At 70.6% G+C, this 56,095-nt stretch carries 47 protein-coding genes, 1 tRNA gene and 6 pseudogenes (1 of these 54 running past the window's edge); 24 read left to right on the top strand and 30 right to left on the bottom strand.

Features of this window, described 5'->3' with window-relative positions:
* The 3 genes from NRF20_RS35180 to NRF20_RS35170 form a co-directional block, all read right to left on the bottom strand.
* Window positions 1-705, bottom strand: the 5' portion of a protein-coding gene (locus NRF20_RS35180; protein WP_398629121.1) for a chaplin. Its footprint begins 30 nt before the window's first position; the window shows 705 of its 735 coding nt (coding positions 1-705); it begins with the start codon at window positions 703-705; its stop codon lies off the left edge, out of view.
* A 138-nt stretch (window positions 706-843) separates the two neighbouring features.
* Window positions 844-1,077: a chaplin ChpH gene (chpH, locus tag NRF20_RS35175; protein WP_398629122.1), complete on the bottom strand. Its 234-nt coding sequence runs from the start codon at window positions 1,075-1,077 to the stop codon at window positions 844-846.
* A gap of 164 nt (window positions 1,078-1,241) precedes the next feature.
* The gene (locus tag NRF20_RS35170; RefSeq protein WP_266362808.1) at window positions 1,242-2,567 is read right to left on the bottom strand and encodes a M20/M25/M40 family metallo-hydrolase; all 1,326 of its coding nucleotides are present in this window, start codon (window positions 2,565-2,567) and stop codon (window positions 1,242-1,244) included.
* Window positions 2,568-2,750: 183 nt separating this feature from the next.
* Here NRF20_RS35170 and NRF20_RS35165 point away from each other — a divergent pair.
* From NRF20_RS35165 to NRF20_RS35145, 5 genes are all read left to right on the top strand, one after another.
* Window positions 2,751-2,835, top strand: a tRNA-Leu gene (locus NRF20_RS35165).
* Between the two features lie 155 nt (window positions 2,836-2,990).
* A complete protein-coding gene (locus NRF20_RS35160; protein ID WP_413753907.1) occupies window positions 2,991-5,891 on the top strand; it encodes a glycoside hydrolase family 2 TIM barrel-domain containing protein in 2,901 nt (966 codons plus the stop codon).
* Between the two features lie 127 nt (window positions 5,892-6,018).
* Window positions 6,019-7,086, top strand: a complete 1,068-nt coding sequence (locus NRF20_RS35155; RefSeq protein ID WP_413753906.1) for a hypothetical protein — start codon at window positions 6,019-6,021, stop codon at window positions 7,084-7,086.
* Window positions 7,083-8,336 (top strand): hypothetical protein, encoded by a 1,254-nt coding sequence (locus NRF20_RS35150; protein WP_413753905.1) that lies wholly within the window; start codon window positions 7,083-7,085, stop codon window positions 8,334-8,336. Before NRF20_RS35155 ends, NRF20_RS35150 begins: the two co-directional genes overlap by 4 nt.
* 120 nt (window positions 8,337-8,456) lie before the next feature.
* A complete protein-coding gene (locus tag NRF20_RS35145) occupies window positions 8,457-9,410 on the top strand; it encodes an RluA family pseudouridine synthase (protein WP_398629126.1) in 954 nt (317 codons plus the stop codon).
* Here NRF20_RS35145 and NRF20_RS35140 read toward each other — a convergent pair.
* The 4 genes and pseudogenes from NRF20_RS35140 to NRF20_RS35125 all read right to left on the bottom strand — a co-directional run bounded on the left by NRF20_RS35140 (window position 9,404) and on the right by NRF20_RS35125 (window position 13,243).
* A complete protein-coding gene (locus tag NRF20_RS35140) occupies window positions 9,404-10,033 on the bottom strand; it encodes an MBL fold metallo-hydrolase (RefSeq protein WP_398629127.1) in 630 nt (209 codons plus the stop codon). The two genes, NRF20_RS35145 and NRF20_RS35140, sit on opposite strands and share 7 nt — an antisense overlap.
* On the bottom strand, window positions 10,033-11,118 hold the full coding sequence (locus NRF20_RS35135) for an S-(hydroxymethyl)mycothiol dehydrogenase (RefSeq protein WP_266362795.1): 1,086 nt from the start codon (window positions 11,116-11,118) through the stop codon (window positions 10,033-10,035). Before NRF20_RS35135 ends, NRF20_RS35140 begins: the two co-directional genes overlap by 1 nt.
* A gap of 156 nt (window positions 11,119-11,274) precedes the next feature.
* Window positions 11,275-11,679, bottom strand: a pseudogene (locus tag NRF20_RS35130) (amidohydrolase family protein); the annotation flags it as partial.
* A gap of 61 nt (window positions 11,680-11,740) precedes the next feature.
* Window positions 11,741-13,243 (bottom strand): APC family permease, encoded by a 1,503-nt coding sequence (locus NRF20_RS35125; protein ID WP_413753904.1) that lies wholly within the window; start codon window positions 13,241-13,243, stop codon window positions 11,741-11,743.
* Between the two features lie 99 nt (window positions 13,244-13,342).
* Here NRF20_RS35125 and NRF20_RS35120 point away from each other — a divergent pair, with 99 nt between their 5' ends.
* Window positions 13,343-14,065, top strand: a complete 723-nt coding sequence (locus NRF20_RS35120) for a TetR/AcrR family transcriptional regulator (protein WP_398629129.1) — start codon at window positions 13,343-13,345, stop codon at window positions 14,063-14,065.
* Between the two features lie 53 nt (window positions 14,066-14,118).
* On the opposite strand, the gene NRF20_RS35115 is transcribed toward NRF20_RS35120, so the two are convergent.
* The gene (locus NRF20_RS35115) at window positions 14,119-14,820 is read right to left on the bottom strand and encodes a FadR/GntR family transcriptional regulator (protein WP_093894172.1); all 702 of its coding nucleotides are present in this window, start codon (window positions 14,818-14,820) and stop codon (window positions 14,119-14,121) included.
* Between the two features lie 144 nt (window positions 14,821-14,964).
* On the opposite strand from NRF20_RS35115, the gene NRF20_RS35110 reads away from it, so the two are divergent.
* Both NRF20_RS35110 and NRF20_RS35105 read left to right on the top strand, forming a co-directional pair.
* Window positions 14,965-15,474: a gluconokinase gene (locus NRF20_RS35110; protein WP_398629130.1), complete on the top strand. Its 510-nt coding sequence runs from the start codon at window positions 14,965-14,967 to the stop codon at window positions 15,472-15,474.
* An 11-nt stretch (window positions 15,475-15,485) separates the two neighbouring features.
* Window positions 15,486-16,883, top strand: coding sequence for a GntP family permease (locus NRF20_RS35105; RefSeq protein WP_266362786.1), 1,398 nt, complete (start codon window positions 15,486-15,488; stop codon window positions 16,881-16,883).
* On the opposite strand, the gene NRF20_RS35100 is transcribed toward NRF20_RS35105, so the two are convergent.
* Window positions 16,880-17,554, bottom strand: coding sequence for a cytochrome b/b6 domain-containing protein (locus NRF20_RS35100; protein ID WP_413753903.1), 675 nt, complete (start codon window positions 17,552-17,554; stop codon window positions 16,880-16,882). The two genes, NRF20_RS35105 and NRF20_RS35100, sit on opposite strands and share 4 nt — an antisense overlap.
* The gene (locus tag NRF20_RS35095) at window positions 17,496-18,161 is read right to left on the bottom strand and encodes a molybdopterin-dependent oxidoreductase (RefSeq protein ID WP_413754640.1); all 666 of its coding nucleotides are present in this window, start codon (window positions 18,159-18,161) and stop codon (window positions 17,496-17,498) included. The genes NRF20_RS35100 and NRF20_RS35095 overlap by 59 nt, the downstream gene beginning before the upstream one ends.
* 216 nt (window positions 18,162-18,377) lie before the next feature.
* Here NRF20_RS35095 and NRF20_RS35090 point away from each other — a divergent pair, with 216 nt between their 5' ends.
* Window positions 18,378-18,827 (top strand): ASCH domain-containing protein, encoded by a 450-nt coding sequence (locus NRF20_RS35090; protein WP_398629132.1) that lies wholly within the window; start codon window positions 18,378-18,380, stop codon window positions 18,825-18,827.
* Window positions 18,828-19,102: 275 nt separating this feature from the next.
* On the opposite strand, the gene NRF20_RS35085 is transcribed toward NRF20_RS35090, so the two are convergent.
* Entirely contained in the window at window positions 19,103-20,758 is a 1,656-nt protein-coding gene (locus NRF20_RS35085) for an FAD-binding dehydrogenase (RefSeq protein ID WP_398629133.1), read from the bottom strand.
* Between the two features lie 204 nt (window positions 20,759-20,962).
* Here NRF20_RS35085 and NRF20_RS35080 point away from each other — a divergent pair, with 204 nt between their 5' ends.
* The 6 genes from NRF20_RS35080 (at window position 20,963) to NRF20_RS35055 (ending at window position 24,679) form a co-directional block, all read left to right on the top strand.
* Complete coding sequence (locus tag NRF20_RS35080) at window positions 20,963-21,856, top strand: DMT family transporter (protein WP_266362778.1); 894 nt, start codon at window positions 20,963-20,965, stop codon at window positions 21,854-21,856.
* 70 nt (window positions 21,857-21,926) lie between these two features.
* Window positions 21,927-22,556 carry a TetR/AcrR family transcriptional regulator gene (locus NRF20_RS35075; protein ID WP_398629134.1) on the top strand — a complete coding sequence of 210 codons (630 nt, stop codon included), beginning with the start codon at window positions 21,927-21,929 and terminating at the stop codon, window positions 22,554-22,556.
* 29 nt (window positions 22,557-22,585) lie between these two features.
* Window positions 22,586-23,359, top strand: a complete 774-nt coding sequence (locus NRF20_RS35070) for a glucose 1-dehydrogenase (protein ID WP_398629135.1) — start codon at window positions 22,586-22,588, stop codon at window positions 23,357-23,359.
* Window positions 23,360-23,392: 33 nt separating this feature from the next.
* Complete coding sequence (locus NRF20_RS35065; protein WP_398629136.1) at window positions 23,393-23,914, top strand: NUDIX domain-containing protein; 522 nt, start codon at window positions 23,393-23,395, stop codon at window positions 23,912-23,914.
* A 61-nt stretch (window positions 23,915-23,975) separates the two neighbouring features.
* Complete coding sequence (locus NRF20_RS35060) at window positions 23,976-24,371, top strand: YidH family protein (protein WP_266362770.1); 396 nt, start codon at window positions 23,976-23,978, stop codon at window positions 24,369-24,371.
* A complete protein-coding gene (locus NRF20_RS35055) occupies window positions 24,368-24,679 on the top strand; it encodes a DUF202 domain-containing protein (protein WP_266362768.1) in 312 nt (103 codons plus the stop codon). The genes NRF20_RS35060 and NRF20_RS35055 overlap by 4 nt, the downstream gene beginning before the upstream one ends.
* An 18-nt stretch (window positions 24,680-24,697) precedes the next feature.
* On the opposite strand, the pseudogene NRF20_RS35050 reads toward NRF20_RS35055, so the two are convergent.
* Together NRF20_RS35050 and NRF20_RS35045 are read right to left on the bottom strand one after the other, a co-directional pair.
* A pseudogene (locus NRF20_RS35050) lies at window positions 24,698-25,048 on the bottom strand (zinc-binding dehydrogenase); the annotation flags it as partial.
* A gap of 601 nt (window positions 25,049-25,649) precedes the next feature.
* Window positions 25,650-26,939, bottom strand: coding sequence for a glucarate dehydratase family protein (locus NRF20_RS35045; protein ID WP_398629137.1), 1,290 nt, complete (start codon window positions 26,937-26,939; stop codon window positions 25,650-25,652).
* 152 nt (window positions 26,940-27,091) lie between these two features.
* Between NRF20_RS35045 and NRF20_RS35040 the strand changes: the two genes are divergently transcribed.
* Both NRF20_RS35040 and NRF20_RS35035 read left to right on the top strand, forming a co-directional pair.
* The gene (locus tag NRF20_RS35040) at window positions 27,092-28,114 is read left to right on the top strand and encodes a phosphotransferase family protein (protein ID WP_398629138.1); all 1,023 of its coding nucleotides are present in this window, start codon (window positions 27,092-27,094) and stop codon (window positions 28,112-28,114) included.
* Between the two features lie 8 nt (window positions 28,115-28,122).
* The gene (locus tag NRF20_RS35035) at window positions 28,123-29,349 is read left to right on the top strand and encodes an acyl-CoA dehydrogenase family protein (RefSeq protein WP_398629139.1); all 1,227 of its coding nucleotides are present in this window, start codon (window positions 28,123-28,125) and stop codon (window positions 29,347-29,349) included.
* Window positions 29,350-29,406: 57 nt separating this feature from the next.
* Here the strand turns inward: NRF20_RS35035 and NRF20_RS35030 are convergent, their stop codons facing one another.
* A complete protein-coding gene (locus tag NRF20_RS35030; protein WP_398629140.1) occupies window positions 29,407-34,017 on the bottom strand; it encodes a HEAT repeat domain-containing protein in 4,611 nt (1,536 codons plus the stop codon).
* A 52-nt stretch (window positions 34,018-34,069) separates the two neighbouring features.
* Window positions 34,070-34,234 carry a hypothetical protein gene (locus tag NRF20_RS35025; protein WP_266362756.1) on the bottom strand — a complete coding sequence of 55 codons (165 nt, stop codon included), beginning with the start codon at window positions 34,232-34,234 and terminating at the stop codon, window positions 34,070-34,072.
* A gap of 74 nt (window positions 34,235-34,308) precedes the next feature.
* Here NRF20_RS35025 and NRF20_RS35020 point away from each other — a divergent pair.
* Window positions 34,309-35,250 (top strand): annotated as a pseudogene (locus tag NRF20_RS35020) (LysR family transcriptional regulator).
* On the opposite strand, the gene NRF20_RS35015 reads toward NRF20_RS35020, so the two are convergent.
* The 3 genes and pseudogenes from NRF20_RS35015 to NRF20_RS35005 all read right to left on the bottom strand — a co-directional run bounded on the left by NRF20_RS35015 (window position 35,189) and on the right by NRF20_RS35005 (window position 36,837).
* Window positions 35,189-35,782 (bottom strand): TetR/AcrR family transcriptional regulator, encoded by a 594-nt coding sequence (locus NRF20_RS35015; protein WP_266362754.1) that lies wholly within the window; start codon window positions 35,780-35,782, stop codon window positions 35,189-35,191. The pseudogene NRF20_RS35020 and the gene NRF20_RS35015 sit on opposite strands and share 62 nt — an antisense overlap.
* Window positions 35,783-35,836: 54 nt before the next feature.
* A pseudogene (locus tag NRF20_RS35010) lies at window positions 35,837-35,962 on the bottom strand (AMP-binding enzyme); the annotation flags it as partial.
* 110 nt (window positions 35,963-36,072) lie between these two features.
* Window positions 36,073-36,837 carry an SDR family oxidoreductase gene (locus tag NRF20_RS35005; protein WP_398629141.1) on the bottom strand — a complete coding sequence of 255 codons (765 nt, stop codon included), beginning with the start codon at window positions 36,835-36,837 and terminating at the stop codon, window positions 36,073-36,075.
* 175 nt (window positions 36,838-37,012) lie between these two features.
* Here NRF20_RS35005 and NRF20_RS35000 point away from each other — a divergent pair, with 175 nt between their 5' ends.
* Window positions 37,013-38,278 carry an exo-beta-N-acetylmuramidase NamZ domain-containing protein gene (locus NRF20_RS35000; protein WP_398629142.1) on the top strand — a complete coding sequence of 422 codons (1,266 nt, stop codon included), beginning with the start codon at window positions 37,013-37,015 and terminating at the stop codon, window positions 38,276-38,278.
* Window positions 38,279-38,359: 81 nt separating this feature from the next.
* Here the strand turns inward: NRF20_RS35000 and NRF20_RS34995 are convergent, their stop codons facing one another.
* On the bottom strand, window positions 38,360-38,827 hold the full coding sequence (locus tag NRF20_RS34995; protein WP_413753902.1) for a penicillin acylase family protein: 468 nt from the start codon (window positions 38,825-38,827) through the stop codon (window positions 38,360-38,362).
* A gap of 41 nt (window positions 38,828-38,868) precedes the next feature.
* A pseudogene (locus NRF20_RS34990) lies at window positions 38,869-39,528 on the bottom strand (penicillin acylase family protein); the annotation flags it as partial.
* A 227-nt stretch (window positions 39,529-39,755) separates the two neighbouring features.
* On the opposite strand from NRF20_RS34990, the gene NRF20_RS34985 reads away from it, so the two are divergent.
* The gene (locus NRF20_RS34985; RefSeq protein ID WP_398629143.1) at window positions 39,756-40,367 is read left to right on the top strand and encodes a hypothetical protein; all 612 of its coding nucleotides are present in this window, start codon (window positions 39,756-39,758) and stop codon (window positions 40,365-40,367) included.
* A 58-nt stretch (window positions 40,368-40,425) separates the two neighbouring features.
* Here the strand turns inward: NRF20_RS34985 and soxR are convergent, their stop codons facing one another.
* Window positions 40,426-40,899 carry a redox-sensitive transcriptional activator SoxR gene (gene soxR / locus NRF20_RS34980; protein WP_413753901.1) on the bottom strand — a complete coding sequence of 158 codons (474 nt, stop codon included), beginning with the start codon at window positions 40,897-40,899 and terminating at the stop codon, window positions 40,426-40,428.
* Between the two features lie 134 nt (window positions 40,900-41,033).
* On the opposite strand from soxR, the gene NRF20_RS34975 reads away from it, so the two are divergent.
* A complete protein-coding gene (locus NRF20_RS34975) occupies window positions 41,034-41,495 on the top strand; it encodes a MaoC family dehydratase (protein WP_266362744.1) in 462 nt (153 codons plus the stop codon).
* Between the two features lie 18 nt (window positions 41,496-41,513).
* Here the strand turns inward: NRF20_RS34975 and NRF20_RS34970 are convergent, their stop codons facing one another.
* From NRF20_RS34970 to NRF20_RS34960, 3 genes are all read right to left on the bottom strand, one after another.
* A complete protein-coding gene (locus tag NRF20_RS34970; protein ID WP_266362742.1) occupies window positions 41,514-42,137 on the bottom strand; it encodes a TetR/AcrR family transcriptional regulator in 624 nt (207 codons plus the stop codon).
* An 82-nt stretch (window positions 42,138-42,219) separates the two neighbouring features.
* Window positions 42,220-42,510 carry a YiaA/YiaB family inner membrane protein gene (locus NRF20_RS34965; RefSeq protein ID WP_266362740.1) on the bottom strand — a complete coding sequence of 97 codons (291 nt, stop codon included), beginning with the start codon at window positions 42,508-42,510 and terminating at the stop codon, window positions 42,220-42,222.
* A 90-nt stretch (window positions 42,511-42,600) separates the two neighbouring features.
* Entirely contained in the window at window positions 42,601-43,752 is a 1,152-nt protein-coding gene (locus tag NRF20_RS34960) for an acyl-CoA dehydrogenase family protein (RefSeq protein WP_413753900.1), read from the bottom strand.
* A gap of 65 nt (window positions 43,753-43,817) precedes the next feature.
* Here NRF20_RS34960 and NRF20_RS34955 point away from each other — a divergent pair, with 65 nt between their 5' ends.
* Genes NRF20_RS34955 through NRF20_RS34945 form a run of 3 tightly spaced genes read left to right on the top strand, consistent with a single transcriptional unit; the run spans window position 43,818 to window position 46,246 of the window.
* Entirely contained in the window at window positions 43,818-44,492 is a 675-nt protein-coding gene (locus NRF20_RS34955; RefSeq protein WP_398629148.1) for a TetR/AcrR family transcriptional regulator, read from the top strand.
* Between the two features lie 15 nt (window positions 44,493-44,507).
* Window positions 44,508-45,230: an ArsR/SmtB family transcription factor gene (locus NRF20_RS34950; RefSeq protein WP_398629149.1), complete on the top strand. Its 723-nt coding sequence runs from the start codon at window positions 44,508-44,510 to the stop codon at window positions 45,228-45,230.
* A gap of 32 nt (window positions 45,231-45,262) precedes the next feature.
* Complete coding sequence (locus NRF20_RS34945; protein ID WP_398629150.1) at window positions 45,263-46,246, top strand: DMT family transporter; 984 nt, start codon at window positions 45,263-45,265, stop codon at window positions 46,244-46,246.
* Between the two features lie 142 nt (window positions 46,247-46,388).
* On the opposite strand, the gene NRF20_RS34940 is transcribed toward NRF20_RS34945, so the two are convergent.
* The 6 genes and pseudogenes from NRF20_RS34940 to NRF20_RS34915 form a co-directional block, all read right to left on the bottom strand.
* Window positions 46,389-47,468 carry a Zn-dependent alcohol dehydrogenase gene (locus NRF20_RS34940; RefSeq protein WP_398629151.1) on the bottom strand — a complete coding sequence of 360 codons (1,080 nt, stop codon included), beginning with the start codon at window positions 47,466-47,468 and terminating at the stop codon, window positions 46,389-46,391.
* A 51-nt stretch (window positions 47,469-47,519) separates the two neighbouring features.
* On the bottom strand, window positions 47,520-48,908 hold the full coding sequence (locus tag NRF20_RS34935; RefSeq protein ID WP_398629152.1) for an aldehyde dehydrogenase family protein: 1,389 nt from the start codon (window positions 48,906-48,908) through the stop codon (window positions 47,520-47,522).
* A gap of 576 nt (window positions 48,909-49,484) precedes the next feature.
* Entirely contained in the window at window positions 49,485-51,371 is a 1,887-nt protein-coding gene (locus tag NRF20_RS34930; RefSeq protein ID WP_266362728.1) for an ABC transporter ATP-binding protein, read from the bottom strand.
* A gap of 376 nt (window positions 51,372-51,747) precedes the next feature.
* Window positions 51,748-52,076: pseudogene (locus NRF20_RS34925) on the bottom strand (hypothetical protein); the annotation flags it as partial.
* Window positions 52,077-52,078: 2 nt separating this feature from the next.
* Window positions 52,079-53,512 (bottom strand): CitMHS family transporter, encoded by a 1,434-nt coding sequence (locus tag NRF20_RS34920; RefSeq protein ID WP_398629153.1) that lies wholly within the window; start codon window positions 53,510-53,512, stop codon window positions 52,079-52,081.
* Window positions 53,513-53,645: 133 nt separating this feature from the next.
* A complete protein-coding gene (locus tag NRF20_RS34915; RefSeq protein ID WP_398629154.1) occupies window positions 53,646-55,943 on the bottom strand; it encodes a molybdopterin oxidoreductase family protein in 2,298 nt (765 codons plus the stop codon).
* Between the last annotated feature and the right edge of the window lie 152 nt (window positions 55,944-56,095).

Raw genomic sequence — 56,095 nt, 5'->3', positions numbered from 1 at the left:
CACTGTGCCCGCACCCGCCAGCAGCAGGCCCACGCTCGCCGGGACCAGCAGGTCGAGCCCGCCCGCTCCGGTGTGTGCGAGCTGCGCGACGTTCTGTGTCCCGTGCGCGTTCGACACGTTTCGCGGTCCGGGTGCCGGGGGCTGGTTCTCAGTGACCGGAGTGACCGGAGTGACCGGAGTGCCGACCGGCGGCGTGACGACGTCCGGAACATTTCCGCAGTCGTTGCCGGAGGCGGGATTGAGCAGTCCGCCGATGGTGACACTGTTCCCGCAGGCGTTCACGGGGATGTCGATGGGCACCGCGATGTTGTTGCCCGAAAGGACACCGGGCGAGCCGCTCGTAACCCCCTCGGCCGTTGCCCCGCTGCCGGTGCCGCTCGTGACGGCCCGGTGCCTGCCGGTCCCCGCCCGGTGCGCCTGGGTCCGGTCGTCGGACTCCTGACTGCCCGAGGCAGCGCTCTGCGAACCGTTTCCGCAGGTGTTTCCTGCGGCCGGGTTGAGCAGTCCCACGACGCTCACGGAGTTGCCGCATACGTTGACCGGTACGTCGACCGGGATCTGGACCGAATTCCCTGAAAGCACCCCCGGGGAATTCGATGCGCCGCCGGCCGCTCCCGCGTCGGCGTGCGCATAACCGCCACTCAGCGCGAGCACGCCGCCCGCAGCCGCCATGGTGATCAGGCCTTTACGCGTGACCTGTCGCATAGATTGTTTCCCGCCTTCTACCTTCCGGAATACCCCCGGACTTGACCGTGCGGGGGCCGATTACCCAGCGGCCCCGGAGTGCATGGCGTGCACTCCGGGGCCGACCGGATTCAAACCCTTACGGGTTGACGCACAACGTCAGGCATTGGCACAGGTGTTGCCGAAAGTGGGGTTCAGCAGCCCGACCACGGAGATCGTGTTGCCACACACGTTCACCGGCACGTGCACGGGCGCCTGGATGACGTTGCCCGAGAGCACACCGGGGCTGCCGACAGTGGCGCCCTGGGCACCGGAGTCCGCGACGGCCATGCCCGCACCCGCGAGCACCAGACCACCGGTGACAGCCGCAGCAGCGACGACCTTCTTGATCATTATTCCTCCTAGTTGGCAATGCGGTCCCAGCCGCGGACCGCATCACTTGTAACGAGGAAGAGGTAATTGGGCTACGAGCGTATGGTTCCTTTCACTCGTTCCGGTCAAATACGCACACGCTGGCGATTGTTGACGCCGAGAATCAGCGGAAAAGCGGCAGAGACTCAGCAGTTGTCGATGAAACGGTCGAGCACCCGCACACCGAACTGCAGACCGTCCACGGGTACACGCTCGTCCACGCCGTGGAACATGCCTGCGAAGTCCAGCTCCGGCGGCAGCTTCAGCGGTGCGAACCCGAAGCAGCGGATACCGAGGTCGTCGAAGGACTTGGCGTCGGTACCGCCGGAAAGCATGTAAGGGACGGCACGCGCGATCGGGTCCTCCGCCTTCAGGGCGATCTGCATCGCGTCCACGAGCGAACCGTCGAAACTGGTCTCCAGCGCCTTGTCGCCGTGCACGTCCTCGCGCTTCACCCGCGGGCCGAGGATCCGGTCCAGGTCGGCCAGGAACTCGTCCTCGAAACCGGGCAGGAACCGGCCGTCGACATGGGCGGTGGCCTGGCCGGGAATCACGTTCACCTTGTAGCCGGCGCCGAGCATGGTGGGAGCGGCGGAGTTACGGAGCGTGGCGCCGATCATCTTGGCGATGCCGCCCAGCTTGGCCAGCGTGGCCTCCATGTCCTCCGGGTCGAGCGGCGTGCCGAGCGCATCGGACAGTTCGTCGAGGAAGGACCGTACGGTCTTGGTCACCCGGACCGGCCACTTGTGCCGCCCCAGCCGTCCGACCGCCTCGCAGAGCTCGGTGATCGCGTTGTCGTTGTTGGTCATCGAGCCGTGACCGGCGGTGCCGTCCACGGTGAGCCGCATCCAGTGCATGCCCTTCTCGGCCGTCTCGACGAGGTAGAGCCGCAGCTTCTCGTTCACCGTGAACGAGAAGCCGCCGACCTCGCCGATCGCCTCGGTGACACCCTCGAAGAGGCCGGGGTGCTTGTCCACGAGATACCGCGCGCCGTACGTACCGCCCGCCTCCTCGTCCGCGAGGAAGGCCAGCACGATGTCGCGCGGGGGCTTGCGGCCGCTGCGCATCCGGTCGCGGACGACCGCGAGGGTCATCGCGTCCATGTCCTTCATGTCGACCGCGCCGCGGCCCCACACGCAGCCGTCCGCGACCTCGCCCGAGAACGGGTGGTGCGTCCAGTCGTGAGCATTGGCCGGAACCACATCGGTGTGCCCGTGGATCAGCAGCGCGGGCTTGGACGGGTCCTCGCCCTCGATCCGCGCCACGGTCGAGGCCCGGCCCTTGTGGGACTCGAAGATCTGCGGCTCCAGCCCGACCTCGGCGAGCTTCTCCGCGACGTACTCGGCGGCGACCCGCTCCCCCGGACCCGAGTGGTCCCCGTAGTTACTGGTGTCGATCCGGATCAGCTCACGACAGAGGTCCACGACCTCGTCCTCGCCCGAGACGGTCCGGGCCGTGTTGGTCTCGCTCACACTGCTTCCTTCCACTGTCGCCGTGGTGCTCCCCCTCATCCTCCCGCGCACGGCCCGCACACCCAAGGCCCCCCACCCCCCGTCATGCGCCCTTCACACTCCCCCTGGCGTGATCGAGCACCCCCGAATGTTTGCTATTGTTTTCCACGTCGGAACGGGCCGGGCCCGCGAGACAGACACCTTGTCCGGGTGGCGGAATGGCAGACGCGCTAGCTTGAGGTGCTAGTGCCCTTTATCGGGCGTGGGGGTTCAAGTCCCCCCTCGGACACAGAGAGAATGCCGATCAGGAGCGATCCTGGTCGGCATTCTGCGTTGCGCCCGCACGGTCACATAGGGGCCGGAGAAGGATACAACCCTTGTTGAAACGGTTCATTCCTCGCTAACGTCCAGCAGCACGGAGGCCATCGCAGAGCGAGGAGTCCCATGAACCGCACGCACACGCCCGCCCTGCCCTGGTACGAGGACATGGGTCCCGGATCGGGCGGGCTGGAGCCGCGAGCCTGGTACGCGGGGTCGGATTCCGGGCGGATGTCGCTGAACGGGGAGTGGCGCTTCCGGCTCTCGCCGGGCGCCGCCGCGCATGACGAGTCGTTCGTGCGGCCCGGTTTCGATGCTTCGGGGTGGAAAAAGCTCGCGGTTCCCGGGCATTGGGTGCTGCAAGGGGCCGGTGGGGCTCCTGCGTATACGAATGTGGTGTACCCCTTCCCTGTCGATCCGCCGCGGGTGCCTGCCGAGAATCCCACTGGGGATCATGTGCGGACCTTCGATCTGCCCGGCAGGTGGCCCGGGGACGGCGAGGTGGTGCTCCGTTTCGACGGGGTGGAGTCCTGCGCCCGGGTCTGGCTCAACGGACAGGAGCTCGGACACTTCAAGGGGTCGCGGCTGCCGCACGAGTTCGCGGTCGGCGGGCTGTTGCGGGCCGAGGGCAATGTGCTGGCCGTACGGGTGCACCAGTGGTCGTCGGGGAGTTATCTGGAGGACCAGGACCAGTGGTGGCTGCCCGGGATCTTCCGGGACGTGACGCTGCTGGAGCGGCCGCAGGGTGCGCCCCGGGACTTCTTCGTGCATGCCGGGTACGACCATCGCGACGGGTCCGGGACCTTGCGGGTGGAGTGCGACGGGGCCGAGGGGCGGATCGTCCTGCCCGAGCTGGGCGTCGATGTCGCAACGGGCGAGGCGGTCACCGTGGCGGTCGAGCCGTGGACGGCCGAGACACCCCGGCTGTACGACGGGGAGCTGGTGACGGCCGGCGAACGGATTCCGCTGCGGGTGGGGTTCCGTACCGTCGTCGTGAAGGACGGTGTCATCAGGGTCAACGGGCGGCGGGTGCTCTTCCGCGGTGTGAACCGGCACGAGTTCCATCCGGAGACCGGGCGGACCGTGGACGCGGCGACCATGCGGCGCGATCTGGCGCTGATGAAACAGCACAACATCAACGCCGTGCGGACCAGCCACTATCCGCCGCATCCCGCCTTTCTCGATCTCTGCGACGAGCTGGGACTCTGGGTGATCGACGAGTGCGATCTGGAGACTCATGGCTTTGCCGGCCTGGAGTGGCGCAACAACCCGGTGGACGACGAGCGTTGGACGCCGGCACTGCTCGACCGGGCCGCACGGATGGTGGAGCGCGACAAGAACCATGCGTCGGTGATCATCTGGTCGCTCGGCAACGAGTGCGGATCGGGGCGCGGGCTGACCGCGATGGCGAAGTGGATCCGGGGACGGGATCCGGAGCGGCTGGTGCACTACGAGGGCGATCTGTCCTGCCGGGACGTCGACCTGTACTCGCGGATGTACCCGGCCCACGCCGAGGTCGAGTTGATCGGCAAGCGGGCGGAGGAGCCCTGGGGCGACGAGGAGTTGGACGCGCGGCGGCGGGCGATGCCGTTCATCATGTGCGAGTACGGGCACGCGATGGGGAACGGTCCAGGCGGACTCGGTGAGTACCAGCGGCTGTTCGAACGGTACGAGCGCTGTCAGGGCGGCTTCGTCTGGGAGTGGATCGATCACGGCATCGCCCACCCCGGGCACGGCTTCGCCTACGGCGGGGACTTCGGCGAGGAGCTGCACGACTCCAACTTCGTCTGCGACGGACTGCTCTTCCCCGACCGCACCCCCTCCCCCGGACTGATCGAGTACAAGAAGGTCGTCGAACCCGTACGGATCGAGCCCGTGGCCGGGGCGGGTGCGTGCGCGGTCAGAATCTCCAACGGGTACGACTTCGCGGGGCTGGAGCACCTGGACTTCGTGTGGTCGTACGAGGTGGACGGCGCACTCGTCGAGTCGGGCGCGCTCGATGTGCCGGACCTGGCGCCCGGCGCATCGGCCGAGGTGGGGCTGCCGATGGAGGGTGACGGGGTATGGACCGTACGGGCGGTGCTTGCCCGGGACACCGCCTGGGGTGAGCGCGGACATGTGGTGGCGTGGGGACAGGTGGAGGCCGGGGCGGCCGGGGCGGCCGGCGCTCCCGCAGCTGCGGTGGGTGAGCGGCCGGAGCGCAGTGAGGGGGTGATCACCCTCGGGGCCGGGGTCTTCGACGCGGCGACCGGGGCGCTGGTACGGCTGGGAGCGGTACCGGTGGAGGGGCTGCGGCTGGATGTGTGGCGGGCGCCCACCGACAACGACAACGGCGCGGCGTGGCAGCCCGACGAGCGATACGGGCTGCGCTGGCGGGAGTTGGGGCTGCACCGGATGCGGCACCGGACCGATGCGGTCGAGGTCGGCGAGGACGCGTTGGTCGTACGGACCCGGGTGGCGCCGGCGGGGGTCGGCCAGGGCCTGCGTACCGCGTACCGGTGGACGGCCGACGGGGAGCGGCTGGGGCTGACCGTGTCCGTGGTGCCGGAGGGCGAGTGGCGGGTGCCGCTGCCCCGGCTGGGGATCCGGTTCGGGCTGCCTGCCGCGTACGGTGGGGCGCGTTGGTTCGGCGGCGGGCCCGGTGAGGCGTACCCGGACACTCGGTCCGCCTCGGTGCTCGGGCGGTGGCAGATGTCCGTGGATGCGATGCAGACCCCGTACGTCCGGCCCCAGGAGAACGGCGCACGGGCCGATGTCCGGTGGGCGGAGCTGACGGACGGCAGCGGGGCGGGGGTACGGGCCGAGGGCGGTGCACCGTTCTGGTTCACCGCGCGGCGGTGGACGAGCGAGCAGCTGGATGCGGCGGAACACGTGACGGAGTTGCGGGCCGGCGAGACCGTCTGGGTCAATCTGGACCATGCGGTGCAGGGGATCGGTTCGCAGTCGTGCGGGCCGGGGGTGCTGCCGGAGTACCGGCTCGATGCGGAGGCTGCGGAGTTCTCGTTCGTGTTCTCGGCGACCGGCTGATCTGCGGCGACAGGCGGGGAGGGGCTTCCTCAGGGTGTGGTGCGGTACGGCGCGTCGCACGCCTGCCCCGGGCGACGACGTAGCATCGAGGCTTTGCGCGATCTTCGTACTTCGCAGGGGGAATGTGATGGACAGCAGACGCAGGCGACGGGGCGCACTCCTCGCCGGAACGGTCGCCGGGGCCGTGCTCGTCTCCGCCATCGGGCTGTGGGCGACGGACAGTTGGCCGTTCCGGGACAGCTACTGCTGGGGGGCGTGGGAGCAGAACAGCGGTGCGGCCTTCCTCGGTGACGACGGGCTCGACAAGTCCGGCTCCGAACGGCGCGCCACCGAGTCCGCGCCGCCCTCGTCCGTCCGTCACCACGCCAGTTGCACGGTCGCGGTGACCTCGACGGTTCCGGACGAAGACTCGGACGAGCCGCTCACGTTCAAGGAGCAGGTCACCGTCGAGTACGGTCCGGTTCCCACCGGGGTCGAGGAACACCGTGCCTGGATAGCCCGGTACTTCGACGGGTCGGCCTCCCAACTGCCCGACGGGCTCGACGGGCTGGTCGCCGGTGACCGGGCGATGCTGGTCCTGCCCGACACCTGTGATGTGGACGGCAGGCCGTCCGCGGTGACGATCCGGAGCGAGAGCACCGGCGACGGACATCTGGGCAAGGTGGCCATGCCGTTCACGATCGGCAGCCGGTCCGACGTCACCCGGCTGCTGCTGGATGCCGCCAACACCGGTATGCGGAAGGCCGGCTGCGCACCGGACGAGCCCCTGCGCATGACGTCGCCCATCGTGACGATCGCCGAGGACGACGAGACCGCCCGGAGCCCGCTGTGCCGGATACCCGGTGTGACGCTCGAACTCGGCCGGAGCTCCCAGTACCAGGAACAGGTGGGGGTGGTAGGCGAGCGGCTCCAGACCTGTTCGGTGGTGTGGCGCGCACCGCGGATGCCCGACGAGCCGGCGGCGCAGTACGTGATGGCGGGTGAGCCACGCCTGGTCGCGCTGTTCAAGGGGCTTCCCGAGGGTGTCGGCAACGGGCTCGTGCGCACCGAGTGCGACGGGCGGCAGACGGTGTTCTACGGAAACGTCCAGTCCGGTCTGGAGGGTGCGGGCCGGCCGGACGACCGGCAGGTGTTCACGAACTTCACCAAGTCCGTGAGCAAGCGCATCGGGTGCGGGGCCGGTGGGGTCGCGTGAACGGCGAGGAGACCGAGGAGAGCAGGGCAGCGGCAGTGGACGGCGAGAAGACCACAGTTCCTCAGGAGCAGGAGCAGGAGCAGGAACGGGAACAGGAGCAGGAGCAGGAGCACGAGCCACAGCCGGGCCCGTCCCCGGACCAGGAGCCCGCCCCCGCGCACACCCCCGTTCTGCGCCGCCTGTTCCGCAGCCGTACCGCTCGCGCCGTCACTGCCGCCGGGCTGGTCGGTGCTCTCCTCGGCGCCGGTGCGGTGGCCTGGCGGACGGACACGCTTGCGCTGCTCGGTCCCGCCCCTTGCTGGGACTCTCTCGGCGACTCGACCGTGTCGGACCTCTTCGGTGACCGCAGGACCGAGGTCGAGGAGCAGTCCCTGCAGGCCAATCCGCGCGATCGTGAACCGTCGTACGGACAGTGCCGCATCACCAGCTACAAGGACGAAAATGCCCGCCGCCAAGTGACCCTGCGGGTGCACCAGCTGGACGGTCTCCGGGGCACCGACGCGCACGAGTGGCCGCAGGAGTTCCTCGCGGCCGGCATGGTGTCGCTCGGCGACGGGCTGCCCGGGATGACCTCGTCGTCGCGCGCCTGGCTGGCGCTGCCGCAGAGCTGCACGGGTCGGGACGAGTTCACCGGTCCCACCGTGGTGGACATCGGCATGGGACAGGCCGGACTCGACACCGGGTCGGAGTACGACCGGGAGGACCGTGCCGCCCTGACCCGCGCGGTGGTGGAGGCGACCAATGGGGTCATCCGCGAATTCGGCTGCTCCGGCACCTACCGGATTCCTCGCACCCTGCCCGCCCTCGTGGACCGGCAGGACACGAAAACCAATGCCTTCTGCGGCGTCAAGGGCCTCACCGTCCCTGCGGCGTACCGCAAGGCTCTGAAGCAGACTCGCGTCGGCGACGACGGCGGGCCGGCCCGGGTCTGCGAGTCCGGTGACAGCTACTCCCCCGTCGTGCGGATGACCACGGTGACGGACCCGGCGCTGACCGAGATCTTCTCCAGGGACACGCACAAGGCCGGTCTGCCTCTCAAGGGCTCCAAGGGGTTCGGTCGGCTCGACGGATCGCGGGGCGTCTACCGGGCGAGCTGTCAGACCGGGCCCGTCATCTTCATGGTGGAGCAGTTGGATCAGCCGACGGACGAGGGCGTCGACCTCACGCGTGAGCTGCTGCCCGGCTATGTCGCCGCCGAGGCCGAGCGCATCGGGTGCGGCCCGGAGAGGGTGACGCTGCCGAACGCCTGAGTGCGGGGGGGGTGCAGGGCCCCGGTGGGCGGGCGGAACGGGCGATACTGTTCGGACACCCCAGCAGGAGATACGAGGAGCCCGCACCATGCTCACCGCTGTACCGGTCGGCGCACCCCGATGAGGGGGCGTGCGAAGCCCCCGTCGGCGCCGTTGCCGCAGCGGGACGGGATCGATCCGGTCCGGCTGCGGCTCCCCGAGGATCCGGACGGCCGGTGGGCGACGGTACGCGATCATCTGCTGGCGCGGTTCGCGGGTGCGATCGGGGAGGCGCGGGTGGACGCCATGCTCACCGAGGGCCGGTTCGTCTCCGTACAGGGCCCGGTGTCCGCCGACGAGCCGTACACCGCCGGCCGGTACATCTGGTTCCACCGGGATTTCGCGCCGGAGGAGCCGGTGCCGTTCCCTGTCGGTGTCGTCCACCGCGACGAGCACATCGTGATCGCCGACAAGCCGCACTTCCTGGCGACGACACCGCGCGGCCGGCACATCACCGAGACCGCGGTGGCCCGGCTGCGCCGCGAGCTGGACCTGCCCGAGCTGCAGCCCGCGCACCGGCTGGACCGGCTGACCGCGGGCCTCGTCCTCTTCGTCGTGCGGCCCGAGGAGCGGGGCGCGTACCAGACGATGTTCCGGGACCGCTCGGTGTTCAAGGAGTACGAGGCGGTGGCACCGTACGACCCCGAACTGGCCTTCCCACGGACCGTACGCAGCCGCATCGTCAAGGAGCGCGGGGTCATCGCCGCCCGCGAGGAGCCGGGCGAGCCGAACAGCGAGAGCCGGATCGAGTTGCTGGAACACCGGGAGGGTCTCGGCCGGTACCGGCTGCTGCCCGCGACCGGACGCACCCATCAGCTGCGAGTCCATATGAACAGCCTGGGGCTGCCGCTCGTCCATGACCCGGTCTACCCGGTGGTCCGGCCGGAGGGTGCGACCGACGACTGGTCGCACCCGCTCCAACTCCTGGCCCGGGTGCTGGAGTTCACCGATCCGGTCACGGGCGGGCCGCGCCGCTTCGAGAGCGGGCTGCGGCTCTGCGCATGGCCCGGACCGGTGAGCCGCGGTTCTCAGTGACCGCGGGCGATCCACTCGTCCAGATGCGGGGCCTCCGCGCCGATGGTCGTGGAATCGCCGTGTCCGGTGCGGACGGTGGTCTCCGGCGGCAGGACGAGCAGCCGGTCCCTGATCGACGCGACGATCGTCGGGAAGTGGGAGAAGGACCGCCCGGTGGCGCCGGGGCCGCCCTGGAAGAGCGTGTCACCCGTGAAGACGGTGGAAAGCTCGGGGGCGTACAGACAGACGGCGCCCGGGGCATGACCGGGGGTGTGCAGAACCTGGAGCGTCGTTCCGGCGATCTCCAGCTCCTGGCCGTCGGCCAGTTCGCCGTCCGGGGCGCGGTCCGGGTGGGTCTGCCTCCACAGCGGCAGGTCCTCGGGGTGCAGCAGTACCGGTGCACCGGTGGCGTCGGCGAGGGCCGGGGCCGCGTCGATGTGGTCGTTGTGCGCGTGCGTGCAGACGATGGCGCGCAGCGTACGGCCGTTCAGCGCGGCCTCGATGGCGGCGGCGTCATGGGCGGCATCGATGACGATCGCCTCGGTGTCGTCGCCGACGATCCAGACGTTGTTGTCGACGTCCCACTCCCCGCCGTCGAGGGCGAAGGTGCCGGAGGTGACGAGGTGGTCGATGCGGGCGGTCATCAGAAGACCACCACCGAGCGCAGCACGTCGCCTTCGTGCATCCGGGTGAAGGCCTGCTCGATGTCGCCGAGTCCGATGGTCTCGGTGACGAACGCGCCGAGGTCGATCCGGCCCTGCTGGTGCAGGTCGATGAGCATCGGGAAGTCGCGCGAGGGCAGGCAGTCGCCGTACCAGGAGGACTTGAGCGAGCCGCCGCGGCCGAAGACGTCGATGAGCGGCAGTTCCAGCTGCATCTGTGGGGTCGGGACGCCGACCAGGACGACGGTGCCTGCGAGGTCGCGGGCGTAGAAGGCCTGCTTGTACGTCTCCGGGCGGCCCACCGCCTCGATGACGACGTCCGCGCCGTTGCCGTCGGTCAGGGAGCGGATCGCCTCGACCGGGTCGGTGGAGCGGGAGTTGACGGTGTGCGTGGCGCCCATCGTCTTCGCCGTCTCCAGCTTGCGGTCGTCGATGTCCACGGCGATGATCTTCGCCGCGCCGGCCAGCCGCGCGCCCGCGATCGCCGCGTCGCCGACACCGCCGCAGCCGATCACGGCGACCGAGTCGCCGCGGCCGACCTGCCCGGTGTTGATGGCGGCGCCGATGCCCGCCATCACGCCACAGCCGAGCAGTCCGGCGACGGCCGGGGAGGCCTCCGGGTCGACCTTGGTGCACTGACCGGCGGCGACCAGGGTCTTCTCGGCGAACGCGCCGATACCGAGCGCCGGCGACAGCTCCGTGCCGTCGAGCAGCGTCATCTTCTGCTTGGCGTTGTGGGTGTTGAAGCAGTACCAGGGGCGGCCGCGCAGGCACGCACGACACTGCCCGCACACGGCACGCCAGTTGAGGATGACGAAGTCGCCGGGCTCGACGTCCGTGACCCCCTCGCCGACGGACTCCACCACGCCCGAGGCCTCGTGGCCGAGCAGGAAGGGGAAGTCGTCGTTGATGCCGCCCTGCTTGTAGTGGAGATCGGTGTGGCAGACGCCGCACGCCTGGATCTTCACCACGGCCTCGCCGGGGCCCGGGTCCGGGATCACGATCGTCTCGACCCGTACCGGCTCGTTCTTCCCCGGTGCGATGACTCCTTGCACCTGCTGCGACATACCGTGGTCTCCCTGTTTCCGTCATTTCGTGAAGATCGAACACGAACAACCGTACGCCCCGTGAGGGTGTCACGACGGCGCGCCGCGTTGGCGGGAAACGACTGCCGTCCACCCGGTGGGATGTACCGGTTACGACGCCGGGCACGGTGGCCACCACGGGCACACGGATTCGAGCTGCTCCCTGGCGGGGGCGCCGCCTTCGAAGGCGTCCATGGACCAGCCGCCGCCGGTGATCCACTCCTGGCCGGAGTGGCTGTCGGCGTACGCGCGCACGGCGGCGAGCGTGTCCGTCGCCGTACGGACACCCGTCAGGTTGCACCGGGCGAGTTCGAGACCGGCTGCGACGGGGTGGATGTGCGCGTCCTGGAAGCCGGGGACGAGCAACCGGCCGGCGAGGTCGACGACTTCGGTTCCGGGGCCGGTCAGTTCGCGCACCTCGTCGTGGCCGACGGCGGTGATGCGGTCGCCGGTGACGGCGACAGTGGTGGCGCGGCTGCGTGCGGCGTCCATGCTGAGGGCCGGGCCGCCGGTGAGGACGAGATCGGCGGGGGCGTGGTGCATGGGGCTGTTCCGTTTTCGTGAGGGCCGTGCTCGGCGGGAGGTCGGCAGGGGCACGGGGGGTTCAGGCTGTTTCGACGACCATGGGCTCGGCGGCGACGGAGCGGCCGGTGGTGAAGTACGGCGACTTCCTGACCCACTTGGCCCAGGCTGCCGCACCGACTCCGGACAGCAGCATGACGGCCGGGCAGAAGAGCATGAACCAGCCGTTGTCCGGGCTGATCTCGAAGTGGTCGGCGGAGGTGTAGAAGGACCAGCAGAGATAGCCGCCGAGGCCGAGCAGCACGGCGGCGCTGAGCACCGGGAGGACCACGGCCCGCAGGGCCTCGGACCGGCTCTCGCGCAGCGCCCCGCGGAAGCGCGCGGCGGCGGCCAGTGCGGTGAGCGCGTAGTACAGCGAGACGACGACACCGATCGCATTGACGGAGGCCAGGATGAGGTCGCCGACCTTCGGGATGACGAGTGAGGCGACGGCGATGGCTGCGGCGACACAGCCGACCGCGATGGTTCCGGCCGCCGGCGTCCCGTAGCGCGGGCTGACCCTGGTCCAGAACGCGCCGAGCGTACGGTCGCGGCCCATCGCGAACATGCCGCGCACGGTGGGGATCACACCGGACTGGAGGGAAGCGATGGCGGAGAAGGTGAGGGCGATCAGCGGGAGTGCGGCGAGCGGCTGTTGGGCGAGCCGGTCACCGAAGTAGGTGAGTCCCTGGGCGCCGTGACCGGTCAGCTCGTCCAGCGAGAGGACGCGTTGGAAGGCGAAGGAGCCGAGCAGGAAGAGACCGAGCATGGTGAAGAGGGTGATGAGTCCGGCCCGGGAGGCGTCCTGCGGGTCGCGGATCTCCTCCGTGACGCTGAACGACGATTCGAAGCCCCAGTAGCAGAAGACCGAGAGCAGAAGACCCTCGGCGAGTTGCTGTCCGGAGGGAATGGTGAACGGGTTGATCCAGTCGAGGCTGAACGGGTGCGGGCCGACGACCAGTCCGTATCCGCAGAAGCCGAGCAGGACGACGTATTCGAAGACGAGAAGGTATTTCTGCAGGTTGGCGGCGGACCGGATGCCGGTGATCGCGGTGAAGGTGACGGCGATCAGAACAACGATGCCCAGCGCGGTCGACTGGGCGGTGGAGTCCGGGTCGAGGTGGAGCCCGGCGAGGGTGTGCAGTCCTCCCACGTCGGCGAGTTGGAGCAGGGCGGAGCCCGTGACGGTCGTGGTGTAGGACAGGAAGACGATCGTGGAGACGATGCCGATCCAGCCGACGAGGAAGCCGAGCCAGGGGCTGAGGGAACGGCCGACCCAGACATAGCCGCTGCCCATGTTCGGCTCGACCTTGTTGAGCCGGGAGTACGCGCCGGCGATACCCAGGATGGGCAGGAACGCGAGCAGCATGATGATCGGCAGATGCAGGCCGACGGCGCCCGCGGTCACGCCCAGCCCGATACCGATGCTGGAGGTGGCGGCGGTGGAGGAGGCGGCGATGACGACGCCGTCCACGACACCGAGGCTCCTCTTCAGTGCCGCGGGTGCCGGTGGGTCACTGCCGTAGGGGGTGGGTGAGTCCGTCACGGTGGCTCCTTCGCCGAGGGGCGCTCTTCGGCCCCGATGGCGGCACATCGAACTCTCCGACGGGTTCACACGTCAACGCTGTTGTCATAAGGTGCCGCCATGAGCGCGAGCGAGCGGGTGGTACCGGAGGGGGCGCGGCGCCGCAGGCGCCCCACCAAACAGGGCACGGTGCTGTCCGAGCAGCTGATCGTGGAGACGGCGTTGCGGCTGATCGGGGAGCACGGGGCGGCGGCACTCACCGTACGCCGGCTCGGTGCGGCTCTCGGCTGCGATCCCAGTGCGCTCTACCGGTACTTCCGGGACACGGACGAACTACTGCTCGCGGTGGCCGACGAGTTGATCGGCCGTACGTTGCGCACCTGGCGGCCGACGGGTGACTGGCGGGCCGATCTGCGCACCCTCGGCCTGCGGATGCACGCGGACTATCTGGCGCACCCTCAGGCGGCGGCACTGACCTGTGCCCGGGTGACCGGCCGGGCACATGAGATCCGGTCGGTGGAGGTGATTCTCGGGGTGTTGCGCGGTGCGGGATTCCCGGATGCCGAGGCGGTGCGGATCTACCACGTCTTCGTGGACCAGACGCTGTCGTTCGCGGCGCTGGACGCGTCCACGCTGGTGCTGTCGGAGCAGGCCCGCGCGCAGGAGGTGCGGACCTGGCCGGAGACGTACGCCCGGCTTCCGGCCGATACCCATCCGAACATCGCGGCGACCGCGGGAGTGCTGGTCGCGGAGATGGACCGCAGCGGCTATCCCGCGGCGCTGGAGATGGTGCTGGCCGCGGCCGCGGCCCGGCTGCAGCACGTACATACGTCGGCACCGTAGGGACGGACCCCGGGGAGCGAGCACGTACGCGCGACGGCGCCGCGGTACGGGCCTCAGGGTGCGAGCACGTCCAGCTCGTGCAGAGCACCCACCGCGATCTCCTTCGTCAGCCGCTCCGCCGCCACCGTGTCGCCCTCGCGCACCGCTTCGGCGAGCCGGACGTGGAGGGTGACCGCGGCCGGGTCGGGGTCCTCGAACATCACCTGGTGGTGGGTGCGGCCCGCCAGGACCTCGGCGACGACATCGCCGAGCCGCGCGAACATCTCGTTGCCGGAGGCGTTGAGCACGATCCGGTGGAACGCGATGTCGTGTTCCAGATAGCCCTCCAACTGCTGGCCACGCGAGGTGGCGACCATGCCGAGCGCGCACTCGGTGAGGGCTGCGCACTGCTCCGGGGTGGCGTTACGGGCGGCGAGGCCTGCCGCGACCGGTTCGATCGCCGAGCGGAGCACGGTCAGGGAGCGCAGCTGGCGCGGGCGGTCGGCGCCGGCCAGGCGCCACCGGATGACCTGCGGATCGTAGACATTCCACGCCTCGGTCGGTTGCACGGTCACGCCGACCCGGCGCCGGGACTCGACCAGGTGCATGGATTCGAGGACGCGGACCACTTCGCGTACGACCGTGCGCGAGACGTCGAAGCGCCGGGCCAGCTCGTCGGTACGCAGTACCTGCCCCGGCCGGTGCTCCCCCGCGGCGATCTCCAGACCCAGGGTGTCCAGCACATGTGTATGCAGCCCAGGGCCCTGTGTGGTCATGAGCACAGCCTACGGGGCACCCTCCAGGAACAAAAAGTACGACGTTTACGTCACAGCATCTTGAATAAGTCGTACGTATGGGTTTCAGTAGCGCGACGGACCGATGTCGAGGAAGACGTCGAAGAAGACAGCGAGGCACCACCAATGAGCACCCCCCACGTCGTCGTGGTGATGGGCGTTGCAGGGACCGGCAAGACCACGATCGGCCCCCTGCTCGCCGCCGAACTCGGCGTTCCGTACGCCGAGGGCGATGACTTCCATCCCGCGGCGAACATCGCCAAGATGTCGGCCGGTACCCCACTGGACGACTCCGACCGGTGGCCCTGGCTCGATGCGATCGGTCAGTGGGCGCACGGCCGGGCGGGGCTCGGCGGAGTGGTGAGCAGCTCGGCACTCAAGCGGGTCTACCGGGACCGGCTGCGCGCCGAGGCCCCCGGTGCCGTCTTCCTCCATCTGACCGGCGACCGGGCTCTGATCGAGGAGCGCATGGCGGAGCGCAAGGGCCACTTCATGCCCACCGCACTGCTCGACTCGCAGTTCGCGACCCTGCAGCCGCTGCAGGAGGACGAGGCCGGAGTCCCGGTCGATGTGTCCGGCACCCCCGAAGAAATCACCCAGCGAGCCGTCGCCGCGTTGCGCCGGCTCGAAAGCTAAGGATCACCACCGTGACCAGTCTCAGCGTCGAGATGCTGGCAGCGGATGCCGTCGAACCGATCACTTCGGCAGGCAACGCGCAGTTGGGCATCGCAGTTCTGGCGGGCATCGCCGTCATCGTTCTGCTCATCACCAAGTTCAAGATGCACGCGTTTCTCGCGCTGACCATCGGCTCGCTGGCGCTCGGCTCGTTCGCCGGCGCCGCACCGGCCAAGACGATCACCAGCTTCACCGCCGGCCTCGGCTCGACCGTCGCGGGTGTCGGTGTCCTCATCGCGCTCGGCGCCATTCTGGGCAAGCTGCTCGCCGACTCCGGCGGCGCGGACCAGATCGTCGACACGATCCTCGCGAAGACGAGCGGGCGGGCCATGCCGTGGGCGATGGTCCTGATCGCCTCGATCATCGGTCTGCCGCTGTTCTTCGAGGTCGGGATCGTGCTGATGATCCCGGTGGTGCTGCTCGTCGCCAAGCGCGGCAACTACTCCCTGATGCGGATCGGTATCCCGGCGCTGGCCGGACTCTCCGTGATGCACGGGCTGATTCCGCCGCACCCCGGCCCGCTGGTGGCGATCGACGCCCTCGGCGCCAACCTCGGTGTCACGCTCGCGCTGGGTGTGCTGGTCGCCATCCCGACCGTGATCATCGCGGGGCCGGTCTTCTCCCGTTACGCCGCGCGCTGGGTGGACATCAAGGCTCCGGAGAAGATGATTCCGCAGCGTCCTTCGGAGGAGCTGGACCGTCGGCCCAGCTTCGGCGCCACCCTGGCGACGATTCTGCTGCCCGTCGTGCTGATGCTGGTCAAGGCCCTGGTCGACATCGTCGTGGACGACCCGGAGCAGGGTGTCCAGCGGGTCACCGATGTGATCGGCTCGCCGCTGATCGCGCTGCTCGCGGCCGTCATAGTCGGCATGTTCACGCTGGGCCGGGCGGCCGGTTTCACCAAGGGCCGGCTCTCCACCACCGTCGAGAAGTCCCTCGCCCCGATCGCGGGTGTGCTGCTGATCGTGGGTGCGGGCGGCGGTTTCAAGCAGACCCTCATCGACGCCGGTGTGGGCCAGATGATCCTGGACTTCTCCAAGGACTGGTCGATCCCGGCACTGCTGCTGGGCTGGCTGATCGCCGTCGCGATCCGGCTCGCGACCGGTTCGGCGACCGTGGCCACCATCTCGGCGGCCGGCCTGGTCGCCCCGCTGGCCGCCGACATGTCGACGTCCCACGCCGCTCTGCTGGTCCTCGCCGTCGGCGCGGGCTCGCTCTTCTTCAGCCATGTCAATGACGCCGGGTTCTGGCTGGTGAAGGAGTACTTCGGCATGGACGTCGGCCAGACGGTGAAGACCTGGTCGGTGATGGAGACCATCATCTCCGTGGTCTCGCTGGCCTTCATCCTGCTGCTGTCGCTGGTCCTTTAGGGCCTGTCCGCACGGTCCTCCCCCCACAGCGCATGCTGTGACCGTGCCCAATGGCGCTCGACCGACCCGGTGCGCATGCCACGGCGTGCCTCCGGGTCGGCGAGCGCCATTGCCATGTGCCCGGCCAGCACGATCCCGATCGCGAGTGCCAGCCAGTCGTGGACGAAGGTCGCGCTCGTGCGCCACATCAGCGGTGCGAGGCCGGTGAACCACATCAGCGCGCCGGTGCCGGTCATCACCAGCACCGCGCCCGCGATCCAGGCCGCGTACAGCTTCTGCCCGGCGTTGAACTTTCCGGCCGGACGCGCCTCGGGCCGGTGGTCGCGGCGCCATACGGCCCGCAGCCACTGACGGTCGTGCGGCCCGAAGCGGTTGAGCCGGGACAGGTCGGCCCGCAACGCCCGTGACAGCAGACCGGCCAGGAACGGTACGGGGGTCAGCGCCCCGGACCACTCGTGCACGGTGACCACCAGATGGCGACGGCCGACGAGCTCGGCGAGCTGGGGTACGTACAGACACGCCGCGCTCGCCACGCACAGCAGCATCAGCGTGGCCGTGGTGCGGTGCACCCAGCGCTCCGCGCCGCTGAAGCGCCGCACACGCTCCGCGGGGTCAGCTGGTGGGGGCGTCGTCGCGGCCGTTGGACCGGCCGACCCATGCGTCGACGTCATAGCCGAGCTCCTCCCAGTAGCCGGGCCGTACGGAGTCGGTGACGGTGATCCCGGAGAGCCATTTCGCCGACTTGTAGAAGTACATCGGGGCCACATAGAGCCGGACCGGACCCCCGTGGGAGTGGGCCAGCGGCCGGTCCTGCATGCGCAGCGCGACCAGCACATCGGCGCGGCGGGCCTGCGCGAGGGTGAGGCTCTCGCTGTAGGTGCCGTCGAAGCAGGTGAAGCGGACGGCCTTCGCCCCGGGCCGTACGCCCGCCGCGTCCAGCAGCGACGAGAGGCCTACCCCCTCGAAGGGAGTCTCGGGCACCCGCCAGCCGGTGACGCACTGGACATCGCGGACCATGCGGGTCTGCGGCAGCGCCTTCAGGGCGTCCAGCGTGTATGCGGCCGGGCGGTCGACCAGCCCGTCGACGGTCAGCCGGTAGTCGTCCGCGTCTTTCTCCGGTACGGACGAGGCGACGGAGTAGTAGCGGAAGCCGCCGCCGTTGGGGAGCAGGCTGGTCAGGCCGGTGGGGTCCTTGTCGGCGACGGCGCCGAGCCCGGATTCCAGCGTGCGTTGCAGCACGGGCGCGGCGACGACTCCGGCGGCGCCGAGACCGAGCATGGCCAGGACGACCCGGCGGCCCAGGGGTGTGCCTTCGGCATCGGGAGGGCGACTGTTCACCCGACCATTCGAGCATCTGCGGCCGCAGGTCACCAGGGGTCGCGGGCACCTGCCCGCACCCGAGGTCAACTCTGCTCATTCCCGGCGCAGTTGACGACCCCCGATCGGGTGCGGGTTCCGGCGCCGCGCCAGGCCGAACATGTCAGACTTGGCGCCATGTCGAACCGTGAACCTCTCAAGCCCTTTCTGCTCACCTTCCCCGGGCCGCTGCGCGACAGGCTGGTGGGGGCGGTGCTCGCCGGTGACAAGGTGTCGACGACCGGGCTGCTCGCGGAGTACGAGGCGGAGAAGGAGGAACTGCCTCCGGTGGGTGAGCGGTCTGCGCTGATCGACTCGGACGGCCGGGAGGTCGCGGTGCTGGAGGTGACGGAGGTGCGGGTGCTGCGCCTCGGCGACGTCGATCTTCAGCATGCGATCGACGAGGGCGAGGGCGACACCTCGGTGGCCGAGTGGCGCGCGGGTCACGAGAAGTTCTGGCACAGCCAGGAGATGCGGGAGGCGCTCGGCGACCCGGAGTTCACGGTCGACGACGACACCATGGTCGTCGCCGAACGGTTCCGGGTCGTCGAGCTGCTGGATCCCGTCGTGGGCGCGGCGGAACGGTAGGCGGGGCCCGCCGGTTTCCTGCGCCGGCGGGGCGGGGATCTCGCGGCAGAATGTCCATGCCGTGCGCATGTGCGCCGAAGGAGACACCGCCCGTCCCGACGGGGCCGAACAGTGGTTCCAGGGTCGAGGTTCAGGCAGTCCTCGCCCTGCGGGCGCCGGTCGAGCGGCGGTCCCGTCACCGCGTCGAGCCCGGACGGCAGTTGCGGACGGATCTCGCCGCTCGACAAGCGGGCGTGTCGGACGCCGCGGGCCGGGCGGGACTTCGCGGGCATCCCCTAGGACGTGGCCTGCGCCGCCGCCCTCCCCGCCACCCGGCCGGAGAAGATGCAGCCGCCGAGGAAGGTCCCTTCGAGGGAGCGGTATCCGTGCACGCCACCGCCGCCGAAGCCTGCCGCCTCCCCCGCCGCGTACACACCGGGCAGGGGCGTGCCGTCCTCGGTCAGCACCCGGGAGGACAGGTCCGTCTCCAGTCCCCCGAGCGACTTGCGGGTCAGGATGTTGAGCCGTACCGCGATCAGCGGGCCGGCCTTGGGGTCGAGGATGCGGTGCGGCGGAGCCGTACGGATCAGCTTGTCGCCGAGATAGGTGCGGGCCCCGCGGATCGCGGTGATCTGGAGGTCCTTGGTGAAGGGGTTGGCGATCTCGCGGTCGCGTGCGGTGATCTCGCGGCGCAGTCCGGCCTCGTCGATCAGCGGCTCGTCGGTGAGCGCGTTCATCCCGCGGACCAGTGCGCCGAGGTCCTTCTCGACCACGAAGTCCACCCCGTGGTCCATGAAAGCCTTCACCGGGGCCGGTACGTCCGCGCGGGCCCGGCCGATCACGTCACGGATCGACTTTCCGGTCAGGTCGGGGTTCTGCTCGGAGCCGGAGAGCGCGAACTCCTTGCCGATGATCTTCTGGTCGAGGACGAACCAGGTGTAGTCGTGGCCGGACTTCATGATGTGTTCGAGGGTGCCGAGGGTGTCGAAGCCCGGGAAGAGTGGGACCGGCAGCCGCTTGCCGCGGGCGTCCAGCCAGAGGGAGGACGGTCCCGGCAGGATCCGGATGCCGTGCTTGGCCCAGATCGGGTTCCAGTTCTCGATGCCCTCGGTGTAGTGCCACATCCGGTCGCGGTTGATGTGGTGGGCGCCCGCCTCCTCGGTGATGCCGAGCATGAGTCCGTCGACATGGGCGGGGACGCCGGAGAGCATCTTCGCGGGCGGGGTGCCGAGCCGCGGGGGCCACTGCTTGCGCACGAGGTCGTGATTGCCGCCGATGCCGCCGGAGGTGACGATCACCGCCTGGGCCTTCAGCTCGAACGTGCCGGCCGTCACCCGGCTGCTCGCGGTGCCCCGGGCGGCAGCGCTCGGCTCCAGGATCTCGCCGCTCACCGTGTCGACGGCGCCCGCGGTGCGGCCGAGACCGGTGACCCGGTGGCGGAACCCGAACTGTACGAGGCCCTTGGCGACGCCCGCGCGGACCCGGCGCTCGAAGGGGGCGACGACGCCGGGGCCGGTGCCCCAGGTGATGTGGAATCGGGGTACGGAGTTGCCGTGGCCGGTCGCGTCGTAGCCGCCGCGCTCCGCCCAGCCGACGACGGGGAAGAGCCGCAACCCCTGGGCGTGCAGCCAGGAGCGCTTCTCACCGGCCGCGAAGTCGACGTACGCCTCGGCCCACTTCCGTGGCCAGTGGTCCTCCTTGCGGTCGAAGCCCGCCGTGCCGAGCCAGTCCTGGAGGGCCAGCTCATGGCTGTCCTTGATCCGCATCCGGCGCTGCTCGGGCGAGTCGACCAGGAAGAGACCGCCGAAGGACCAGTGCGCCTGGCCGCCGATCGACTGTTCGGGCTCCTGGTCGAGCAGGATCACCGAGCGGCCCGCGTCGACCAGCTCGGCGGTGGCCACCAGACCCGCGAGCCCCGCCCCGATAACGATCACATCAGCGTCGTACGCCATGGGTTCCATCCTTGTCGGGGCGATCCGGTCACGGCCACGGTGACGGTCCGGCTCGGACGCCGGAAGTTACTCGTGCGTCAGATCCTCTGCATCGGCCGCCGCGGCGTCAACCGCCCGGTCGGCGGCACTCCGGCCGCACCCGCAGGGCGCAGGCGCTATCGTCGAAACAAATCACCCACTTCTGGCCTGACTTGAGGTAGAAGCGTGTCGGTGCTGGTCCTCGTGCTCGCCGTGAGTGCCGCCTGCTGTCTGGGATTCGGTTTCGTCCTGCAGCAGGCCGCCGCTTCGCACGCCCCGAGGAGCGACTATCTCTCCTTCCGGCTGCTGCTGGACCTGATGCGGGTGCCGAGCTGGCTGGCCGGGATCGGGCTGATGGTCTGCGGCATGGCGCTGGGCGCCCTGGCCCTGGGCAAGGGCGAGGTGTCCGTCGTCGAACCCCTCCTGGCGACCAATCTGCTCTTCGCGATGACCCTGTCGCGCCATCGCACGGGGCAGCGGCTCGGCGGGCAGGGCTGGGCCGGGCTCTGGCTGCTGGCGGGCGGAGTCGCCGCCTTTCTGCTGGCGGGCCGGCCGCAGGGCGGCGAGGCGGTGACCAGTCCGCTGCGGCACTGGCTGGTCATCGGCGTAGTCGTGGGAATCGCCCTGCTGCTCACCACCTTCGCCAAACGCTCGGAGTCCGCAGTCGCCCCGGCGCTGCTCGCGGTGGCGGCGGGGCTGCTTTACGGACTCCAGGACGCCCTCACCCGGGTCACCGGCGAGCGGCTGTCCGACGAGGGCTGGTCGGCGCTGGTGACGGCGTGGCAGCCGTACGCGGTGGTGGCGCTGGGGGTGACGGGCCTGCTCCTGGTGCAGAGCGCGTTCGAGACGGGCCCTCTGCGGGTCTCACTGCCGCCGCTGACCGCATCCCAGCCGCTGGCCGGGATCGCCTGCGGGGTCGGCTTCCTCGGCGACCAGTTGCGTACCGACACCGGCGCACTGGCCTGGCAGGCGGTGGGCCTCGTGGCGATCGTCGTCGGGATCGTGCTGCTGGGACTGCATCCGGCGATGCCGGAGGGGCCCGTGAGCGGGCGCCGGGAAAAGAGCCTCCAGCCGAACTGACCGGCGTCTGTCCGGTCACAGGGGGCCGTCCGGCCTGGCTATTAATAATGGCCAGCATTAGAGTGATCTCATGGCGAGAACGTCAGGGCAAGAGACCAGGGACAAGCTGATCCGCGCGGCCGAGGAGATCTTCGCCGCGCAGGGCACGGACGGCGCCCAGCTGCGGGACATCGTCCGGCTGGCCGGGCAGAGCAACCCCTCCGCGGTCCAATACCACTTCGGCTCCCGGGCCGGGCTGCTCGACGCGGTGATGGCAGGCCGCCAGACCCGTACCGAACAGGTGATCGCGCCGCTGCTCGACGAGCTGGCCGGGGACTGTGGCGTACGGGAACTGCTCACCGCACTGGTGACGGCCGAGGCGAGCCTGCTCGTCGACGACCGGGGCCGCCGCTGTCTGCGGATCTCGGCCCAGCTCAGCCATGAGACCGGGTTGCGGACCGGCCGGTTGCACCCCGCTCTGGACGGCACCGCCTACGGGCGGCTGATCGGCCGCATCGGGGACTGCCTGGGCGCACTGCCCGGGCCCGTGCGCCTGGAGCGCCTGGACCTGGCGCTCACCCTGATCGGCGCGGCGCTGGCCGACCGCGCCCGCCAGGGTCTCGACGGCACCCGGCCGCTGACCGGCGAGGAGTTCTTCCTCGCCGATCTCGTCGAGACCACCACCGCGTTCCTGCACGCGCCCGTGCCGGGCGGCGCGTGAACCACCCGCACCACATGAAGGACAGTGTCATGACCGACAAGAACAAGCTCAGCGACAAGACCGTCATCATCACCGGCGGCGCCCGGGGCCTGGGCGCCGAGGCCGCCCGCCTCGCCGTTGCGGGCGGCGCCCATGTGGTGATCACCGATGTGCTCGACGACGAGGGCGCCGCCACCGCCGCCGCCCTCGGGGCGCAGGCCCGCTTCATGCACCACGACGTGACCTCCGAGAAGGACTGGCAGCGCGTCGCCGAATTCGCCGTCGCCGAGTTCGGGCGGATCGACGGCCTGGTCAACAACGCCGGCGTATCGACCGGTCAGCCGCTGGAGACCGAGACGGTCGAGCACTTCCGCAAGGTCATCGACATCAACCTGACGGCCGTCTTCATCGGCATGAAGACGGTGATCCCGGTGATGAAGGAGAACGGCGGCGGTTCCATCGTCAACATCTCCTCGGCCGCCGGTCTGATGGGCCTCGCCCTGACCTCCAGCTACGGCGCCTCCAAGTGGGGTGTCCGCGGTCTGACGAAGGTCGGCGCGGTGGAGCTCGGCACGGCGAAGATCCGGGTGAACTCCGTGCACCCGGGCATGGTCTACACGCCGATGACCGCGTCCGTCGGCATTCAGCAGGGCGACGGCAACTTCCCGAACACCCCGATGGGCCGGGTCGGCGAGGCCCCGGAGATCGCGGAGGCAATCACCTTCCTGCTCTCGGACGCCGCCTCGTACATCACCGGCGCCGAACTGGCCGTGGACGGCGGCTGGACCACGGGCCCGACCGTCAAGTACGTCATGGGCCAGTGATCACTGTCAGTGGCCTGATGTTGGATGAGGGGCATGACTCCTTCTGACGAGATCCTGGACATCGTCGACGAGAACGACGTGGTCGTGGGGCAGGCCCCGCGCGGTGAGGCGACCGCGCGGGGCCTGCGCCATCGCTGCGTCTTCATCGAGGCCAGGGATGCCGGGGGCCGGCTCTTCGTGCACCGCAGGACCCCGACCAAACTGGTCTTCCCCTCCCACTACGACATGTTCGTCGGCGGGGTGGTCGGGGCGGGCGAGTCGTACGACGAGGCGGCGCTGCGGGAGGCCGAGGAGGAGCTGGGGGTCTTTGGGCTCCCCCGCCCCGAGCCGCTGTTCAAGTTCCTCTACGAGAGCGCGGAGCACTCCTGGTGGAGCCACGTCTACCAGGTCCGTGTCGAGCTGCCAGTGAATCCGCAGGTGGAGGAGGTCGCCTGGCACACCTTCCTCACCGATGCGGAGCTGGAGCAGCGGCTCGACGACTGGGAGTGGGTACCGGACGGTCTGGAGACGTACCACCGGCTGCGCGCCTTCCGGGCGGGCGGGGCAGCCTCCTGAGCCGGGGCTCGACCACCGGTCGACGCCGCCCCCCATTTGCCGGTCGGTCTAAGGTTCACGCGTGATCGAATTCGTACAGAGCCTGCGGCTGTGGTTCGCGCCGCAGCGAATCCGCGAAGAGGGCGACACCCCCGACTACCGGTTCTCGCTCGCCAACGAGCGCACGTTCCTCGCCTGGATCCGGACGGCTCTCGCGCTGATCGGCGGTGGTTTCGCGGTCGACCAGTTCCTCCCTGAACTGGTGTGGGGCATGCGCGCGGGACTGGCGCTCGCGCTGCTCGCGGCCGGTGTGCTGTGTGCGCTTCGGGCGATCAATCACTGGGTGCGGTGCGAGCGGGCGATGCGGCGCGGCGAGGACCTGCCGGTCTCCCGGTTCCCGACGCTGCTCGGTCTCGCGGTCGCCGTCGTCGCCGTGGCGATGGTGGTGGTGGTCCTCTTCGGCTGGGAGGGCCGGTGACGGCCGACGGGCGCGACCCCGGACTTCAGCCCGAGCGGACCAGGCTGGCGTGGCGGCGCACGACCCTGTCCTGCACGGTGGTGGCGCTGCTGGCGGTCAAGCAGGCGCTGCACAGCGGGGCGAGCCCGGCCGGGATCGTCGCCGTGGCGCTGAGCGCGCTGGCCTGGCTGGGCTTCCTGCTCGTGGCGCACCGGCGGGTGCTCGGGATGGGGACCGCGCGGCCGCAGCCGCTCTCGGCGCGCGGTGCGCTGACCGCGGGGGCGTGCACGGTCGCGCTCGCGGTGTTCGCCGCGGCCATGCTGTTCTGAGGCCCGGCACCGGGCGCGTCAGACGTCCGGGGTGTCCCAGGGGACGGTGACGACGATCTTTCCGCGGGTGCGCCCCTGCTCGTTCAGCCGGTAGGCGTCCGCCGCCCGTTCCAGCGGGAAGACCCGGTCCACATGGACCGTGACGATGCCCTGCTCGGCCAGTTCTGCCAGGTGGGCGAGGTCCTTGGCGTCCGGGCGTACGAAGGCGTAGCGGCCGCCGTACGAGAAGACCTCGCCGTCCGCGATGGAGGCCAGCCGGCCCTCGGGCTTCAGCACTTCGGCGGAGGCCCGGAGCGCCTCATCTCCGACGGTGTCGAACGCGGCGTCGACCCCGTCCGGGGCCAGCGCCCGCAGCCGGTCGACGAGGCCTCCCCGTCGGGGATCAGGGGGGCACGGCCACCAGACCTGGGGCGAGACGCCGCTCCTGGGCCTTCCGGTCAACCGGGTTGATCGCCGCAGCCCGCACCTTCACCAGGACGGTGTCGGGGCCGACCTTGGGGTCGGGCTATTCGCCGGACCCCAGGACGTCGACCCCACCATGCCTGCTGTTGCTGATCGCCTTCATATGCCGACCGTTCCTGGGCGGTGAGCAGACGCGGGTCCTGTCTCACCGGCACGCCCCGAACGGTGTTGGGCGCACTGGCCCTCCGCTTTCACGTCCTGGGCGGCGACGCATATCCCGTATGCGGTCCGTCCCGGGCGGGCGGAATCCCTACGACCTGGCCATGTGGGTGTGGCCAGAGGCGACGGGGAGGCCCCGAACCATCACTCCGGTGATACGGGGGCCCCGACTGCTGACACCACATCCGGCGTCCCAGATCGCAGAAGGCACTTTACGCACGCCCCGCCGGGCACATCCACGGATCGTCGCACCGTTCACTCAATCGTGCCCATGTGTGCCAAAACAAGGCAATCGCCCAGCAGTTGTGAACCCTCGACTCAGGCCGTGGCCGCTGCGGGGAACGTTCCGTCACCAGCGCGGGATCGAGGGGGTCTGCCATCCGGGCTCGGCCTTGCGCATCGCCGCCGCATCGTCGCGCTCGCGCATCGTGCCGTCGTCGTCGAGCCAGCGCCGGTGCAGCACGGCCAGGCGTTCACGGTCGAGTTCGACGCCCAGCCCGGGCGCGTCGGACACGGTGAGCCGGCCGCCTCGGAAGACATGGCGGGTGGTGATGACGTCCTCGGTCTGCCAGGGGTAGTGGCTGTCACAGGCGTAGTCGAGGTTGGGGACGGTGGCCGCGACGTGGGTCATCGCGGCGAGGCTGATGCCGAGGTGGGTGTTGGAGTGCATGGAGAGTCCGACGCCGAAGGTACGGCAGATCCCGGCCAGCTCACGGGTGCGGTGCAGGCCGCCCCAGTAGTGGTGGTCGGAGAGCACGACCTGGACGGCACCGCGGGCGAAGGCCTCCGGGACCTCGGCGAGGGTCGTGACGCACATGTTGGTGGCGAGCGGTACGTCGGTGCCCGCGGCGACGGCGGCCATCAGGTCCGTGCCGCTCGCCGGGTCCTCCAGATATTCGAGTACGTCCTTCAGTTGCTCGGCGACGTACAGCGAGGTCCCGACGGACCAGGCGCCGTTGGGGTCGAGGCGCAGCGGCTGCCCGGGGAACTCCTCGGCCAGGGCGCGGATCGCGGCGATCTCCTGGTCGGGTGCGAAGACGCCGCCCTTGAGCTTGAAGGAGGAGAAGCCGTGCTCGCGGGCGAAGCGCCGGGCCTGGGCGACGACTCCGGCCGGGTCGACGGCGGCGCCCCAGTCGTCCTGTTCGCCGCCCTCGGGGTGGGCGGCCCAGCGGTAGAAGAGGTACGCGCTGTACTCGACGCTGTCGCGGACCCTGCCGCCGAGCAGAGCGTGCACGGGGAGGCCGAGGGACTTGCCGAGCGCGTCCAGGCAGGCGACCTCGAAGCCGGAGACGACGGAGAGCCGGAGCTTGTCGGCGGTCTGGACGCCGCGCAGTCCGCCGGCGTCGACACGCTCGTCGGCCGCGCGTGAATCACCGCACACCTCGTCGGCCAGTGCGAACAGGCCGTTCAGATCGCTGACCGGGCGTCCGACGAGGGCGGTGGCGAGCGGCTGGGCGAGTTCGAGGTACTTGCCGTCCCCGTACGTCTCCCCGATACCGGTCACACCGCCGCGTGTGACGACTTCCACGATGAGCCGCGGGGTGTACGGCTGGTGGACGCCCTGGGTGTTGAGCAGGGGCGGGTCCGCTATCAGGATCGGGGTCAGCCGGACTTCGTCGATCAGCAGCTCTGTATTCATACGTGAACCATATTCAGGGATACGGCCAAGCGCCAGACTCCGACCCGAGTCGGAGCGGAGTCCACACGACGGATCCCGGGAGTTCACTGGACGGCATACCGACTGGTCGGCATCATGAACACCGACCGTCTTTCACCCCGGAGGTGCGCACGATGAGCCCAGTCCATCCGCCAGGTCTCGACCTCGACCGGCTGCGCGGACGTCTCGACCGCGAGCGGCCGGGTCTGGTGAACGGACCGCTCGAAGCCCGGCTCATCGAGGGCGGCCGCTCCAATCTGACGTACCTCGTCACGGACGGCACCGGCCGCTGGGTCGTGCGCAGGCCCCCGCTGGGTCATGTGCTCGCCACCGCACACGACATGAAGCGCGAGCACCGGGTGATCAGTGCCCTGCACCCCACGGCCGTTCCGGTGCCCGAGCCGGTGCTGCTCTGCGAGGACGACTCGGTGATCGGGTCGCCCTTCTACGTCATGGAGTACGTCGAGGGCACCCCGTACCGCACGGCCGAACAGCTCGCACCACTGGGCGCCGAGCGCACCCGGGAGGCCGTCCTCGGCCTCGTCGACACCCTCGTCGAACTGCACGCCGTGGAACCCGAGTCCGTCGGGCTCGGCGACTTCGGGCGCCCCGAGGGCTTCCTCGACCGGCAGCTGCGCCGCTGGGGCAAGCAGCTGGACGCCTCCCGCAACCGCGAACTGCCCGGCATCGACGAACTGCACGCCGCTCTCGGCCGGGAGCTGCCCGTTTCCCCCGCGCCCACCGTCGTGCACGGCGACTACCGGCTGGACAACGTCCTGATCGGCTCCGACGACCGGATCAAGGCCGTTCTCGACTGGGAGATGTCGACGCTCGGCGACCCGCTGACCGACCTCGGCCTGCTGGTGATGTACAGCTCCGACCTCGGTCTGCCGAAGTCCCCGGTCTCCACCACCAGCGGCGCGGCCGGCCATCCCACCCCCGCCGAGCTGATCGAGCGCTACGCCGCACGCTCCGGCCGGGACACCTCCGCCATCTCCTGGTACACGGCGTTCGCCTGGTTCAAGCTCGCCGTGATCCTGGAGGGCATCCACTACCGCTACACCCTGGGCCAGACCGTCGGCGCCGGCTTCGACCGCATCGGCGATCTCGTCCCCGTCTTCATCGAGCACGGCCTCACCACCCTCCAGGAAGGCTGATCACCCCCATGGACTTCGCATTCGACGCCCGTACCGAAGAGCTGCGCGCCAAGCTGCTCACCTTCATGGACGAGCATGTCTACCCGGCCGAGAAGACCGCGGACGAACAGCGCGCGCTCCTGGCCTCGCCGTGGGACACCCCGCAGATCGTCGAGGACCTGAAGGCCGAGGCGCGGCGGCAGGGGCTGTGGAACCTCTTCCTTCCCGATGCCGAGTACGGCGCCGGGCTGACCAACCTCCAGTACGCACCGCTCGCCGAAATCACGGGCCGTTCACCGCAGTTGGCACCGACCGCACTCAACTGCGCGGCCCCGGACACCGGGAACATGGAGGTGCTCTTCCAGTTCGCCACGGACGAGCAGAAGAAGCAGTGGCTGGAGCCGCTGCTCGCCGGGGAGATCCGCTCGGCGTTCGCGATGACGGAGCCCGAGGTGGCCTCGTCGGACGCGACCAACATCGAGACGCGCATCACGCGGGACGGTGACAACTACGTCATCAACGGCCGCAAGTGGTACATCTCCGGGGCGATGAACCCGGACTGCCAGATCTTCATCGTGATGGGCAAGACAGCGACTGCCGATGGCCCTGACGGCGCCGACATCCGCCGTCAGCAGTCGATGATCCTCGTCCCGCGCGACACCCCCGGTCTCGAAGTGCGGCGCGCCATGCAGGTGTACGGCTACGAGGACCACTATCACGGCGGTCACGCCGAGGTCGTCTTCACGGACGTGCGGGTGCCCGTCGCGAACCTGATCGGCGAGGAGGGCGGCGGCTTCGCCATCGCCCAGGCGCGTCTGGGACCGGGTCGCATCCACCACTGCATGCGGCTGATCGGGATGGCCGAGCGGGCGATCGAGCTGATGTGCAAGCGGGCGGTGTCCCGTACTGCCTTCGGCAAGCCGCTCGCCCAGCAGGGCGTCGTACAGAACTGGATCGCCGACGCGCGGGTCACGGTGGAGCAGCTGCGGCTGCTGGTACTGAAGACGGCTTGGCTGATGGACACGGTCGGCAACCGGGGGGCGCACACGGAGATCCAGGCCATCAAGATCGCCACCCCGCGTGCGGTGGTCGACATCCTCGACCAGGCAGTACAACTGCACGGCGCGGGCGGCGTCAGCCAGGACTTCCCGCTGGCGGAACTGTGGGCGGCGGCGCGGACGCTGCGGCTGGCGGACGGGCCGGACGAGGTGCATCAGCGGTCGTTGGCCCGGCGGGAGATCAAGCGGTACGTGTAGGCGGTGACCCGGGCGGGGCCGGTGGGTGCGAGGGCCCGTCCGGTTGCCGTTTCGTCCTCAATCGCCGGACGGGCTCGGAATGTTGCCGGACGGGCTTGAATTTCTGAGCCGGTCGAGGACGTCCGTGTAGAGGGAGCGTTTGTCGGGGCGGGCGTGGGCGGCCGCTTGGCTCAGGGCGGGGATCGCCGCCTCGCCCATCCCGATGAGCCCCTCGGCCGCCGCCCTGCGCACGCCGGGATGCGGGTGTGCGAGCAGTCCGGTCACGGCGGGGATCGCGGGCCCCCAGCCGGCGTGGCAGAGCGTGCGGATCGCCGTACGCGTCAGTTCCGGCCGGGGGTCGTCCAGCAGGAGCATGGTGTGGCCCAGATAGGTGCCCCTGTCCAGCATCGTCCGTGAGGTCCGGTGGGCGCGCAGGCGTACCTTGACCCGGGGATGGTTCAGCAACTCACCGATCAGGTCGCGCAGTCCGGGGTCCCGGTCCGGGTCCGGGCCCGAGTGGGCCTCGGCCAGTTCTGTGAGTGCCCCGCATCTCTGATCCGGGGTGCCGGTTCGGGCCAGGTCCAGCAGTTCCTGCCTGGACGGGCGGTGCGAAGCTCCGCCGGGTGCGGCCGGGGGGCGGTCACGGAGCGCTGCCAGCGCTGCCGCGTCCTGCTGCGCGGCGTCCGGGCCGCGCAGCGGACCCTCGACGAGAAGAAGCCGGTCCGCCATGTCGTCGCGCCCTTCGGCGCGCAGCCGCCGACACGTACGCGTCAGCGCGGGGGTACGCAGGAGCCGGCGGTCGAGGAGCAGGTCGAGGAAGCCCCAGGCCCCGGCGTCGAGACGGTCGCCGAGGGCCCTGGCGAGCGCGTCGGCGGGGTAGTTGCGCAGTGCGTCGCCGACTGCTGGTCCGGCGGCGGGCGGGGCATGCTCCCACCACTCCAGCAACAGCGGCACCAGCGGTTCCAGTGTCCACGGGGAGAGCTTCGAGGCCGCGAGAGCCACCCTGTCGTGCAGGACCTCCTCGCCCCGGAGCTCCGTCTCGTCGAGGGTGCGCAGTGCACGGGCCAGGTCCACGCCGATGGGTATGTCGATGTGCCCGCGGAGGTACGCGCGAAGAACCGGCAGCCGGGCCTCGGGCTCGGGCCACTTCGCCAGCGCCAGGGCGGCGGTCTCTCTGCGGCCTGCATGAGTTGACCCCAGCATGTCGAGCAGGCGCTCCCTCAGGGCCGCCGAACGGGGCTGGTCGAGGTCGTCGATGTGTACGTGCCGGGGCAGCGGCGTCGGGGTCCGGGCGGTCTCGCTGATGGTCCAGGGCGGTGCGTCGAGGGGCTGAAGAAGCGTCATCCAGTCGAGCAGGGCGGCCCGGACTTCGGGGTCCGCGCCGTGGTGTACCTCGATCAGTGCGGTCAGCCGGTCCCGCGAGCCGACCCTGCCGTCGTCCTGTCGGCGGAACTCCTCCAGAGTGTCGGGGGCGCGCACCGCGTCGCCCAGCGCCGCCCGCCATGCCCGGGTCTGGGCGGGCACGGGTGCCGCGGTGGTCTCCGGGACTGCGAACGCCTCCCTCAGCACGGCCGCCCGGGCCTGCCAGGGGTCGGGGCCCAGCCGGGCCGACTCAAGTGCCTGATCGAGGTCGGCGCGGACCAGCACCGCGCCGAGGCGGCGCAGCAGCGTCAGCGTGGACCGGCTCGGCGTCGTGGGTGCGGGACGCAGTGCCCGTACCGCCGCGGCGACGGCCGGCCTTCCGACCCCCGTCAGCATCGGCGCGACCTCTTCGAGTACCGCGATCAGGTCGTGCCGGTCCTCGTCCCGGGCGTCGACGAGCGCGTCGAGCAGGACCCGTGCGGACCGGGCGAATGCCGTCAGCTCCCCGGCCGCCCGGGGTGCGGGGCAGATGCGCAGCGCGAACCGCACCAGCCTGTCCCGGGCCGCGGGCCGGGAGCCGGCCAGCCGGAGCCAGTCCGTGAGCATCGGCCGCAGCTCGTTCAGCCGGTCGGGGTGGGGCGGCGCGTCCCTCTCGGCGACGCGCAGCGCGACCGAGGGATTCCAGCCCCCGGCCACCAGCGACCCGATGTCACGGTCCGCCGTACTGTCCACCGATGACCGCTGTGCGACGGCCGATGCGGTGATGCCATGCCTGGCCAGCGGTATCGCCAGATCCTTCACGTCCCCGGAGGCAAGACCGACCCGGCCGTCCGCCACCAGACAGAGCAGGGTGGCCGCCACAGGTGACGCCTGGTCGTCCAGCGCGAGGACCGAGCGGGCACCGAGGACGCCGTCGAGGCCCGCCAGCAGCAGTTCGCGGGTACGGCCGTCCCGGCTGTGCTCGGCGGCGGCGAGAAGTGTCGCCGCGTAGACGTCGCCGAGGACGGCGCGCAGGGCCGCGACGAGCGTGCCGCGCAGCCCGGGGTTGTCGTGGTGCCCGAGCCAGAAGAGCAGCTTGGGCAGCGCCGCCGGTGTGCCCGCGCGGACCAGCACCTCGGCGGCGGTCTTCTTGATGTTCATGTTCGGATGGTCGAGGCATGCGGCGATCGCGGTGCACGCCCAGTGGGCCTGTGCGTGACCCAGTGCGAGCAGGGCCTGCCGGACGGTCTGGATGTCCTGGGCGGTGGTCAGCGCGATCAGGGTCGCCGACAGCGCCTGTGCGTCCTCGCCCGTGGCGTCGCGGGCGAGCAGGGCGATGACGTGTTTGCGTACGTGCCGGTCGCGGTGGCGCAGCAGCCGGTGCACCCGGGCGCGGGTGCCTGCCCACGGTGCCCTGCGCAGCAGTTCGAGCAGGATCGCCCGCTCACGGTCGGACAGTCCGGGCCGGTCCAGCAGATCCAGTGCCATGGTCGCGACGAGTGCGTGGCCGGCCTCTTGCGCATCTGCCGTGCCGAGCAGGCAGACCGGCCGGATCGCGCCCCGCTCGTGGAGACGGCGGCCCAGGGCGTGCACGGCGTCCAGGACCTCTTGGGGCACCACGGGCTCACCGCCGGGCTGTCCGTGTTCCCACTCCCGCAACGCCGCCTGTTCGGCCACGATGCGCAGCAGCAGGTCCGCGATGGCCGGCAGTGTGCCGGCGTTGCCGTGGTCCGCGAGACGGCACAGCGCCGCCATCGGCTCGTCCGGGTTCGGATGGGAACGCAGCAGGGCCAGTTCCCGCTCGTCCGGGCCGCCCAGGTCCGCCGCGATGCGCGTCGGCAGGCCGACGGGATCCAGCCGCACGAGGAGGGCGCGGCGGTGTGCCGGATCGCGGGTCAGCTGCCACAGCAGTTCGAGGGCGCGGTCCCGTACGGCGTACAGGTGAGGCGCGATCGTGTCGCCGTCCAGGCCCAGCCCTTCTCGCAGGGCCAGTACCGTCCGTTGCCCGCCGATGGCCTCCAGAGCGTCCAGGGCCGCGGCGGGCGCCGAGGGCAGCAGAGCGATCACGGCGTCTTCGGCATCCGCATGGCGCAGCTCACGGATGGCGTCGAGGAACGGACCGGGGGCGGAGGCCGAAGGAAGTACGCGTGCGATCGCGTCCCCGATCGGAAGCTCGCCCGTTCCCTGCCCGGCCAGGGCCACCAGCAGGGCGAGCCGTCGCGGCCTGCTCGGATCATCGGCGGCCGCCTCCGTCAGTACCCGGAATGCCTCCTTCCGGCAGGTGAACAGGATCGTCGCGATCTCACGGGGCGGAATCGAGTGATCGGCCAGGGCCAGGCCGATCACGGCCGGAACTTCCGGACCGTCCACGAAGTGCCCGCGCCGGTGGAGACCGCGCAGACACGTCACCGCCGGCCCGCCGAACAGCAGCGGATCGCGTGCGGCGACGGCCATGAGTTCACCGATGTCGCCACGGTCCGCCAGACCGCCGAGCAGTTCCACTCCCTGTCGGCGAAGGCCCGGCGGAAGATCCGGATCGTCGATGATCTGCCGCAGCAGGTCCTTGTGGCCGTGGCGGGCGGCGGCCGCGAGGGCGGCATCGGCCACCGCGGGCCTGCCCCCCGCCGAACCGGCGACGAGAAACGGAGAGATGCGTCCCCGCGGCAGCGGCTCCATCGCCGCCCACGGCTCGGCGAGTTCGCCCAGCGCGCCCGCGACGACCCGGTCGCTGTCGGCGCCGAGCAGGCCGATCAGGTCTTCGCGGACCAGCGCGGGAGCCAGCAGCCCGGCGTGCAGCCCCTGCCGCGCGAGCCGCAGCGCCTCGGCCTGCAGCACGGGGTCACCGCTGTCCGCCAGCTCGTCCACGAGTCGATCCGGACGGTGCGCCGCCGTGATGTCCGTCTCCCGTACGGCCTGGTAGAGGATTTCACCCGGGGCTTCGTCACGGATCACCGCCGGCTCGTCGAGGAGTTCGGAGCGCAGCCACGCGATCCTCACCCGTACCGGCAGCCCGGCCGTGCGCCATGACGGGCGGGGGCGGCCCCGGAGACAGTGGCCGAGTCGCTCGTACAGCCCCGCCAGGAGGAGATCCGCCTCCGGCGGCCCCATCAGCGACACGGGCAGCAGCCCGGCGAGTTCGGCCGTCTCCGCGTCGTCGGAGGGGCGGCCCGCTGTCACTCGCTCGGTGAGCAGGACCAGCCCCAGATGACGCAGGGCGGCGTCCTCGTGCCGGATCAGACGTCCGAGGACTGCCGGTGGGCAGTCCTGCGCGTCCAGGAGCCTCGACAGCCGCCCGGTGTCGGCCCGGCGTACCGCATCGTGGAACTGTTCGTCGGCGGGCGTCTTCACCGTCGGATGCTAACCGGGGCGCTCCCGGCTCCACCAACGGGATTCGACCCCGTCAATAGCCGCCGAACGGCACATGATCGGCCAGCGCCAGGTCGCGGGCGAAGGCCCTCACACGCAACAGGCACCGGGCGACGAGACGGACGGCCGGTGTGTGGCCCGGGCCGTATGCCGCGGCCCAGAGTGCGGGGACGTGTACGGATGGCTGGATATGAGTCATACCTCCAGCTTCGACCCGTACCGGCGGTCGGTCCAACAGATGGTTCAGCCGGCTGCGATCGATAGCGTGGATGGATGGAGATACGCCAACTCCGCCACTTCATGGCGGTGGCCACGCACGGCAGTTCCACCGCCGCCGCCCGTGCCGAGCTGATCGTGCAGTCCGCGCTGAGCACCTCCGTGCGCAACCTCGAACGGGAGCTGGGGGCCGAGCTGTTCGACCGGACCGGCCGGCACGTGACCCTCACAGAGGCGGGCCGGGCGCTGCTGCCGTCGGCCCGGTCGGTGCTCGCCGGGACACAGGCCGCGCGGGACTCGGTGCCGCCGTGTCGGGGTTGGTGACCGGCCGGGTCCGTATCGGCACCATCCAGACGCTGACCTGCGTGGATCTGGCGGCCGAGCCGGCCTCGTACCACCGGCTCCGGCCGGGGGTGCAGATCTCGCTCCGCGAGGCGACGACTCCGGAACTGATCGCGGGGGTACGGGCCGGTGAGCTGGATCTCGCCTTTCTCGCGCCGGACGCGGCCGAACTCCCCGACGGCATGGCCGGGTTCGCGACCTGGCACGAGGACCTGGTGCTGATCACCGCGGCGGGCCATCGGCCGGCGACGGCCGGGCGCACCCTGATCAAGGATCTCGCCGACGAACCGTTCGTGGACTTCCGCGCGGGCACCGGTCTGGAGACCGCGGTGCGGAGGCCGGCCGCGCACTGCGGTCCGGAACGCCGGATCACCTGTGACGTCACTCAGATCCGGCTGCTCGTCGATCTCGTGCGGGCGGGATCGGCGTGGCGATCGTGCCGCGGCGGATCGGTGAGGAGGCGGGGCTGCCGTGTGTGAGCATCCGCCAGCCGGAGCCCGGCCGGACGGTGGCCCTTGCGGGGCGGGCGCCCCGCCCCGCAACCCGGCGGCAAAGGCGCTCCTCGACCGGCTGACCGGCGATGCTCCCCGGGTGGCTAGGGACGCAGGGCGCGCAGCAGCAGGTCGGCCAGGTGGTCGGCGACCTCCTGCTGGCTGAGCGGGCCGTCGGGCCGGTACCAGGTGGACAGATGGTGGACCGAGCCGAAGTGGTAGTCGACGATCAGGTCCGCCGGGGTGGCCGTGGAGAACACTCCGCTCCGCTGGCCCTCTTCCACCAGGGCCCGGAAGCGCTCGTGGTAGCGGCGCCGCTCCACCCGTACCTGCTTGTTCTTCTCCGGGCTGAGGTGGTGCATGGACCGGAAGAAGATCGAGGCGTCGTCGAGGTTCTCGATGGTCGTGACGACCACATCCGCGGCGGCGTCGCGCAGCCGCTGTTCGACCGGGGCGTCGGCGTCGGCGAAGGCGTCGAGGCGCTCCTGCTGAAGCCGGAGCACCCGGGCGTAGACCTCCTGGAGGAGGTCCTCCTTGGAGCCGAAGTAGTGGTAGAGCGCACCCTTGGTGACGCCTGCCGCCTCGACGATCTCCTGGACCGAGGTGCGGTCGTACCCCTGCTCGGCGAAGAGCCGGGTGGCGGCGGCCAGCAGCCGCTGAGGGACGGGGGCCGTGTCCTCGTCCGTCGCCTTGGCCATTGCCGCCACCTTCCTTCCGTACCGTGCGTGAATCCGTGCTGTGCGTGAAACGGTCTACTGAGGGGAACGCAGTTCCCGCCTGAGGATCTTCCCACTCGCCGTCTTCGGGAGTTCGGCCAGGATCTCGACCTCGCACGGGTACTTGTACGCGGCCAGCCGTTCCTTGCAGTACGCACCCACGGCGACGGAGGAACGGAAGGCGTGGACCAGGGTCTCGGCCGGGCCGACGGGGGCCCGCTGGGCCTCGCTGAGCAGGGAGATCCAGGGCTTTGCCGCGTAGATGGAGTCGGTCATGCGCCGGTCTCCTCCCACTTCTGCTGGAGGTGGTTCATATTGCCGAGCCAGTGGTCGGTGTCCTTGGTGCGGGCCCGGTAGAAACCGGCGACCTCGGGGTGCGGCAGGACGAGGAAGCGGTCCTCGGCCATGGCGTCGAAGAGCGCGTCGGCGACCGCCTCGGGCTCGATGGCGCTGGGGGCGAGGACGAGCTCGCCGGCCGATCCGGCGGCGGTGAGCATGTCCGTACGCACGCCCTGCGGGCAGATCGCGTGGACCTTGATGCCGCGGTGGCGGTAGGTCAGCGAGAGCCATTCGGCGAAGGCGACGGCGCCGTGCTTGCTGACGCTGTACGGTGCGGCACCGATCATCGTCAGCAGTCCGGCGGCGGAGGCGGTCGATACGAAGCGGCCGCTGCCGCGCTCCAGCCAGTCCGGCAGCAGCGCCCTCGCCGCGCGGACATGGGCCATCACATTGACGTCCCAGGCGGCGGCCCAGACCTCCTCGTCGGCGAAGACGTCACCGGGCGAGGCGAGGCCCGCGTTGGCGCAGTAGATGTCGACGGTGCCGTCCAGCGCGTCGCGGGCGGCGTCCACGATCTGCGAGGCGTCACCGGTCACGGCGGTGCCGCCGATCTCCTCGGCCAGTGGCTTGATCCGGGCTTCGTCGAGGTCGTTGACCACGACCAGCGCGCCTTCCGCGGCGAATCGGCGGGCCAGAGCGGCTCCGATGCCGCCTCCGGCCCCTGTGACCACTACGCCCGCGCCCTGCACCGTACTCATCGGGTCCCGCCTCTCTCAGCCGACTATCCCGCAGACTAACCAGTCGGTATGTCGTAGTGGAAGGGCTTGACACCGCTCGGGCGGCACTCCTGTCACAACCGACTCGTCCGGCTCATTCCGTATGCGCGCTAGCGTGCGTGGCCATGACAGACGTCGCGATCATGGAGGTAGCTGAATGAGCCTGTCCAGACGTGGTTTGCTGGCCGCCGGCGGTGCGGTGGGAGCCCTCGCGGCGACGGCCGCCGGCACCGGGGTCGCGACCGCCGCCCCCACCCCCGGCAAGGGGCACGGCCGGGTCCGCACCGGCTTCGACCGGCTGGCCGCGGACGGCTACGCGCTGTTGAAGGGGCAGAAGGTCGGGGTCGTCACCAACCCGACCGGGATCACCTCCGAGGTACGCCACATCGTCGATGTGATGCACCCGGACGAGCGGGTGAACCTGGTCGCGGTCTTCGGACCCGAGCACGGCTTCCGCGGCACCGCGCAGGCGGGCGGCTCCGAGGGGCGGTACGACGACCCGGCGACCGGACTCCCCGTCTACGACACGTACTTGAAGAGCGGGCAGCCGCTCGCCGATGTCTTCACCGCGTCCGGCGTGGACACGATCGTCTTCGACATCCAGGACGCGGGCGCCCGCTTCTACACGTACATCTGGACGCTGTACGACTGCATGGAGGCGGCGGCTCTCGCGGGCAAGCGGTTCGTCGTCCTGGACCGGCCGAACCCGGTGACCGGGCGGGCGGCACTCGGACCGGTGCTCGACCCGGCGTTCTCCACGTTCGTGGGCCGCCGGGAGATCTCGCAGGCGCACGGCATGACGGTCACCGAGCTGGCGCTGCTCTTCAACGCGGAGTTCCTGGCCCGGCGGCCGGTGGACCTGCGCATCGTGAAGATGTCGGGGTGGAAGCGCTCGGACTTCTTCGACACGACCGGGCTGCCCTGGGTGCCGCCGAGCCCCAATATGCCGACGCCGGACACGGCGCTGGTCTACTCGGGGACCTGCCTGTTCGAAGGCACGAACCTCTCCGAGGGACGCGGCACCACCCGGCCGTTCGAACTGCTCGGCGCGGAGGGCATCGACCACCGCTGGGCGGCGGCCGCGAACGCGCTCGACCTGCCCGGAGTCGCGTTCCGCGAGGCGTACTTCGCACCGACGTTCTCCAAGTTCCAGGGCAAGACGGTCGGCGGGGTGCAGCTGCACGTCCAGGACCGCGAGGTCTTCGATCCGGTACGCACGGGGATCGCGCTGCTGGTGACGGCGAAGCGGACGTGGAGCGGGTTCGCGTGGCGCTCCGACAACTGGATCGACAAGCTCACCGGCAACACGCGGGTCCGCACGATGATCGACGCGGGGGCGGACACCGATGAGGTGGTGGGGGCGTGGGCGGCGGATCTCGCCGCGTTCCGGGCCGTGCGGAAGAGGTATCTCCAGTACCGGTGAGACGGGCCGGGCGGGCCCGAGGGGTCGGGCCCGCCCGGCACACCGGCTCCGTCCTCGGACGCCGGACGGGCCGGAAATGCCCTACCGGCGGGCGGGGAACTCCACCACCTGCTGGTACGTCGGGCGGTTCTGCCAGTGGATGGACTTCTGGGCGATCCCGCCGAGCGGCCGGTGGACGATCGAGTCCGTGCACCACTGCTCGCCGGCCTTGCAGCTGTCGTCACCCGGGTAGACCTCCGCGGCCGGCTCCGCCGCAGCCGCCTTCAGGGACGCCAGCAGCGCGTCACGGCAACTGGCCAGATCGCCGTTCCCGCAGTACGCCTTGGCCAGCGGACCCTTGACCGGCTGCCCCAGAACCCGGCGCAGGTCCTTGTCCACGAAGCCCCACCAGCCGTACTGGAACGCCGAACCACTGTGCGCCCCGCTCGGCCCGTGGCTGGCCGCCGGGGACTCGTCGGTGGCGAGGTTCGCGGTCAGCGCCCCGTACAGGCCGTCGCCGAGCCCCGGCTTGAACTCGGCCTCGACCAGCTTCGGCCACCATGCGTCCATGATCCGTACCGCGTCGGCGTAGGTGTACGCATGCGATCCGGGGCTGCTTCGCCGCGGGCACCCTCGTGGGTCCTGATGTACTCGACCTGCGCTTCGAGATCGGCCTCGGTGTACGGGGCCTGCGGCCAGAACTGCTGCTCCAGGCCCTGGTTGGCCAGCGCGCCACCGGCGAACGAGGTCAGTTCGCCGCGCCCGATGTGCCGGAAGAGGTCCATCAGCCAGAGCCGGTCCTGCCCGGCTGCGAATCCGGCGCCGAACTCGGTGCCGTAGCGGGTGGTGCCCTTGATGTGCGGGACACCGGACGTCTTGTCACGGGTGATCGTGACATCGTCGCGCGGCGAGGTGACGGACTCGACCTGGTCCTCGGGGACGCCGAACGAGGCGCCGTTGAAGAAGTCGGTCAGCTTCTGGTCGGTGAGACCGGTGTGCCCGGCCACCAGGCCGTTGTAGCGGTCGAGTTGGTCGTCGCTGTGGGCAGGGTGCGTACCGAACGCCTTGTTGCCGAGGATGTCGACGAGTGTGGCGTTGCCGTTCTCGCCGGGCGGCAGGATGTCGTCGCACTGCCCCTGGCAGTAGTCGGTGACGGGTGCGGGTTCCGCTGCCGCGGCGCCGGACTGCGGCGAGGCCGCCAGCAGGGTGGTACCGAGTGCGAGAACCGCCGCGACGGTGGCGGCTCTGAACTTGACGGTGCATGGGGGCATGCGTGCTCCTCCGAGAGACCGATGCGCCGGAGGTTACTGGCGGTATGACCCGTCGGTAAGGTGAACAACAGTCACCTTTTCCGAATCATCACGTGCCGCCGCATGTGGCCCCCATGACGATGAGTCATCTCACATGGTGGACGTCACCCTATGTCGATGGATCCGAATCGGGCAGCCGTACGTCCATTCCTTGACGCCGAAGTACGAGCGACGGAGGTGGCAGTGCAGTGGCCGGATTCCGGAGTCTTGCGAGACAGGTCCGCGATCCGCGGGGCGACCTGGCGCTGCGGCGGTATTCGCTGCGCAAGTGCCTGGAGAGGTTCGCCCCTTACGGGCATCGGGCGACCTGGGATCATCTGTGCGCCCGGCACGGGATCGAGCCCGAGGACCGGTCCCCCGATCCGGTGCGGCTGATGCGCGCACTGGACGAACTGGAGGCGGCGAGGGCCGTCTGGCTCGGATACGAGGCAGGGTTCGCCGAGCGCCGCAGGCGGGAGAAGCACGACGGGCGGCGCAGGCCCGGCGCGTTCGACGACTGGCACCGGCGCACCTGGGGCGGCCACGGCGTCGCCCGCTGCGAGGACCCGACGGTTCACCCCTCGGCGCCGCTCGCCGAGGTTCTCGGCCGGCTGATCGCCGCGCTGGAGTCGGAACCGGGCGTGTCCTGCCCGGTGTGCGCGGGCGCCGAGATCGTCTGGCGGCCGGATCTGGAGTGCGAGCCGTGGTCGGGGCCGGTCTGCACGGGGTGCGGGATCGTGGTGCCGCAGCCGGTGCTCACACCGAGCGCGCTGGCGAAGGCCCGGAGCGCACGGCGCCGGGATCTGGCGTCGGCGGCGTGACGGACAGCGGGAGCGCCCGGCGCGCCCGCCAGGCGTCCGAGCAGCCGGGCCCTCGCCTCTACGGACAGTCGGCCGAGCGGCGCTCCGGCATCAGGCGCGAGCCACTGATCCGCTGACCGGAGATGTCGTCCGGATTGGAGAGCACACAGTTCTCCAGCGACAGACAGCCGCAGCCGATGCAGTCGGTGAGATGGTCCCGCAGCCGGCCCAACTGCTCGATGCGCTCGTCCAGTTCGAAGCGCCATGCGGCGGAGAGCCGCGCCCAGTCGTCACGGTTCGGGGTGCGCTCCTCCGGGAGTTCGGCCAGAGCGTCCCGGATGGTGGCAAGCGGGATTCCGACCCGCTGCGCCGCACGGACGAACGCGACCCTGCGCAGCGCGTCCCTGGTGTAGCGACGCTGGTTGCCACTGGTACGGCGACTGCTGATCAGGCCCTTGGCCTCGTAGAAGTGCAGGGCCGAAACAGCGGCGCCGCTGCGCGCGGAGAGCTGGCCGACCGTGAGTTCATGGAGTGTCTGTGGGATCTGGGGCACCCCTCCAACCCTACTTGTCCACCCTCGGCCGGTCCGTCGTTGACAGGAACGCACCCGCCAACCATGCTGAGCAAGCGCTTAGGCAGGAGCGCGACGCCGGATGGCCGAGAGCTGGAAGGGCAGGGACCAGGGACATGGCAGAGCCGAGGATCTTCACGTCCGCGCAGGAGCTGCGCGACGGGGTGGGCGAGCAGCTGGGCCACAGCGAGTGGCTGGAGATCGAGCAGAAGAGGATCGACCTCTTCGCCGAGGCCACCGGTGACCACCAGTGGATCCATGTGGACCCGGAGCGGGCCGCGGCCGGGCCGTTCGGCACGACGATCGCGCACGGTTACCTCACGCTCTCGCTGCTGCCGGCCCTCGTACCCCAGATCATGCGGGTCGAAGGCATGAAGATGGGCATCAACTACGGGACGAACAAGGTCCGTTTCCCGTCCATCGTGCCCGTGGGCTCACGGCTGCGCGCCACCGGCGTCCTGAAGAGCGTCGAGGAGGCCGGGGGCGGCGTGCAGGTCACCGCCCTCGTCACGGTCGAGCGCGAGGGCGGCGACAAGCCTGTGTGCGTGGCCGAGTCGGTGTCGCGCTACTACTTCTGACGGCGCGGCCCACCGCCGCTACCGCTTGGCAGCGACCATGCGCAGCACGAGGTCGGCGTACAGCTCGCCGACCTCGTCCGGTGTCCGGCTGCCCTGCGCGTTGAACCAGCGCGCCACATCGATGCAGAGCGAGAGCACCGCGAGCGTGGTGCCCGGGATGTCGGGGACGTCGAATTCCCCGGCCTGCACGCCGTCGCTGATGATCCGGCGCACCACCGCGTCGCTCTTGCGGCGCAGCTCGACGATCTCGGTGCGGTGCTCCTCACCGAGGGCGTCCAGTTCGTACTGGACGACGCGGGCCGTGGTGTGCCGTTCGGCGTGCCAGCGGACGAAGGACCGTACAGCCTCGGCCAGCCGCTCGGCGGCCGTGCCCCCGCCGTCGGCGGCTGCCTCCAGGACGAACAGGGCGCGGTCGTGACCGATCCTGCTGATCCGGTGGAGCAGCTCTTCCTTCGTCTTGTAGTGGATGTAGAGCGCGGCGGGGCTCATCCCCGCCCGGCCGGCGATGTCGCGGGTGGTGGTGGCGTGGTACCCGCGCTCGGCGAAGGCTTCGACGGCGGCGACGAGGAGCCTCCTGGCCGCCTCGGGCGTCACCTCGGCCCACGGCGCACTGTCGCCGTCGGTCTCCTCCGCCGTGCTCATCGTCACTCGCCCCTCTCGTCAGCAGGACGAACACCATACCCCGAACCTGAGCAAGCGCTTAGGGTCCGTCCGGGCGGGATCGTCAGGGCTTCTGGAAGGGGTCGTGCTCCGCGAGGATCTTCTCCAGCCGGGCCTGGTCGACCCGGCTGACGATCTGCCCCGCTTCCTGACGGTCACGGATGACCTTGGCCAGGGTGAAGCAGGAGGTGACGAGGTAGAGGACGCCGATCGCGAGGAATCCACGGACCCAGGCGTCGGCGTCCAGGAAGTAGATACCGAGGGTCATCGCGGCCATCGCCACCCCGAAGGACGCGACGGCCTGGCCGTAGAAGGCCGCGGTGCTCTGCTGCTTGACCGATGTTGTGTCACTCATGCCGCCCAGCATCGGCCGACGTGGTGTGCGCCGCATCCGCCCACGTACTCAGCCGGTACTCAGACTCCCGTTCGAGCGGCGACGAAACGGTCAGAAGGCGGAGACCCCCGTCAGCGCGCGGCCGATGATGAGTTTCTGGATCTGACTGGTGCCCTCGTACAGCGTCATCACACGGGCGTCGCGCAGCAGCTTGCCGACCGGGTACTCGTCGATGTAGCCGTAGCCGCCGAAGACCTGGAGGGCGTTGTTGGCGGCGCGGACGGCGGCCTCGGAGGCGAAGAGCTTCGCCTTGGAGGCGGCGGTGGCGAAGTCCTCGCCGCGGTCGATGAGGTCGGCCACCCGCCAGGTCAGCAGCCGGGCGGCGTCGACGTCGACGGAGATGTCGCTGATGAGTTCCTGGACGAGCTGATAGCTCGCGATGGACTTGCCGAACTGCTCGCGCTCGCCCGCGTAACCCACGGCGGCGTCGAGGGCGGCCTGCGCGATACCGACACAGCCGGCCGCGACCGACATCCGCCCCTTGGCCAGGGCGGACATCGCGATGGAGAAGCCCTTGCCCTCCGGACCCATGAGCGCCGAGACGGGCACACGGACGTCCTCCAGGACCACCTCGGCGGTGGCCTGGCCGCGCAGGCCGAGCTTGCCGTGGATGGTGCGGCGACTGAGGCCGGGGGTGTCGGTGGGGACCAGGAAGGCGGATATGCCCTTGTGACCCGGGGTGTCGTCGGTGCGGGCGAAGAGCAGCACCACATCGGCCCAGGTTCCGTTGGTGATGAACATCTTGGTGCCGTTGATGACAAACGAGTCGCCGTCCCGGACGGCCTTCGTCGTCAGGTTTCCGGCATCCGAGCCGGTGCCGGGCTCGGTGAGGCCGAAGCAGCCGATCGCCTCGCCCGCGGTGAGCTTCGGCAGCCAGTGCCGCTTCTGCGCCTCGTCACCCCAGGCCGCGATCGTCTTGGCGACCAGGCCGAGGGATACGGAGACGATGCCGCGGACCGAGGAGTCGCCGCGGCCGAGTTCCTCGGTGACCAGGCAGTACGCGAGGTGGTCGCCGCCCGAGCCGCCGTACTCCTCGGGGACGGTGAGGCCGAGGAAGCCGACGGAGCCCAGCTTCTTCACAATCGACTTGTCGACGTTCTCGGCCCGGTCCCACTCCACGACATGGGGTGCGATCTCACGGGCGACGAAGTCCTTGGCGAGCTGCCGGACGGCTTCCTGCTCCTCGCTGAGCTCCAGGTTCATCCTTCGACTCCCCACCTTTAATTAGCACTGCTAGTTTTTTGCTTGCAGGCCCTACTATGTGCCGCATGGCCCGACCGCGCAAGCCCCTCCTCAGCAGAGACCGCATCGTCGAGGCGGCGAGCGCACTCGTGGACTCCGAGGGGCTCGACGCCGTCTCCACCCGTCGGCTCGCCGCCGAACTCGGGGTCAGCGGACCCTCGCTCTACAACCACTTCCGCAACAAGGACGAGATCCTGGACGCCGTCGCGGACGCCGTGTCCGCCCAGGTCGATCTGTCGATGTTCGACGAGTCGGACACCCGCGACTGGCGCGCCGCCCTGCACGACTGGGCCGTCTCCTATCGTGCGGCGCTCACCGAGCACCCGCACATCGTCCCGGTACTCGCCCAGGGCCCGGGACGCCGCCCCGCCGGCCTGCGGGTGGCCGACGCGGTCTTCGGTGCGATGGTCAGGGCCGGCTGGCCGCCTGCCCAGGCGACGTACATCGGGGCCCTGATGCGCTACTTCATCACCGGCTCGGCCCTCGGTTCGTTCGCCCGCGGCTTCGTCGACGACGAGACGGCGTACGACCCCGCGGACTATCCGCACCTCGGCCAGGCCCATCTGCTGGCCGACCGCCGCCAGAAGGTCGACGAGGGCGCGTTCGAGACCGGGCTGCGAGCGCTGATCGACGGCCTCTCCCTCCAGTACGGGCAGTTGGCATCCGCCGGGACTGTTCGGCCGGCACCGAAGCGTTCCTGACGCATCCTGGAACACATGGCACGCATGGCACACCCCGACCCGGCCGCACCCCGCCTCGCCGCCCTGGCCACGCTCCTCGCCGACGAGACCCGCGCGGCCTTCTGCCTGGCCCTGCTCGACGGCCGCGCCTGGACCGCGGGCGAACTGGCCAGATACGCCTCGGTGGCACCGTCCACCGCCAGCGAACACCTCGGCAAGCTCGTCGCGGGCGGGCTGCTGGCCGAGGAGCGGCAGGGCCGCCACCGCTATCTGCGGCTCGCCGACGAACGGACCGCGCACCTCGTGGAGGACCTGGCGGCCCAGGTCGTCCCCCACACCGCGCCCGAGATGCCGCGCACCCTGAGCGCGGCGAGCGCCGGCAGCGCACTCGCTCGCGGCCGCACCTGTTACGACCATCTCGCGGGCCGGATCGGCATCGAGATCGCCGATGCCATGACCGTACGGGGACTGCTGAAGCAGGACACCGGCTTCGCGCTCACCGACGACGGGCTCGGCTGGTTCGGCGGACTGGGTATCGGTCTGGAGTCGAGGTCGCGGCGTCCGCTCGTACGGAGCTGTCTGGACTGGACGGAGCGCAGGCCGCATCTGGCAGGGGTCGCGGGAGCAGCGCTGTGCCGCCATGTGCTGGATGCCGGGTGGTGCGTACGGATCGGGTCCGGGCGTGCGGTGAGAGCGACCCCGGACGGGGAACGGGCGCTGTACGAGCATCTGGGCATCGAGCCGTCCACCATTCGGTAGGTGCCGAACGGTCGCGGCCCTACGGTCGGTCCATGACGACGACACCCGCCCCGGCGGCGACACCCGCGGCACATCGTGACTGGCGGGCCCCTGCCGCGGCCTGCACCACTGTGCTGCTGTGGGCCTCCGCCTTTGTCTCCATCCGCAGCGCCGGGGATGCCTACTCGCCCGGTGCGCTCGCTCTCGGCCGGCTGCTCGCGGGCTCCCTGGCGCTGGGCACGTTGCTGCTGCTGCGGCGCGAGGGGCTGCCGCCGCGGGCCGCCTGGCCGGGGATCATATGGTCGGGCCTGCTCTGGTTCGGCCTCTACATGGTGGTGCTCAACTGGGGTGAGCAGCAGGTCGACGCGGGCACGGCCGCGATGGTGGTGAACATCGGTCCCCTCCTGATCGCGCTGCTCGGTGCCCGGATGCTCGGCGAGGGGCTGCCCGGCAGGCTGATCGCGGGCATGGCCGTGTCGTTCGCGGGCGCCGCCGTGGTCGGACTCTCGATGTCGGGGCACGGGGACGCGTCGGTGCTCGGCGTGGCGCTCTGTCTGCTGGCCGCGGTGGCGTACGCGGCAGGGGTGGTCAGCCAGAAGCCGGCGCTGCAGCACGGCTCCGCACTGCAGATCACCACGTTCGGCTGCCTGGTCGGCACCCTCGCCTGTCTGCCGTTCTCCGGTGCGCTGATCTCCGACGCCGCCGACGCGCCCCTGTCCGCCACCCTGAACGTGGTCTACCTCGGCCTCTTTCCTACCGCGTTGGCCTTCACCACCTGGGCCTACGCACTCGCCAGGACCACCGCGGGGCGGATGGGAGCAACCACCTATGCGGTGCCCGCGCTGGTGGTACTGATGTCCTGGCTGCTGCTGGACGAGGTGCCCGCGCTGCTCACCGTCGGCGGGGGTCTGCTCTGTCTGGCCGGGGTGGCGGTCTCCCGGATGCGTCCGCAGACTGGCCTGACGCGGAAGAACCCGGCACAGCCGGTGGAGGGACGCCGACATGACACGGAGCGCCAAGCAACCGAGCGGCCGTAAGAATGAAGACGGAGAAGAAGTCGGCCGGGGCCCGGGAAGCCATGCTGGACGCCCTCACCGAGGCGGCCCGTTACGGCGGCTCCGGGCTCGACGGCGACCCCGGCCGCCGTCGAGGGCGGCCGGGGTCCCTTCCGGGCAACGGTCAGAAGACCACCAGGGCCCGCCCGCCCTTGCCCGCGATCATGTTGTCGAAGGCCGCCGGGATGCCGTCCAGCGCGATCCGTTCGGTCACCATCATGGAGAGGTCGAACCTGCCCGCCAGGATGTGCTCGGCGAGGACCGGCAGGTCGCGGGCCGGGTCGCTGTTCCCGTACACACAGCCCATCAGAGAGCGGCCCCAGTGGAAGATCTCCAGGGCGTTGAAGGACACCAGCTGGTCCTTGCCACCGATGCCGACGACCGTGGTGCGGCCGCCGCGGCGGGTGGAGTCCCAGGCGCCCCGGATGGTGGCGGGCCGTCCGACGCACTCGATCGCGACGTCGGCGCCCTGGCCGCCCGTGAGTCCCCGGATCGCGCGCGGGGTGGTGTCGGAGGCGATCACGTAGTCGGTGGCGCCCGCCTGCCGGGCCAGTTCCTCCTTCTCGGGGGACACATCGACGGCGATGATTTTCGAGGCGCCCGCGATCCGGGCGGACTGGAGCACGGCGAGGCCGACACCGCCGATACCGAACACCACGACGGACTCGCCGGGGCGCACCCGGGCGCTGTGGCGGACCGCGCCGTATCCGGTGAGGACCGCGCAGCCGAGCAGGGCGGCGTCGGTGAGCGGGATGCCGTCGGGGGCGGGCAGGGCGCAGTTCGCGGCGACGACGGTCTCCTGCGCGAACGCCGCCACATTCAGGCCGGGGTGGAGTTCGGTGCCGTCGGCGGTACGGGCATGGATGCCGGCCGCACCGGACAGCGCATTGGCGCAGAGCCAGACCTCACCGATCCCGCAATGGTGACAACTTCCGCAGGACGGGGCCCAGTTGAGCACGACGCCGTCGCCGGGCGCGACATGGGTGACGCCCTCACCGACCGCGACGACGGTGCCCGCACCCTCATGACCGAGGACGGCGGGGACGGGCACCCGCACGGTGCCGTTGGACAGGGAGAGGTCGGAGTGGCAGACGCCGGCGGCGGCGAGACGGACTCGCACCCGGCCGGGTCCGGGCTCCGGGAGTTCGATGTCGGTGATCTCCAGGGGAGCTCCGACGGCGGGCAGTACGGCGGCGCGGACCACGAACAGGCTCCTTGACGGTCGGCAGCGGGGATCGGGGCAGGGGAGGAAAGGTCAGAACTGCAGCGACTTCGTCTGGAGGTACTCGGCGAGTCCGTGCGAACCGAGCTCGCGGCCGACGCCGGACTGCTTGTAACCGCCGAACGGGGCAAGCGGGTTGAACCGGCCCCCGTTGATGTCGACCTGCCCGGTGTCCATCCGGCGGGCGAAGGCCACCGCCTCGGCGTCGTCGCCCGCCCAGACCGCTCCCGCGAGCCCGTACACGGTGCCGTTGGCGATGCGCAGGGCGTCGTCCTCGTCCTCGTAACGGATGATCGAGACGACCGGGCCGAAGATCTCCTCCTGGGCGATGGTCATCTCCGGGGTGACGTCGGCGAACACGGTGGGGCTGACGAAGTACCCCTGCTCGCGCGGGGCTTCGGGGCCGCCCGCGACGAGGCGCGCACCCTCCGCCACGCCCTTCTCGATGTAGCCGCGCACCCGTGCGTGCTGCTTGGCGTTGACGAGGGGCCCGATGCGGTCGCCGTACTTGGCGGCGGCCTCCGCGGCGAGCGCGACCGCCTCGTCGTACTGGGAGGTGTGCACGAGCATGCGGGTCCAGGCGCTGCACGTCTGGCCGGAGTTGCCCATGACGTTCGCGATGCCGACGCCGACGGCCTTGGCGAGGTCCGCGCTCGGCAGGATGACATTGGCGGACTTGCCGCCCAGTTCGAGGGCGACGCGCTTGACGGCTGCGCCGGCCGTGGCACCGATCTGCTTGCCGACGGCGGTGGAGCCGGTGAAGGAGACCAGGTCGACGCCCCCGTGCTCGGCCAGCGCCTGTCCCGCGACCGGGCCGAGGCCGGTGACCAGGTTGAACACGCCCGCGGGGATTCCCGCTTCATGGGCGGCCTCCGCGAAGAGCTGGGCAGTCAGCGGGGTGTCCTCGGCGGGCTTGAGGACGACTGTGCAGCCCGCCGCGAGCGCGGGGGCGACCTTGGCGACGATCTGGTGCAGCGGGTAGTTCCATGGCGTGATCGCGCCGACGACGCCGACCGGTTCGGCGTAGACGGTGGAGTTGCCGACCTTCTCCTCGAAGGCGTACGAGGCGGCGAGTTCGGCGTACGAGCCGGCCACCAGGATCGGTACGCCCGCGTGCACCGCCTGCGAGAACGGCAGCGGTGCGCCGAGTTCGGCGGTGACCGTCTCCGCGATCTCGTCCTTGCGGGCGACGAGGGCGTCGCGCAGGGCGGCGATCTTCGCGGCGCGCTCGGCGGGCGGGGTCGCGGCCCACGCGGGCAAGGCCTCACGCGCGGCGGACACGGCGGCATCGACGTCCTCGGCGGTGCCTGCCGGGACATGGGCGATGACCTGCTCGTCCGCCGGATCGACCACCGCGATCAGGTCCGTGCCTGCGGCGGCCCGCCACTCGCCGCCGATGTACATCCCGTCGTGGGCCTTCATCGCATTCCTCCCGGGGTGCCGTGGTTACGGCGTAGTCGTCCGCGTCCCAAACTAGCGCTGTTAGTTTTTGGGCGCCAGGGGCCATTCCCATGGCTCCCGTCACGGTGTCACGCCATGCGCCGAAAGTCCGCCCGCCCTGGCCAGTAATACGCCAGTAACGGCCTCCTCCTGGCGTCCGGCACCAGCCCGCCCCACCCCGTGCTTCCCCTCGTAGGCCCGGGTACGGGGCCGGCTCCCTCGTACCGGCCCAGGAGGAGCACTCCATGCACCTGCCCCGGGGATCAGGAACTGCTGGTCACCATCCTCTCCGTGCTGCGGGAGCATGCGCGCCGGTCCGGCCTGCCCGGCGAAGCGGTATCCGTCGGCCGGCAGGCACTGAACCTGGCCGAGCACACGGGCGATCCGACGGCGGTCGCCTTCGAGCGCGCCAATCTGGCCGAACTGCATCTGATGCTGCGCGAGTTCGCCGAGGCACGGGCACTCGCCGAGGCGGCCGTCCGGGATGGGGAACCGAGCCCCGCCCGGTCCACCCCGTACGCCCTGGCCGCTCTGGCCCGGGTCCGGACCAGAACGTTGTCAGCCGAGCTCCGCGGCCTGCGTACCGGGGCTCTCGAACTGGGTGCGGTACAGCTCCTCGTACCGGCCGCCGGCCGCGAGGAGTTCTTCGTGGGTGCCCCGCTCCACGATCTGCCCGTCCTCCACGACAAGGATGAGGTCGGCCGCCCGTACGGTGGACAGCCGGTGGGCGATCACGACTGCCGTGCGTCCGGCGAGCGCTTCGGTGAGCGCCTCCTGGACGGCCGCCTCGGAAGTGTTGTCCAGGTGGGCGGTGGCCTCGTCGAGAATGACGACGCGCTGGCGGGCCAGGAGCAGCCGGGCGATGGTCAGCCGCTGGCGTTCGCCGCCGGAGAGGCGGTAGCCACGTTCGCCGACGACCGTGTCGAGCCCGTCGGGCAGCGAGGCGACCAGACCGTCCAGGCGTGAGCGGCGCAGCGCGTCCCAGAGGTCCTCCTCGGTGGATTCCGGCCGGGCGAGCAGGAGGTTGGCGCGGACCGACTCGTGGAAGAGGTGGCCGTCCTGGGTGACCATGCCGAGGGTGTCACGCAGGGTGTCGGCGGAAAGGTCGCGTACGTCGATGCCGCCGATGCGTACCGAACCCTCGTCCGTGTCGTACAGGCGCGGCAGCAGTTGCGCGATGGTCGACTTGCCCGCGCCGGACGAGCCGACGAGTGCCACGGTCCGGCCGGGTTCGGCGCGGAAGGAGACCCCGCGCAGCACTTCGCTGCCGCCGCGGGTGTCGAGGGCCGCGACGTCCTCGAGCGAGGCGAGGGAGACCTTGTCGGCGGACGGGTAGCCGAAGCGTACGTCGTCGAACTCCACGGACACCGGCCCTTCCGGGACCGTCCGTGCGTCCGGCTTCTCCTCGATGAGCGGCTTGAGGTCGAGGACCTCGAAGACCCGCTCGAAGCTGACGAGGGCGCTCATCACCTCGACGCGCGCCCCGGCAAGGGCGGTGAGCGGCGCGTACAGCCGGGTCAGCAGCAGGGCCAGGGAGACGACCGCGCCCGCGTCCAGTTGCCCGCGCAGGGCGTAGAACCCGCCCAGCCCGTAGACCAGGGCGAGCGCCAGCGCGGACACGAGGGTCAGGGCGGTGATGAACGCGGACTGTGCCATGGCCGTGCGCACCCCGATGTCACGCACCCTGCCCGCTCTGGCGGCGAATTCGGCGGACTCGTCGGCAGGCCGGCCGAAGAGCTTGATCAGTGTGGCGCCGGGTGCGGAGAAGCGCTCGGTCATCCGGGTCCCCATCGCGGCGTTGTGGGCCGCGGCTTCCCGCTGGAGCCTCGCCATCCGCGTACCCATGCGGCGCGCGGGCAGCACGAACACCGGCAGCAGCACCAGTGCGAGCGCGGTGATCTGCCAGGAGATGGAGAGCATGACGCCAAGGGTGAGGAGCAGCGTCACGACATTGCTGACGACGCCGGAGAGTGTGTTGCTGAAGGCGCGCTGGGCGCCGATGACGTCGTTGTTGAGGCGGCTGACGAGCGCGCCGGTGCGGGTGCGGGTGAAGAACGCGATCGGCATGCGCTGCACATGGTCGAAGACGGCGGTACGCAGATCGAGGATCAGCCCTTCACCGAGGTTCGCCGAGAGCCAGCGGCTGACCAGGCCGAGTGCCGCCTCCGCGACGGCGATCACGGCGATGAGCAGGGACAGCCGAGTGACGGTGCCCCCGTCCTCGCCGGTCACGATCGCGTTCACGACGCGGCCTGCGAGGACGGGGGTGGCGACGGCGAGCAGCGCCGTCGCCACGCTCAGTACCAGGAACAGCGCGACCCGGCGCCGGTGCGGGCGGGCGAACGCGGCGATGCGCCGCAGGGTGTTCCGGTCGAAGGGGCGTCGGTCCTGCTGCGCGTTCATGACGTTGTGGAGCTGCGTCCACGCGGTGGCTTCCATGCTCATGGAAGGAACGTACGACCTCCAGTGGACTTGAGGTCAACCGCCCGGAGCCGTCCGGTGCTCCTGGGGTCTCTGGGACCCTGATCCGCCGGACAGGCCCCTGGACGTCGAGACCCGGGATGTCCTTGGGCAGTGGGCAGATCCGGCGGCCGTGGTGGTCGAAGACGTACAGGTGCGCGAGATCGACCAGGAGCGGGACCTGTCCGCCGGTGCGAGGTGCGGTTGCGGTCCACGGGGCGCTGTCGGGGCCGGGGCGCCGGCACGGCCGCGGTCGCTTCGGCGTTTCTGGCGCGCCCGCCGCGTACCCCCGGCCCCGCCGCCGCGAGCAGGAGCGCGCCGAGCGTGACGAACGGTGCCGCGGCGCCCGCCACTCCGGCGATGAACCCGCCCTGCCGCTGAGGGCGCAGCCGCCTGCGATCAGGACGACGCCGATCGGCAGCAGGGGCGCGCACCGGCCGTGGTCGGTCCTGCGCCCGAGCGGGACGGCGGCGAAGAGCGGCAGGAGCGCGTACACCGCCGTGATCACACCGATGGCACGCTCTTCCCCAAGCTCTCAACTGCGTTCGAGCAGGGGAGACCCCGTTCGCCCAGCGAGAGAGCCCGGTAGGAGACGGCGGGCCGCGCCATCGACACCGCTCCCTGCACGGAGGCGAAGGCGATGACGAGGCGCAGCAGCCGGCTCCTGCCGGGCTCTTGTGTACGCGGCACGGTCAGATGATTCCGAAGAGGAGTCCGGCGCAGAGCACCACGAGTGAGGTGAGCGCGGCCCACTTGACGGTGAACCTGGTGTGGTCGCCGAACTCGACCTTCGCCATGCCGACGAGGACGTAGACGGCCGGGACCAGCGGGGAGGACATGTGCAGGGGCTGTCCGACCAGGGAGGCGCGGGCGATCTCCAGCGGGGAGACACCGTGGGCGGCACCGGCCTCGGCGAGCACGGGGACGACGCCGAAGTAGAAGCCGTCGTTGGACATGAAGTATGTCAGCGGGATGCTCAGGATGCCGGTGACGATCGCCATGTGCGGGCCCATGCCGTCGGGGATCGCGCCGACGAGCCAGTCGGCCATGTGGTCGACCATGCCGGTGCCGGAGAGGACGCCGGTGAAGACGGCAGCCGCGAAGACCATGCCGGAGACGTTGAGGACGTTGTCGGCGTGGGCGGCGATACGAGCCCGCTGGTCGGGCATGTGGGGGAAGTTGACGGTGAGGGCGAGGGCCGCGCCGAGCAGGAAGAGCACCGGGATCGGCATCAGTTCCATGATCATCGCGGTGAGCAGCGCGACGGTGAGGCCCGCGTTGAACCAGTAGAGCTTGGGGCGCAGGGTGGCCCGGCCCGGGTCCAGACCCTTGAAGCCCTCGTCCGCATTCGCTTCGGCGTCTTCGGCCTCGTCGCCGTCCGCGCCCGTGCCCGCACCGCTTCCGCTTCCGCCGGAGCTCTTGCGGGTACGGTCGCTGCCGCCGCCCGTCCCGACGAGAACCGTCTCCGACTCCGTGACCGTCTCGGTGGCCAGCACCTCGTCGAGGGTGAGCGTGCCGAGCCGCTTGCGCTCGCGCCGGCCCAGAACGACGGCCAGGAGCAGGACGGCGAGCAGTCCGACGCCGAGCGCGGGAATCATCGGGACGAAGATGTCGCCCGCGTCCAGCTTGAGCGCGGTGGCGGCGCGGGCGGTGGGGCCGCCCCAGGGAAGGGTGTTCATGACGCCGTTCGCCGTGGCGGCGACACCGGTCATCACGACCAGGCTCATCTTGAGGCGCTTGTAGAGCGGGTACATCGCCGAGACGGTGATCATGAAGGTGGTGGAGCCGTCACCGTCGAGCGAGACGATCGCCGCGAGCACCGCCGTACCGACCACGATCCGCATCGGGTCGGCCTTGCAGAAGCGCAGGATGCCCCGCACGATCGGGTCGAAGAGGCCGACGTCGATCATCACACCGAAGTAGACGATGGCGAACATCAGCATCGCGGCGGTCGGGGCCAGATTGCCGACGCCCTCGATGACGTAGTCGCCGAGCTTCGCGCCCTTCCCGACGGCGACGCAGAACAGTGCGGGAATCAGGACCAGCGCCGCGATCGGCGACATCTTCTTCATCATGATCAGGACCAGGAAGGTCGCAATCATGGCAAAGCCGAGGATTGTCAGCATATGGGATACCTATCGTTCACCCTTGAACTCCCACCGGAGTCGGCGGTGCGGATGACGTTAGGGCGCGCCTCACAGCGTTAACAAGATGTTGACATGCGAGCAATACGAGCAAAACCCCAGGTCAATGCGGGGATCACGTGAGGGGCAGAACCGGCGGAACCCCCTGGGTCACGGCGTCGGGTGTCGCGGCGGGCGTCACCGACACCGGGATGCCGTTGAGCACGGCGGTGCCGGAGAGCGGGTCGAGCCGGCTGCCGTCGAGAAGCTGGTTGACGTTGACGCCGGGGTGGGCTGCGGCAATGGACAGCCGCGTTCCGGGGCGGTTGTGCCCCCACCCGTGCGGGAGGCTCACCACTCCGGTGCGTACGCCTTCCGTGAGCTCGACCGGGGCGGTCACGGAGCCGCCGTCCGATGTGACCGTGGCCGGGCCGCCGTCCGTCAGTCCGAGCCGGGCCGCGTCGGCGGGGTGGATCTGCAGGGTGCAGACGTTCGAGCCGCCGTTCAGCTCGGCGATGTTGTGCATCCAGCTGTTGTTGGAACGCAGATGGCGGCGGCCGACGAGAAGGAGCGCGTCCGGTCCGCGCCGGACGGCCAGGGCGCGGCGGAGCCTCGGCAGATCGGCGGCGATCGGCGCGGGGAGGAGTTCGATGCGTCCGCTGCGGGTGGTGAGGATCTCCGGGATCCGGGGCCGGAGCGGGCCGAGATCGATGCCGTGCGGGTGGGCGAGCAGCCGTTGCAGGGTGAGGCCGTCGGGGGCGGCGCCGAAGCCTTCGCCGTACGGGCCGAGGCGGAGCATCAGGTCGAGGCGGCGTTCGGGTCCGGTGCGGCCGGTGAGGGAGGCGGCGAGTTCGGCGGGGGTGCGGCCGTGCACGGGCGAGTGCGGGTCGGCGACGGCCCTGGTCAGCATCCGGTCGATGACCACGGCATCGACGGCGGACGGGTCGGTGCCGTGCATCCCGGAGACGGCGAGGACGAGCCGGGCGAGGATCTCGCTCTCGTCGAGCAGACCGTCGTCGAGGGGGACGGCGGGGCGGGTGTAACGGACCTGGTTGCGCACGGCGAAGGCGTTGAACGCGAAGTCGAAGTGGGCGCTCTGCGAGGGCGGCGGCGGGGGGAGCACCACGTGTGCGTGGCGTGAGGTCTCGTTGAGGTACGGGTCGACGCTGACCATGAAGTCGAGTCCGTCGAGAGCCCGGTCGAGACGGTCGCCGTCGGGTGCGGAGAGTACGGGGTTGGCGGCGAGGACGATCAGGGCGCGGATCCGGCCCTCCCCCGGCGTCTCGATCTCCTCGGCGAGCGCGGAGACGGGCAGTTCACCCTTGGCCTCGGGGTGTCCGGAGACCCGGCTCGACCAGCGCCCGAGGGCAAAGCCCTTGCCGGGGGTGGCGGGACGGGGAGCGCGGGCGGTGGCGGAGAGCGGGAAGAGCGCGCCGCCGGGGCGGTCGAGGTTGCCGGTGAGGATGTTGAGGACGTCGACGAGCCAGCTGGCGAGGGTGCCGTGTTCGACGGTGCAGCTGCCGATGCGTCCGTAGACGGCGGCGGTGGGGGCGGCGACGAGTTCCCGGGCGATCGTACGGATGGTCGCAGCGTCCACGTCGCACGCTCCGGCAACCGCCTCGGGCGTGAACTTCCGTACCGCTTCGGCTACTTCGCCGAGTCCTTCGACATGCTCGGCGAGTTCACCGGGGTCGGCGAGCTTCTCCTCGAAGAGTACGTGGGTGAGTGCGGCAAGGAGCAGGGCGTCGGTGCCGGGGCGGATGGCGACGTGCCGGTCGGCGAGGCGGGCGGTTCGGGTGCGGCGCGGGTCGACGACGGTGAGGGTGCCACCGCGGCGGCGCAGCGCCTTGAGTTTGCCGGGGAAGTCGGGGGCGGTGCAGAGGCTGCCGTTGGATTCGAGGGGGTTGGCGCCGAGGAGCAGCAGATGGCCGGTGCGGTCGAGGTCGGGCACCGGGATGGCGTTCGGGTCGCCGAAGAGCAGTCCGCTGGAGACGTGCTTGGGCATCTGGTCGAGGGTGCTCGCGGTGAACAGGGCGCGGGTGCGGAGGGCGGAGAGCAGCGCGGACGGGTAGAGCGCGCCGGCCATGGTGTGCACGTTCGGGTTGCCGAGGACGACGCCGACGGCCTGTTGCCCGTGCTCCTCGGTCAGTGCGGGCAGGGTGCGGGCGATCGCGTCGAACGCCTCGCTCCAGCTCACCTCCGTCAGGACGCCGTCCTTTCGGACGAGCGGGGTGCGCAGCCGGTCGGGGTCGGAGTCGAGCCCGCCGATGGACGCGCCCTTGGGGCAGATGAAGCCGCGGCTGAAGACATCGTCCCGGTCGCCCCGGGCGCCGGTGATCCTGGTCCCCTCGATGGTGAGGGTGAGTCCGCAGGTGGCCTCACAGAGGGGGCAGATGCGCAGGGCGGTGCGGGAGCTGCTGGGGTCGTGCGGCATGGGCCCTCCCCGGGGCGGCGACAGCGGTGGCGCGCGTACGTGGGCAAGCACGGCTGAGCATACCGACCGGTACGCATGGTGGGGAGGTGTTGCCGCGACGATATTGCCGGGCCTTGAGACGGGCGTGGGGCGGGTCGGGGGGCGGGTCGGGG

The sequence above is a fragment of the Streptomyces sp. R-74717 genome (genome assembly GCF_047305335.1).
GTDB classification, from domain to species: Bacteria; Actinomycetota; Actinomycetes; order Streptomycetales; family Streptomycetaceae; genus Streptomyces; species Streptomyces atratus.
The sequence above is the reverse complement of the archived record's forward strand: the minus strand, read 5'-3'. Positions and strand labels throughout refer to the sequence as shown.

Excerpts from the sequence above, each read along its gene's own strand:
- NRF20_RS35160 (WP_413753907.1), top strand. The coding sequence starts at position 2,991 with ATGAACCGCACGCACACGCCCGCCCTGCCCTGGTACGAGGACATGGGT.
- NRF20_RS35005 (WP_398629141.1), bottom strand. The coding sequence starts at position 36,837 with ATGAGTACGGTGCAGGGCGCGGGCGTAGTGGTCACAGGGGCCGGAGGC.
- NRF20_RS35145 (WP_398629126.1), top strand. The coding sequence starts at position 8,457 with ATGAGGGGGCGTGCGAAGCCCCCGTCGGCGCCGTTGCCGCAGCGGGAC.
- NRF20_RS35075 (WP_398629134.1), top strand. The coding sequence starts at position 21,927 with ATGGCGAGAACGTCAGGGCAAGAGACCAGGGACAAGCTGATCCGCGCG.
- NRF20_RS34935 (WP_398629152.1), bottom strand. The coding sequence starts at position 48,908 with ATGAAGGCCCACGACGGGATGTACATCGGCGGCGAGTGGCGGGCCGCC.
- NRF20_RS34975 (WP_266362744.1), top strand. The coding sequence starts at position 41,034 with ATGGCAGAGCCGAGGATCTTCACGTCCGCGCAGGAGCTGCGCGACGGG.
- NRF20_RS34915 (WP_398629154.1), bottom strand. The coding sequence starts at position 55,943 with ATGCCGCACGACCCCAGCAGCTCCCGCACCGCCCTGCGCATCTGCCCC.
- NRF20_RS35015 (WP_266362754.1), bottom strand. The coding sequence starts at position 35,782 with ATGGCCAAGGCGACGGACGAGGACACGGCCCCCGTCCCTCAGCGGCTG.
- NRF20_RS35100 (WP_413753903.1), bottom strand. The coding sequence starts at position 17,554 with ATGACGTCGACGCATGGGTCGGCCGGTCCAACGGCCGCGACGACGCCC.
- NRF20_RS35025 (WP_266362756.1), bottom strand. The coding sequence starts at position 34,234 with ATGACTCATATCCAGCCATCCGTACACGTCCCCGCACTCTGGGCCGCG.
- NRF20_RS34960 (WP_413753900.1), bottom strand. The coding sequence starts at position 43,752 with ATGAACCTGGAGCTCAGCGAGGAGCAGGAAGCCGTCCGGCAGCTCGCC.
- NRF20_RS35115 (WP_093894172.1), bottom strand. The coding sequence starts at position 14,820 with ATGACCACACAGGGCCCTGGGCTGCATACACATGTGCTGGACACCCTG.
- NRF20_RS35120 (WP_398629129.1), top strand. The coding sequence starts at position 13,343 with ATGAGCGCGAGCGAGCGGGTGGTACCGGAGGGGGCGCGGCGCCGCAGG.
- NRF20_RS35065 (WP_398629136.1), top strand. The coding sequence starts at position 23,393 with ATGACTCCTTCTGACGAGATCCTGGACATCGTCGACGAGAACGACGTG.
- NRF20_RS35135 (WP_266362795.1), bottom strand. The coding sequence starts at position 11,118 with ATGTCGCAGCAGGTGCAAGGAGTCATCGCACCGGGGAAGAACGAGCCG.
- NRF20_RS35095 (WP_413754640.1), bottom strand. The coding sequence starts at position 18,161 with ATGCTCGGTCTCGGCGCCGCCGGAGTCGTCGCCGCGCCCGTGCTGCAA.
- NRF20_RS34930 (WP_266362728.1), bottom strand. The coding sequence starts at position 51,371 with ATGAGCATGGAAGCCACCGCGTGGACGCAGCTCCACAACGTCATGAAC.
- NRF20_RS35085 (WP_398629133.1), bottom strand. The coding sequence starts at position 20,758 with ATGGCGTACGACGCTGATGTGATCGTTATCGGGGCGGGGCTCGCGGGT.
- chpH (WP_398629122.1), bottom strand. The coding sequence starts at position 1,077 with ATGATCAAGAAGGTCGTCGCTGCTGCGGCTGTCACCGGTGGTCTGGTG.
- NRF20_RS35070 (WP_398629135.1), top strand. The coding sequence starts at position 22,586 with ATGACCGACAAGAACAAGCTCAGCGACAAGACCGTCATCATCACCGGC.
- NRF20_RS35035 (WP_398629139.1), top strand. The coding sequence starts at position 28,123 with ATGGACTTCGCATTCGACGCCCGTACCGAAGAGCTGCGCGCCAAGCTG.
- NRF20_RS35140 (WP_398629127.1), bottom strand. The coding sequence starts at position 10,033 with ATGACCGCCCGCATCGACCACCTCGTCACCTCCGGCACCTTCGCCCTC.
- NRF20_RS34970 (WP_266362742.1), bottom strand. The coding sequence starts at position 42,137 with ATGAGCACGGCGGAGGAGACCGACGGCGACAGTGCGCCGTGGGCCGAG.
- NRF20_RS35000 (WP_398629142.1), top strand. The coding sequence starts at position 37,013 with ATGAGCCTGTCCAGACGTGGTTTGCTGGCCGCCGGCGGTGCGGTGGGA.
- NRF20_RS35040 (WP_398629138.1), top strand. The coding sequence starts at position 27,092 with ATGAGCCCAGTCCATCCGCCAGGTCTCGACCTCGACCGGCTGCGCGGA.
- NRF20_RS35110 (WP_398629130.1), top strand. The coding sequence starts at position 14,965 with ATGAGCACCCCCCACGTCGTCGTGGTGATGGGCGTTGCAGGGACCGGC.
- NRF20_RS34920 (WP_398629153.1), bottom strand. The coding sequence starts at position 53,512 with ATGCTGACAATCCTCGGCTTTGCCATGATTGCGACCTTCCTGGTCCTG.
- NRF20_RS34950 (WP_398629149.1), top strand. The coding sequence starts at position 44,508 with ATGGCACGCATGGCACACCCCGACCCGGCCGCACCCCGCCTCGCCGCC.
- NRF20_RS35090 (WP_398629132.1), top strand. The coding sequence starts at position 18,378 with ATGTCGAACCGTGAACCTCTCAAGCCCTTTCTGCTCACCTTCCCCGGG.
- NRF20_RS34955 (WP_398629148.1), top strand. The coding sequence starts at position 43,818 with ATGGCCCGACCGCGCAAGCCCCTCCTCAGCAGAGACCGCATCGTCGAG.
- NRF20_RS34965 (WP_266362740.1), bottom strand. The coding sequence starts at position 42,510 with ATGAGTGACACAACATCGGTCAAGCAGCAGAGCACCGCGGCCTTCTAC.
- NRF20_RS35155 (WP_413753906.1), top strand. The coding sequence starts at position 6,019 with ATGGACAGCAGACGCAGGCGACGGGGCGCACTCCTCGCCGGAACGGTC.
- NRF20_RS34945 (WP_398629150.1), top strand. The coding sequence starts at position 45,263 with ATGACGACGACACCCGCCCCGGCGGCGACACCCGCGGCACATCGTGAC.
- NRF20_RS34995 (WP_413753902.1), bottom strand. The coding sequence starts at position 38,827 with ATGGACGCATGGTGGCCGAAGCTGGTCGAGGCCGAGTTCAAGCCGGGG.
- NRF20_RS35045 (WP_398629137.1), bottom strand. The coding sequence starts at position 26,939 with ATGAATACAGAGCTGCTGATCGACGAAGTCCGGCTGACCCCGATCCTG.